Annotated in this window: 48 protein-coding genes and 1 tRNA gene (2 of these 49 cut by a window edge); 28 read left to right on the top strand and 21 right to left on the bottom strand. The window is 56.9% G+C overall.

From position 1 onward, the window contains the following. On the bottom strand, window positions 1-1522 hold the 5' portion of the coding sequence (locus J2S31_RS04035; protein WP_237097779.1) for a sigma-54-dependent Fis family transcriptional regulator. The gene continues 140 nt to the left of window position 1, outside the view; the window shows 1522 of its 1662 coding nt (coding positions 1-1522); its start codon is at window positions 1520-1522; its stop codon lies off the left edge, out of view. Window positions 1523-1697: 175 nt separating this feature from the next. Between J2S31_RS04035 and J2S31_RS04030 the strand changes: the two genes are divergently transcribed. The 8 genes from J2S31_RS04030 to J2S31_RS03995 all read left to right on the top strand — a co-directional run bounded on the left by J2S31_RS04030 (window position 1698) and on the right by J2S31_RS03995 (window position 10815). Beyond that, window positions 1698-2300 (top strand): hypothetical protein, encoded by a 603-nt coding sequence (locus tag J2S31_RS04030; RefSeq protein WP_237097778.1) that lies wholly within the window; start codon window positions 1698-1700, stop codon window positions 2298-2300. Window positions 2301-2321: 21 nt separating this feature from the next. Further along, on the top strand, window positions 2322-2549 hold the full coding sequence (locus J2S31_RS04025) for a CDGSH iron-sulfur domain-containing protein (protein WP_237097777.1): 228 nt from the start codon (window positions 2322-2324) through the stop codon (window positions 2547-2549). Window positions 2550-2692: 143 nt separating this feature from the next. After that, the gene (locus J2S31_RS04020; protein WP_371831642.1) at window positions 2693-3232 is read left to right on the top strand and encodes a DoxX family protein; all 540 of its coding nucleotides are present in this window, start codon (window positions 2693-2695) and stop codon (window positions 3230-3232) included. Continuing rightward, window positions 3229-4041, top strand: a complete 813-nt coding sequence (locus J2S31_RS04015; RefSeq protein ID WP_237097775.1) for a dioxygenase family protein — start codon at window positions 3229-3231, stop codon at window positions 4039-4041. Before J2S31_RS04020 ends, J2S31_RS04015 begins: the two co-directional genes overlap by 4 nt. Before the next feature lie 50 nt (window positions 4042-4091). Next, window positions 4092-4889 (top strand): 4,5-DOPA dioxygenase extradiol, encoded by a 798-nt coding sequence (gene ygiD, locus J2S31_RS04010; protein WP_272908567.1) that lies wholly within the window; start codon window positions 4092-4094, stop codon window positions 4887-4889. Between the two features lie 65 nt (window positions 4890-4954). Continuing rightward, window positions 4955-6457, top strand: coding sequence for an efflux transporter outer membrane subunit (locus J2S31_RS04005; protein WP_237097773.1), 1503 nt, complete (start codon window positions 4955-4957; stop codon window positions 6455-6457). Window positions 6458-6486: 29 nt separating this feature from the next. Next, complete coding sequence (locus J2S31_RS04000; RefSeq protein WP_237097772.1) at window positions 6487-7674, top strand: efflux RND transporter periplasmic adaptor subunit; 1188 nt, start codon at window positions 6487-6489, stop codon at window positions 7672-7674. Between the two features lie 3 nt (window positions 7675-7677). Further along, window positions 7678-10815 (top strand): efflux RND transporter permease subunit, encoded by a 3138-nt coding sequence (locus J2S31_RS03995; RefSeq protein ID WP_237097771.1) that lies wholly within the window; start codon window positions 7678-7680, stop codon window positions 10813-10815. Window positions 10816-10861: 46 nt separating this feature from the next. Here J2S31_RS03995 and J2S31_RS03990 read toward each other — a convergent pair whose 3' ends face one another. The 4 genes from J2S31_RS03990 to J2S31_RS03975 form a co-directional block, all read right to left on the bottom strand. After that, the gene (locus J2S31_RS03990; protein WP_237097770.1) at window positions 10862-12316 is read right to left on the bottom strand and encodes an alginate export family protein; all 1455 of its coding nucleotides are present in this window, start codon (window positions 12314-12316) and stop codon (window positions 10862-10864) included. Window positions 12317-12557: 241 nt separating this feature from the next. After that, entirely contained in the window at window positions 12558-12755 is a 198-nt protein-coding gene (gene rpsU / locus J2S31_RS03985; protein ID WP_371831641.1) for a 30S ribosomal protein S21, read from the bottom strand. A gap of 96 nt (window positions 12756-12851) precedes the next feature. Further along, entirely contained in the window at window positions 12852-14162 is a 1311-nt protein-coding gene (locus J2S31_RS03980) for a DEAD/DEAH box helicase (protein WP_237097768.1), read from the bottom strand. A 392-nt stretch (window positions 14163-14554) separates the two neighbouring features. Continuing rightward, complete coding sequence (locus J2S31_RS03975) at window positions 14555-15010, bottom strand: carboxymuconolactone decarboxylase family protein (RefSeq protein WP_237097767.1); 456 nt, start codon at window positions 15008-15010, stop codon at window positions 14555-14557. A gap of 147 nt (window positions 15011-15157) precedes the next feature. On the opposite strand from J2S31_RS03975, the gene J2S31_RS03970 reads away from it, so the two are divergent. Continuing rightward, window positions 15158-15667 (top strand): RrF2 family transcriptional regulator, encoded by a 510-nt coding sequence (locus tag J2S31_RS03970; RefSeq protein ID WP_237097766.1) that lies wholly within the window; start codon window positions 15158-15160, stop codon window positions 15665-15667. A 115-nt stretch (window positions 15668-15782) separates the two neighbouring features. On the opposite strand, the gene J2S31_RS03965 is transcribed toward J2S31_RS03970, so the two are convergent. After that, a complete protein-coding gene (locus J2S31_RS03965) occupies window positions 15783-16613 on the bottom strand; it encodes a HupE/UreJ family protein (RefSeq protein ID WP_237097765.1) in 831 nt (276 codons plus the stop codon). A 234-nt stretch (window positions 16614-16847) separates the two neighbouring features. Between J2S31_RS03965 and J2S31_RS03960 the strand changes: the two genes are divergently transcribed. Further along, a complete protein-coding gene (locus tag J2S31_RS03960) occupies window positions 16848-18371 on the top strand; it encodes a tetratricopeptide repeat protein (protein ID WP_237097764.1) in 1524 nt (507 codons plus the stop codon). A 31-nt stretch (window positions 18372-18402) separates the two neighbouring features. Here the strand turns inward: J2S31_RS03960 and arsC are convergent, their stop codons facing one another. After that, window positions 18403-18750 (bottom strand): arsenate reductase (glutaredoxin), encoded by a 348-nt coding sequence (arsC, locus tag J2S31_RS03955; protein ID WP_237097763.1) that lies wholly within the window; start codon window positions 18748-18750, stop codon window positions 18403-18405. Window positions 18751-18842: 92 nt separating this feature from the next. Further along, window positions 18843-20477: a SulP family inorganic anion transporter gene (locus J2S31_RS03950; protein WP_237097762.1), complete on the bottom strand. Its 1635-nt coding sequence runs from the start codon at window positions 20475-20477 to the stop codon at window positions 18843-18845. Between the two features lie 369 nt (window positions 20478-20846). Between J2S31_RS03950 and J2S31_RS03945 the strand changes: the two genes are divergently transcribed. The 4 genes from J2S31_RS03945 to J2S31_RS03930 all read left to right on the top strand — a co-directional run bounded on the left by J2S31_RS03945 (window position 20847) and on the right by J2S31_RS03930 (window position 24201). After that, on the top strand, window positions 20847-21428 hold the full coding sequence (locus tag J2S31_RS03945; RefSeq protein ID WP_237097761.1) for a TetR/AcrR family transcriptional regulator: 582 nt from the start codon (window positions 20847-20849) through the stop codon (window positions 21426-21428). 70 nt (window positions 21429-21498) lie between these two features. Beyond that, the gene (locus tag J2S31_RS03940) at window positions 21499-22062 is read left to right on the top strand and encodes an OsmC family protein (RefSeq protein WP_237097760.1); all 564 of its coding nucleotides are present in this window, start codon (window positions 21499-21501) and stop codon (window positions 22060-22062) included. 255 nt (window positions 22063-22317) lie between these two features. Then, complete coding sequence (locus J2S31_RS03935; protein WP_237097759.1) at window positions 22318-22755, top strand: YqaA family protein; 438 nt, start codon at window positions 22318-22320, stop codon at window positions 22753-22755. Window positions 22756-22767: 12 nt separating this feature from the next. Next, on the top strand, window positions 22768-24201 hold the full coding sequence (locus tag J2S31_RS03930; RefSeq protein WP_237097758.1) for an ArnT family glycosyltransferase: 1434 nt from the start codon (window positions 22768-22770) through the stop codon (window positions 24199-24201). Window positions 24202-24446: 245 nt separating this feature from the next. Here the strand turns inward: J2S31_RS03930 and J2S31_RS03925 are convergent, their stop codons facing one another. The 5 genes from J2S31_RS03925 to J2S31_RS03905 form a co-directional block, all read right to left on the bottom strand. Beyond that, complete coding sequence (locus tag J2S31_RS03925) at window positions 24447-24782, bottom strand: P-II family nitrogen regulator (RefSeq protein ID WP_237097757.1); 336 nt, start codon at window positions 24780-24782, stop codon at window positions 24447-24449. 30 nt (window positions 24783-24812) lie between these two features. Then, window positions 24813-28064: a DUF2309 domain-containing protein gene (locus tag J2S31_RS03920; protein WP_237097756.1), complete on the bottom strand. Its 3252-nt coding sequence runs from the start codon at window positions 28062-28064 to the stop codon at window positions 24813-24815. A gap of 45 nt (window positions 28065-28109) precedes the next feature. Then, window positions 28110-29348, bottom strand: coding sequence for a hypothetical protein (locus J2S31_RS03915; protein WP_237097755.1), 1239 nt, complete (start codon window positions 29346-29348; stop codon window positions 28110-28112). Between the two features lie 17 nt (window positions 29349-29365). Then, a complete protein-coding gene (locus J2S31_RS03910) occupies window positions 29366-31057 on the bottom strand; it encodes an NADH-quinone oxidoreductase subunit 5 family protein (RefSeq protein ID WP_237097754.1) in 1692 nt (563 codons plus the stop codon). Between the two features lie 148 nt (window positions 31058-31205). Further along, window positions 31206-31499: a helix-turn-helix transcriptional regulator gene (locus J2S31_RS03905; RefSeq protein WP_272908559.1), complete on the bottom strand. Its 294-nt coding sequence runs from the start codon at window positions 31497-31499 to the stop codon at window positions 31206-31208. A gap of 755 nt (window positions 31500-32254) precedes the next feature. Here J2S31_RS03905 and J2S31_RS03900 point away from each other — a divergent pair. Further along, the gene (locus tag J2S31_RS03900; protein WP_237097752.1) at window positions 32255-32986 is read left to right on the top strand and encodes a hypothetical protein; all 732 of its coding nucleotides are present in this window, start codon (window positions 32255-32257) and stop codon (window positions 32984-32986) included. Window positions 32987-33309: 323 nt separating this feature from the next. Here the strand turns inward: J2S31_RS03900 and J2S31_RS03895 are convergent, their stop codons facing one another. Together J2S31_RS03895 and J2S31_RS03890 are read right to left on the bottom strand one after the other, a co-directional pair. Then, the gene (locus J2S31_RS03895) at window positions 33310-33735 is read right to left on the bottom strand and encodes a carboxymuconolactone decarboxylase family protein (RefSeq protein ID WP_237099889.1); all 426 of its coding nucleotides are present in this window, start codon (window positions 33733-33735) and stop codon (window positions 33310-33312) included. A 323-nt stretch (window positions 33736-34058) separates the two neighbouring features. Further along, window positions 34059-34134, bottom strand: a tRNA-Ala gene (locus J2S31_RS03890). A 214-nt stretch (window positions 34135-34348) separates the two neighbouring features. Here J2S31_RS03890 and J2S31_RS03885 point away from each other — a divergent pair. From J2S31_RS03885 to J2S31_RS03875, 3 genes are all read left to right on the top strand, one after another. Next, on the top strand, window positions 34349-35017 hold the full coding sequence (locus J2S31_RS03885) for a DUF502 domain-containing protein (protein ID WP_237097751.1): 669 nt from the start codon (window positions 34349-34351) through the stop codon (window positions 35015-35017). Next, window positions 35014-35688 (top strand): RluA family pseudouridine synthase, encoded by a 675-nt coding sequence (locus J2S31_RS03880; RefSeq protein WP_237097750.1) that lies wholly within the window; start codon window positions 35014-35016, stop codon window positions 35686-35688. The genes J2S31_RS03885 and J2S31_RS03880 overlap by 4 nt, the downstream gene beginning before the upstream one ends. 146 nt (window positions 35689-35834) lie before the next feature. After that, window positions 35835-37343: a caspase family protein gene (locus J2S31_RS03875; RefSeq protein ID WP_237097749.1), complete on the top strand. Its 1509-nt coding sequence runs from the start codon at window positions 35835-35837 to the stop codon at window positions 37341-37343. Between the two features lie 24 nt (window positions 37344-37367). Here J2S31_RS03875 and J2S31_RS03870 read toward each other — a convergent pair whose 3' ends face one another. Both J2S31_RS03870 and J2S31_RS03865 read right to left on the bottom strand, forming a co-directional pair. Beyond that, window positions 37368-40625 (bottom strand): efflux RND transporter permease subunit, encoded by a 3258-nt coding sequence (locus tag J2S31_RS03870; protein ID WP_237097748.1) that lies wholly within the window; start codon window positions 40623-40625, stop codon window positions 37368-37370. After that, the gene (locus tag J2S31_RS03865) at window positions 40625-41989 is read right to left on the bottom strand and encodes an efflux RND transporter periplasmic adaptor subunit (RefSeq protein WP_237097747.1); all 1365 of its coding nucleotides are present in this window, start codon (window positions 41987-41989) and stop codon (window positions 40625-40627) included. Before J2S31_RS03865 ends, J2S31_RS03870 begins: the two co-directional genes overlap by 1 nt. Before the next feature lie 357 nt (window positions 41990-42346). Between J2S31_RS03865 and J2S31_RS03860 the strand changes: the two genes are divergently transcribed. Together J2S31_RS03860 and J2S31_RS03855 are read left to right on the top strand one after the other, a co-directional pair. Beyond that, on the top strand, window positions 42347-42982 hold the full coding sequence (locus J2S31_RS03860) for a TetR/AcrR family transcriptional regulator (protein WP_237097746.1): 636 nt from the start codon (window positions 42347-42349) through the stop codon (window positions 42980-42982). A gap of 53 nt (window positions 42983-43035) precedes the next feature. Continuing rightward, entirely contained in the window at window positions 43036-43956 is a 921-nt protein-coding gene (locus J2S31_RS03855) for a class I SAM-dependent methyltransferase (protein WP_237097745.1), read from the top strand. A gap of 19 nt (window positions 43957-43975) precedes the next feature. On the opposite strand, the gene J2S31_RS03850 is transcribed toward J2S31_RS03855, so the two are convergent. Further along, the gene (locus tag J2S31_RS03850; protein ID WP_237097744.1) at window positions 43976-45226 is read right to left on the bottom strand and encodes a formylglycine-generating enzyme family protein; all 1251 of its coding nucleotides are present in this window, start codon (window positions 45224-45226) and stop codon (window positions 43976-43978) included. Between the two features lie 183 nt (window positions 45227-45409). After that, the gene (locus J2S31_RS03845) at window positions 45410-45577 is read right to left on the bottom strand and encodes a hypothetical protein (protein WP_237097743.1); all 168 of its coding nucleotides are present in this window, start codon (window positions 45575-45577) and stop codon (window positions 45410-45412) included. A 574-nt stretch (window positions 45578-46151) separates the two neighbouring features. Between J2S31_RS03845 and J2S31_RS03840 the strand changes: the two genes are divergently transcribed. Beyond that, a complete protein-coding gene (locus J2S31_RS03840; RefSeq protein ID WP_442939896.1) occupies window positions 46152-47222 on the top strand; it encodes a DegT/DnrJ/EryC1/StrS family aminotransferase in 1071 nt (356 codons plus the stop codon). A 19-nt stretch (window positions 47223-47241) separates the two neighbouring features. Here the strand turns inward: J2S31_RS03840 and J2S31_RS03835 are convergent, their stop codons facing one another. Then, window positions 47242-48885: an NAD+ synthase gene (locus J2S31_RS03835; RefSeq protein WP_237097741.1), complete on the bottom strand. Its 1644-nt coding sequence runs from the start codon at window positions 48883-48885 to the stop codon at window positions 47242-47244. 194 nt (window positions 48886-49079) lie between these two features. Between J2S31_RS03835 and rfbB the strand changes: the two genes are divergently transcribed. The 6 genes from rfbB to gmd all read left to right on the top strand — a co-directional run bounded on the left by rfbB (window position 49080) and on the right by gmd (window position 55084). Then, window positions 49080-50141: a dTDP-glucose 4,6-dehydratase gene (rfbB, locus tag J2S31_RS03830; RefSeq protein WP_237097740.1), complete on the top strand. Its 1062-nt coding sequence runs from the start codon at window positions 49080-49082 to the stop codon at window positions 50139-50141. A 10-nt stretch (window positions 50142-50151) separates the two neighbouring features. Further along, entirely contained in the window at window positions 50152-51054 is a 903-nt protein-coding gene (gene rfbA / locus J2S31_RS03825) for a glucose-1-phosphate thymidylyltransferase RfbA (protein ID WP_237097739.1), read from the top strand. Window positions 51055-51061: 7 nt separating this feature from the next. After that, window positions 51062-51994 carry a dTDP-4-dehydrorhamnose reductase gene (gene rfbD / locus J2S31_RS03820; protein ID WP_237097738.1) on the top strand — a complete coding sequence of 311 codons (933 nt, stop codon included), beginning with the start codon at window positions 51062-51064 and terminating at the stop codon, window positions 51992-51994. 96 nt (window positions 51995-52090) lie between these two features. After that, complete coding sequence (locus J2S31_RS03815) at window positions 52091-52969, top strand: polyprenol monophosphomannose synthase (RefSeq protein WP_237097737.1); 879 nt, start codon at window positions 52091-52093, stop codon at window positions 52967-52969. Then, window positions 52966-53967 (top strand): GDP-mannose 4,6-dehydratase, encoded by a 1002-nt coding sequence (locus tag J2S31_RS03810; protein ID WP_237097736.1) that lies wholly within the window; start codon window positions 52966-52968, stop codon window positions 53965-53967. Before J2S31_RS03815 ends, J2S31_RS03810 begins: the two co-directional genes overlap by 4 nt. Window positions 53968-54016: 49 nt before the next feature. Beyond that, entirely contained in the window at window positions 54017-55084 is a 1068-nt protein-coding gene (gmd, locus tag J2S31_RS03805; protein WP_237097735.1) for a GDP-mannose 4,6-dehydratase, read from the top strand. A gap of 6 nt (window positions 55085-55090) precedes the next feature. On the opposite strand, the gene J2S31_RS03800 is transcribed toward gmd, so the two are convergent. Continuing rightward, entirely contained in the window at window positions 55091-55474 is a 384-nt protein-coding gene (locus tag J2S31_RS03800; protein WP_237097734.1) for a VanZ family protein, read from the bottom strand. A gap of 335 nt (window positions 55475-55809) precedes the next feature. On the opposite strand from J2S31_RS03800, the gene J2S31_RS03795 reads away from it, so the two are divergent. Then, window positions 55810-57671, top strand: the 5' portion of a protein-coding gene (locus J2S31_RS03795; RefSeq protein WP_237097733.1) for an EAL domain-containing protein. 277 nt of this gene lie beyond the right edge of the window; only the first 1862 of its 2139 coding nucleotides appear in the window; the start codon lies at window positions 55810-55812; the stop codon falls past the right edge of the window.

Raw genomic sequence — 57671 nt, 5'->3', positions numbered from 1 at the left:
TTTCCTTTTCGCGCCGGCGCATTTCCGCCTCCGGGATCACCTCCCCTTCCGCGGGGCCCGCAGGCGAACCCGCGGACTTAGCTTTCGGTTCACTCACTCCCGGCAAATCAAACTTCAACCTCCCGTTGGTGGCAGTGATGACCGCGCGCTCCACCAGGTTCTGCAATTCGCGGATATTGCCCGGCCAGTCGTACTTTTCCAGCGAGGCGATCACGGACCGCGATGGCGGCTTGATCGGCTGGTTGAACCGCTTCGCCGCCACTTCGATGAAGTGGCGGGCGAGCACGGGAATGTCCTCCAACCGTTCGCGTAGGGGTGGGAGTTCGATGGGAAACACATTCAGTCGGTAATACAGATCTTCGCGGAAGCGACCCTCTTTCACTTCGCGCTTGAGGTCGCGGTTGGTGGCGGCCAAGATGCGTACGTCGGTGGTGCGGGTGCGCTCGTCGCCCACGCGCTCGTACTCGCCCTCCTGCAGAACGCGCAACAACTTGCTCTGCACATCGAGCGGAATCTCGCCCACCTCGTCGAGGAACAGCGTGCCGCCGTTGGCGAGCTCGAACCGGCCCTTCCGGTCCTGCACCGCACCGGTGAACGCACCCTTGATGTGGCCGAAGAATTCGCTTTCATATAAATCGCGCGGGATCGACGCGCAATTGACCTTGACCATCGGCCGCCTCCAGCGTCCACTGCGCTTGTGCACTTCGCGCGCCACCATCTCCTTGCCGGTGCCGGACTCGCCGGTGATCAGGATGTTGGCATCGGTCTTCGCCACCATTTCGATCTGCCGCAAAACCGTTTTGAGCGGTGCGCTCTGGCCGATGATGCCGCCGAACGCCTGCGTCTCCCCCAGCTCTTCCGTCAGGTATTCATAATCGTCGGTGAGCTGGCGGTTCAACTCCTCGATCTGTTCGAACGCCTCGGCGTTGGTGATGGAGACCGCCAGGTGGTCCGCTACCAGCCGGCCCCAGAACAATCCCTCGCCTTCCGTTTCCACTTCCTTTCTGGGAACATAACCGCAGACGCCCAGCACCTTGCCCTGGAACACCACCGGCAGAACCGACAGGCCGATGGCTTTCACCTGCTCGCCCCAGCGCTTCGACACCGCAAAATCGAAATCTTCCTCGACCGACTGCGTATCCGCAATCTCACCCGTCACCGCGGAACGCCCCACCTTGCCAACGCCGAGAGGAATGCGGATGTAATCGTCCTCTTCCATAACATCCGACTCCGGTTCAAATCCAACGCTGTATTTTTGCGCCACCAGGTGCAGGCACCGGGTCTGGTCGAGACACTGCGATCGGAGCGGACAGGTATCGCACCGGTCACCGGGACGCACCAGCCAGATACGCGAATGGGCCAGCAGGGGGTCCTCGGCGGCTTTTTCCACCACCCGCTCAAGCAACGAGGTCACGCTCCGCTCCTGTGGCATGGCCAGCAAAAGCTCGCGCATGTGGCGGAAAGGCTGGATGCTGGGATCGACGTCGCTCATGCCTGCATTATAACGGAATTCCGTTGCCATTCAACGAATTTCAGTTATTTCAAAACATTTCGTTTATTTCCCGAAAAACAAGAAACCATCCTAATTCTATATATTTAAACGCATTAAAATTTTTTCCCGGTTTGGCCCGGCTTTTGCTTTGTATAGGTCAAGTTCGTTTTGAACCACATTTATTTTTCAAATAAGGAACCCGATCATGAACCTCCATCGTTCGAATACCTCATCCTCCCGTTCGGCAATCAAACGCCACCCGGCGATCTGGATGGCCCTGATTTTCGGATGGATTCTGGTCTTCTCCAGCTCCGCGCATACTTCTCACGGGGCGGCGCATTTGAACACGATGGGGTTTGCCGATTGGGAATGGCATTTCGATTCCTCTCACACGGAGTCCCCGGTTTCCTCCGCCCAGGCGAAGAACCCGTTCGCCCCGTACCTCCCCGGGGTGAACCGCCTGGTGCTGGAAAAGTCCGGCCTGCACTGCCTGCTGACCATCAAGTTGCACCCTGAAGGTTCTGAAACGGCAGGCCTGGTGTGCCGGCTTTTCAGCGAACCGGGTTTGAAAGAGCCACTTTCAATGCCGCAGGGATGGCGCCTGTTCCGTCAGGAATTGACCGGAGGGCAGGTCCGGTTTTTCGAAACCACCACGTCCTCGGCACCCGCGATCAACCTCAATACGTTGACCGGTTACCTGATCGATACCTACGGTGTGTCGCGTTTGCGCTGGTCACCGAATGCCACAAATAATGAATGGCGTACCTCAAATGACGATTGGGACGAGGCACGTCGTGACCAAATTTAAAATAAAAACCAAGGAGTCCATATGAGCTGGCAAAAGGAACCATTTGAAATCGAGGTAAAAAAAGGGGAGGTCAAAGCCTTCTGCGCCTGCGGAAAATCGAAGAACGGCCCGTACTGCGATGGGTCGCATGCAGGCACGGAATTCACCCCTTACCTCATCGAGTTTGACGAGGACAAAACCATCTACGCCTGCGGATGTCAGCAATCCGGCAACCGCCCCTTTTGCGACGGAAGTCATGAAAGGCTGTAGCAGGAGAGCCCTCTCCGGCACCCCAATATAAAAACGGGGCCGGGCAGGATGTAGGGAGGGGCTCCTGTCCGGCTTCCATGTCAACCGAAGACGCAACACGCAATTCATCCACTTCGATATCGAGGAGATATCTCATGAATATAATGAACGCATTGCAGAAAATGTTTGAAACCGAAAACCGCACCGGCACCGTGATCGTCCGGGTCCTGCTCGGGCTGGTCATCTTCCCGCACGGCGCGCAGAAACTGCTGGGCTGGTTCGGCGGGCACGGCCTGGAAGGCACGCTCGGCTTCTTCACCCAGACCATGGGGGTGCCGATGATCATCGCGCTTCTGGTCATCGCGGGCGAATTCTTCGGCGCGCTGGGTTTGATCACCGGATTCCTCACCCGCCTCAGCGCCTTCGGCATTTTCGCCACCATGATGGGCGCGTTGCTCATGGTGCACTGGAACAACGGCTTTTTCATGAACTGGTCCGGCCAGCAGGCGGGCGAAGGCTTTGAGTTTCACCTGCTCGCCATGGGCATGGCGGTGGCGCTGATGGTCTCCGGCGGCGGCAGATACTCCGTGGACGGCTGGATTGCGCGGACCTTTTTCAAGACTCAGGAGGAAGGGTCTCAGAACGTGAAGAGCCCCTCCTCTGTATACGCCCATAATCACCCCGTGCAGGAAGGTGCACGATGAAACATTCGGTCGATTATTTCTTTTCGCGTCGCAATTTTCTGAAGACCGGCTGGGGGGCGCTCGGAGGGCTCGCAGGCTCCTTGCTTGCGAGTTCCGCCTGGGCGCAGGCCCTGGGGATGAAAACTCCGCGGCAAACGCTGGGGCCCTTCTTCCCGGACGAAGGCGACGAAGTCCATGAGATCCGCGAAAACCTCGACTTCCGCCTGCCCATCAGCGAGGCCAACGACAACGACCTGACACACATCAAGGGTCACGAGGGAACCGCTGAAGGCCAGGTCATTCACCTGGAAGGCAAGGTCCTGTTTCGCTGGCAGGGAGACGCCAAGCCACAACCCGGCGCGGTGATCATTCTGTGGAACGCCGCCGCCTCCGGCCGCTATAACCACCGCGGTGACCGCGAGGCGACACGCTTCCGGCATCCGGAAACCGGCCAGTGGGTGGAACGCACCCACGACGAACATTTCCAGTACTGGGGCCGCTGCATCACCGACCAGGAGGGCCGTTACAGTTTCAAAACCGTGGTGCCCGGCTTTTATCCGGTGGACATTGAAAACGGCTGGTTTCGCCCGCCACACCTGCACTTCATGGTCACGGCGCCCGGCATCCCGCAGTTGGTGACGCAATTGTATTTCAAGGGTGAGGCCGTACCGAACAACGCCTTCATCCAGAAACTGAACGCGCGCGATTTGATTTTGCGCGACCCGGCTCTCACGCGGGAACAGCAGGACAGCCTGATCGTCGAATACCGTCCTTCGGAGAAGGACCCGGGCGTGTTGATCGGCAACTACGACTTCATGTTGTCCTTCTGACGCTTGAACTTTGGATCCATTGACACACACATTTTAAACGTTATTTTGTTATGAATACACTGACCCATTCCAAATCTGTCAAAATGCCGGCCCTGTTTCTGGGGCACGGAAGCCCGATGAACGTCATCGAAAAGAACCCGTTCGCCTTGAACTGGGAGCTTTTGGGCAAAAGCCTGGCGCGGCCGAAGGCAATCCTTTCGATCTCCGCACACTGGGAAACGTACGGCACCTACGCCACGGCCATGGAGCACCCGCGCACCATCCACGATTTCGGCAACTTCCCGCAGGCGCTGTTCGATATCGAATACCCCGCACCGGGAAGCCCCGAACTGGTACAGCGCCTTCAATCGCTGGTCACCACCACGGAAGTCCTTCCGGATCACAACTGGGGTCTGGACCACGGCACGTGGAGCGTGCTGACCTGGATGTTCCCAAAAGCCGACGTGCCCGTGGTGCAGTTGAGCCTGAACCGCAACCTGTCTCCGCGTCAGCATTACAACATCGGCCGTGAATTGAAACCGCTTAGAAGCGAGGGTGTTCTCATCTTGGGAAGCGGCAACATTGTGCACAACCTGGCCTTCTTCGATCCCAACCCTGGCGCCTCGCCTTACCCCTGGGCCAGTTCTTTTGATGAATCGATCAAAAGATTCTTGCTCAAGGACGATCATGAAAGTATTCTGAATTTCAGCCGCTTGGGAGAAGCGGCGCGATTGTCCGTTCCCACACCGGAACACTTTTTGCCTCTGATCTACATCATCGCCCTGCAGGCCGAGTCCGAGCGGGTGACGTTTCCGGTAGAGGGCGTGGTCTCCGGCGCCGCCTCCATGCGCGGCGCCATGATCTCCTGACAGCGAAGACAATGCCAATCTCACCTCCAATACGCGCAGGACTCCAAACCGCTTTTCCGTCTGGTTTGCGTGCCCTTGCCGGGTCGGTGTGGCTGGCGTTCGCCGCCTGCACCACAGTCGGCCCGGATTACATTCCTCCCCAAACCACCGTGCCCACGGATTTTCACACCAAGGTACAGAATCAGAAATTCAAATCGGAAAAAGAAAAAGGTAAAGAAAAACAAAAGAAGGAAGTCGGCAAGACACCGGAAATTCCGGTAAAACAGGTGACGCCGGAGATGCTGGCTGAATGGTGGCAAACGCTGGAAGACCCTCTCCTCAGCCGGCTTGTGGACAAAGCCGTCAAAGATAACCTTGATTTGAAAATAGCCGAATCGCGAGTGCGGGAGGAGCGCGCCCGGCGCGGCATCGCGCGGGCAGACCGTTTTCCCACCATCGATGCGGTTGGGAACGTCGCCCGCCAGCGGACCAGCCGCGAAAACCTGTTCCGCCGTGGCGGCGAATTCACCATGTATTCCGCGGGCTTTGATTCCTCCTGGGAAATTGACTTGTTCGGACGCATCCAGCGTTCCGTGGAAGCGGCAGAAGCTTCGGTGGAAGCGCGTAAGGAACAATTGAACGATACGCTGGTCACGCTGGTTGCTGAGGTGGCCCTGAACTACATCGAGATACGTACTTTTCAGGCACGTTTGGAAGCCGCGGAAAAAAACCGCCGCGTGCAGGAAGAAACATTGCAGATCGTGGAAGACCGTCTACAGGCGGGGCTCACCACCACGCTCACGCTGGAGCAGGCCAAGTACAACCTTGAAAACACCAAGGCAGAAATTCCCACGCTGAAAACCGGGATCGAACAGGCCAAAAACGGTCTTTCGGTTCTGCTCGGCGAATTTCCCGGCGCCATCAATGAAGAATTACAGGAATTCAAAAAAATGCCGGTGACGCCGATGGATGTCGTCGTCGGCGTGCCGGCGGATTTGTTGCGGCGGCGGCCGGACATCCGCCAGGCGGAGCGGGAGTTGGCCGCGCAGACGGCGCGCATCGGCATTGCCACCGCAGACCTCTATCCCCGTTTCACCCTGCTGGGCTCCATCGGGCTGGAATCGATTTCCGCCTCCAGTTTTTTGAGCGGACCGGCCACCGCGTTTTCGCTGGGACCACAGGTAACATGGAACGTGTTCAGTGCCGGTCGCATCCGCCAGAATATTGAAGTGCAGGATGAACTCCAGGAGCAGGCACTCATCCAGTACGAGGCCACGGTGCTCACAGCAGTCCAGGACGTGGAAAACGCTCTGATCGATTATGCCAAGGAACAGGTCCGTCGCCAGGCGCTCCTCAAATCCATCGAGTCCGCTCAAAACGCGGTGGAATTATCGCGCGAGTTGTACATTGCGGGTTTGTCGGATTTTATCGCCGTGCTGGAGGCAGAGCGCTCCCTGTTCAACTTCCAGGACCAGTTGGCGGTGAGTGAAGGGCGGGTGGTGTCGAACCTCATCCGCCTGTTCAAAGCCCTGGGAGGTGGATGGAAGCCGCTCATGGTGGGGGCGCCAACGGACTCCCCGCAATCGTGATGCGGACTCATTCGATGAAAAGGACAAACATGGAATCACCGACCCAACTCCTGCGCACTCTTTTCATGCTCGTGGCTGTACTGCTTGCGGGATGCCAGCAACCGAATACCTCCGCCGGGCCGCAAGCCAAGCAGCCCCCTCCCATGGTGACGGTGACGCCCGTGGTGCATCAGAAAATCGTGCGCACACACGAACTGGTGGGGCGCACCGCTTCCGTCAGGACAGTCAATCTGGTCACACGGGTGGAAGGGTTTCTTGAAAAAAGAAATTTCAAGGAAGGCGAGGATGTCAGCAAGGGAGACCTGTTGTTCATTGTCGAACAGGAACCGTATCAAATCGCCGTAAGAGTGGCGGAAGCCCTCGTTGCCGAAGCGGAGGCCACCCTCGAAAACGCCAGGACCTACCTGAAACGAGTCGAGTCCGTGCGCAAGGGCGCGGTGTCGCAATCCGATCTCGACAAGGCGGAAAGCGATTTCAAACGCGCTGAAGCGGCGTTGATGCAGGCCAAGGCCAATCTGGAACAGGCGCAACTGAACCTGAGCTACACGGAAATCCGCGCCCCCTTCAGCGGGCGCATCAGCCGCGTCAACGTACATGAAGGCAACCTGGTGAAACCGGATACCGGAACGCTCGCGACGCTGGTGCAGATGGACCCCATGTACGCCCTGTTCACCGTGGATTCCGGCGCAGTGCTGACCGAATTCCAGAACCAGATCAAACGCGGCAAGGCCACCACCTTCACGCCCAAACTCATCCTGCCCAACGGCACGGAATATCCTTATGCGGGCATTGAGGATTTTGTGGATCATAGAGTGGATGAACGGACCGGCACCATCACCATCCGCGCCAAATTCCCCAACCCGGCTAAAAACGTCCTTCCGGGCAAAGCAGAGATTCCCCACACCCTGCGCATACTGCTTCCCGGGCAGTTCGTGAGAGTGCGGGTGCAGCGCGACGAGGTGCGGACCGAAAAGGTGATCCCGCAGGCGGCCATTCAGCAGGACCAGACCGGCAAGTTCGTGCTGGTGGTCGATGCTGAAAACCGGGTGCACAAACGCAACATCACCACCGGCGAAAAAGAAGGAATCAAGTGGGTCGTCAAGGAAGGCTTGGAGGTCGGCGAGATGGTGATTGTCGAAGGTTTGCAGAAGGTGCGGCCGGGTGTCACGGTGCAGATCGCATCCAAACCTTCCAGCAATGACAAGGAAGGGGCCTGAACAATGTTCAGCAATTTTTTCATCGAGCGTCCCCGCTTTGCTTTCGTCATCTCCATCGTCCTCGTCATTGCCGGGCTCGTGGCCCTGCCAAAAATGCCGGTGGCGCTGTACCCACCCATCACCCCTCCGGTGGTCATAGTAATCGCCTCCTATCCCGGCGCCAACGCCGCCGTACTGGAAGAGACTGTGGCCGCGCCCATCGAGGAACAAGTCAATGGCGTCGAAGACATGATTTACATGTCCTCCACCAGCACGGACAGCGGCGTGTACACGCTGGAAATCACTTTCGAGATCGGAACCGACCCCGACATGGCGACAGTGAACGTGCAGAACCGCGTTTCCCTCGCGACGCCGGTCCTGCCCGAAGAGGTGCAACGTTCGGGTATCACCGTTCGTAAACGCTCGCTGGATTTTTTGCAGATCGTCGCGTTTTCCTCTCCCGAAAGAACCTACGACCAGTTGTTTTTAAGCAACTTCATCAGCATCAATATCAAGGACGTGCTTGCACGGGTGCCCGGTGTGAGTGAAGTCATCATTTTCGGGGCGCTGAATTATTCCATCCGGATCTGGATGGACCCGGACAAAATGATGAACCTGGGGGTCACCACAAGCGATGTGACCCGGGCCATACGCGACCAGAACATCCAGGCGGCGGCGGGACAGGTGGGGCAGATACCCGCGCCCCAGGACCAGCAGTTCCAGTACACCATTCAAGCGAAAGGCCGCCTCTCCGACGTCTCCGAGTTCGAGGATATCATCATCCTCGCCAAGCCTGACGGTTCCGTGGTGCGCGTGAAAGACATTGCCCGCGTTGAAATGAGTTCGCAGACATTCGAGACCTTTTCCCGTCTCAATGGATCGCCTACCGTCAACTTTGCGGTTTATCAGTTGCCGGACGCCAATGCGCTGGAGGTGGCCCAAAGAATCCGGGAAAAAATGGCGGAGCTGTCCGAAAACTTTCCGCAGGGCGTCGAATACATCATTCCCTACGACTCCACCCGATTCATCGACAATTCATTAAAAGAGTTGGTGGAGACCTTGTTCATCGCGCTGGGCCTTGTGGTGCTGGTGGTTTATATTTTCATTCAGGACTGGCGGGCGACTTTGATCCCCGCTCTCGCCATCCCGGTTTCCCTGATCGGCACCTTTACCCTGCTCCTCGCCATGGGTTATTCCATCAACAGCCTGACTCTGTTTGCGCTGGTTCTATCCATTGGTGTGGTGGTGGACGACGCCATCGTGGTCGTCGAAAACGTGCAACGCCATCTGGATGAGGGACTGGAACCGAAAGAAGCCACACGCCAGGGGATGAAAGAAGTATTCGGCCCCGTCATCGCCACCACGCTGGTTCTCCTTGCGGTTTTTGTTCCGGTCGCCTTTGCATCAGGTATCAGTGGTGAGCTTTATCGTCAGTTTTCCGTAACCATCTCATTTGCTGTGTCGCTGTCTTCCCTGAATGCGCTCACCCTGAGTCCAGCTCTTTGTGCCACCATGTTGCGGAAGCGGGAATCCCGCCCGTGGTTCGCCCTGCGCGGGTTCGATTTCCTGTTCCGTGGGGTGTCACATGCTTATCTGTTTTTGGTAAAAGCCATTGTGCGCCGCTTCGTTTTCACCGTACTTGTTCTCTTGATGGTTAGCGGTGGCAGTTACTGGATTTTTAAAAGCACTGCAACAGGATTCCTCCCGGATGAAGACCAAGGTGTTTTTTTCATTGACGTGCAACTCCCGGACGGCGCCTCCATGAACCGGACGGACACCCTGATGAGGGAAATGGAGTCCACGATCACGAAAATACCCGGCGTGAAAAATGTCGTGACCCTGGTCGGGCGCGGGTTGATCAGCGGCTTGAAACCCAACTCCGGAACCTTAATTTGCGTGCTCGATCCATGGGGGGAACGGACTACCCCGGACCTGCATGCCAATGCGCTGGTGGGGCGTGCCTGGGGCATGACCGCGCAGGTTCCGGGGGCGCAATCCATCGTCTTCACCCCGCCGCCGATCCGCGGGCTTGGCAACGCCAGTGGATTTGAAATGCAGTTGCAGGACATGCGCGGCGGCGAGCCGCAGGAGTTGTCCGCCGCCATGCGTGGCTTCATCTTCGAAGCCAATCAGACGCCCGGACTGCAACGCGTGTTCAGCACCTTCACCGCCGAGGTGCCGCAGATCGAGTTGAAAGTCGATCGCCTCCAAGCCAAGGCGCTGGGCATTCCGGTGGCAGAAATTTTTGAAGCCCTGCAGGCGCAATTGGGTTCGTTCTACGTAAACGACTTCAACAAATTCGGCCGGGTGTACCGGGTCATCATCCAGGCGGAAAGCGAATACCGCAGCAATCCGGAGGACATCAACCGCATTTACGTGCGGAGCGCCGAGGGAGCCATGGTGCCGCTCAGCACGTTGACCGAAACCACCCCCATCCTCGGTCCGGAATCGCTGACGCGTTTCAACGTATACCGCGCGGCGAAGGTCAACGGTTCGCCCGCACCCGGTTACAGTACCGGTCAGGCCATCGCCGCCGTCGAGGAACTGGCCGCGCGCACTCTGCCCATGGGCATGGGATTCGAGTGGTCCGGCATGTCCTACCAGGAAGTGGAAGCGGGATCGCAAGGCATCGTCATCTTCGCCCTGGCTCTGATCTTTGCCTATCTTTTCCTCGTCGCACAATATGAAAGCTGGTCGATTCCGTGGGGCGTCATCCTGTCCGTTCCGGTCGCGGTGCTGGGTGCGCTTGCCGCAATGAAAGCCACCGGACACATCCTCGACATCTACGCACAGATCGGGCTGGTCATGCTGATCGGTATGGCATCGAAGAACGCCATCCTCATCGTCGAGTTCGCCAAGGTCCAGCGCGAGGCCGGCGCGCCGGTGTTCGATGCGGCGACCACCGCGGCCCGACTGCGCTTCCGCGCGGTGATGATGACGGCGATTTCCTTCGTGCTGGGGGTTCTGCCGCTGGTGCTGGCTTCCGGCGCCGGCGCCAACAGCCGTCAGTCTCTGGGCATCGTCGTGTTCGGCGGCATGGCCGCCTCCGCGGTCATCGGCACGCTTCTCGTCCCCTCTCTTTACAGCCTGGTGCAGACGATCACGGAAAAGCTTGCGGGCAAACCCGCGCCCGCCCCGGTCAACCCCGACCCGGCGGAATGAGCCTCGACCCTCACGCCACCGCGCCGTCCAAACCGTCAGCGTTCTTTTAAAACGCAAACGTCGTGGCGATGTACGAATAGGTGCTGTTGCCCTGTCTGGGCGAACCGGGCACGTCGTCTTGAAAATCGCCGTCCACGCGGTGCGCCACACCCGTCTCCACGAACACATTGGGCGTCACCTGCCACGCGCCTGACAGGTATATCAAATGACCTAAAAAGGAACCGGACCGGCCGGTGGTGTCGCGCAAACCGGAATTGCCCGCCCACGTGTCGGTGTCTGAAGCCAGCCAGAACGCGCGGTAATGCAACGCGGCCTTGAGGCTGCGGTGCGGTTGGACGTGCAGTTTCACTCCCGGCCCGTTGATGTTCGACCGCACGAACGCGCGGTGGATGGTGGTGGGGCCATAATCGAACACGTTCGCGCCGAACAGGCTGTTGAACGTGCCGTTCTTGCCGTCGTTCGGATTGGAATCGCCGCTGGCGTAATCCCACGCCAGCACAAGCCGCGGCGACCATACCGTTTCAAAACTGTACCCCACCTCGGCATGATGAAAGTGTGCAAAGTGATCGAGGTCCACCGTGTTGGCGGGCGCGGTGCTGGACCGCGACTCGCCGAACTGGAACGCGGTCTCCCATTCGTAATCGAAGTGTCCGCCCTTCGCCGGACGGTACAGGCGCACTCCCGGCGTGTACAACTGGCGGTTGCGGGTGGCGAAGTCGCCGTCGTCCTCATGCAGGCCGAACAGGTACACTTCCGCGCGGTCGCCCCATGGCGCATTGCGTGTGGCGAGAAACAGTCCCCAGAAGATCGTATCCGGCGACTCTTCGTCGAATTCCACCTCGTTGTCGAGCAATCGCCCGGCGTTGGAGGGCAGGCGGTTGACCGGCATGGTCACCATGACGCGCACCTGTTCACCGTCTTTCGATTGCCAGATGGCATCCAGGCCGGTGAATGCGTTTTTGGTGTTGCGGTAGCGGTTGCGCGCCACCAGCCGGCGCTTGCCGAAGTCCATGGTCATGCGGCCGGCGCGCACCAGCAGGCGGCTTCCCTGCTGAAACCAATCTTCGCCGCGCCATTGCAGGTTGGCTTCCAGCAGTTCCGCCGCATTGACGATGGTGTTGTTGACCACCGAACCGGAGTCATTGAGATACGCGCGCGAATCCTGAAACTCCAGTTGGATTTTAAAATATTGCGGCAGATGCAGGGTGGCTTGCGCCAGCGTGCGCAGAGCGTACACCTGGTCGCTTCCCGTGGCGCCACTGCGGAACGCACGGTCCAGCGTTTCGTAGCGTGACCGGTGCTGGACTTCCATCGACAACCACCGCGGCAGGACCCCGCTCCTGTTCAGGGTGAATTCGGCATCGCGGCCCAGTCCGCGCTCCTTGTACACGTACCCCTTGGGCCAGTCCGCCGTGTCTTTGCCCCCGGCACCTTGAGCCAGCGCGCCGGACGCGGGCAACATCAGCCACACCATCAGCAGGCTCAACAGAAATGGATTCATCGCAGGCACCTCCCTTCTCTTCAGCGTCCACAGGAAAAACATCGATATATACTACAAAACATATCGATGATGTCAATTGAATTGTTCGGGGTAGGCGATTCACATGTGGATGGGGCGGATGCCCCCCGTCTCCACTCCAATCACGATGGGGGATCGGGAGCGGGGGAGAGATTCCTCGTGTGGAGTTGCGCGGCCGGGCGGAAGAGCAGGGCCTGAAACTCAACCTGGATACGTTTCGGTTTTACCAGGAAGAGCGGGAGCGGCGCATGGCGGAACGTTTCTTTTTCTGAGCTTCTTTCATCTTGCGCTTTTTCTTCACCGACGGTTTTTCGTAATACCGGCGGCGCTTCAATTCCTTGAACAAACCCTCTTTGCTGATCTGGCGTTTCAATACCTTCAACGCCCGATCCACCTGGTTTTGATGAACGATGGCTTCGATGATGGCGTCCTCCTTGGTGAAAAGTGAACGAATGCGTGTTGACAGATGATGGGAAGGCGCCGGATTCTCATCCGGCGCCCGCCTCTTATTTAATTCTTAGCGTACCCGGGATGAGCGGGCGCGAAAAGGTTTTCTTTTACTTCCGTTGCCATTGCGGCGCGGGTGCATGCCATTCTCCCCGCGTTGCGACCGGTTGAATTTACCGTTCCGGCCATTGCGGGGACTACCCAGAGCCGCCACGTTGGCGGAGTGGTACGGATGTTCTGCATCCACATCCACGGTGCACCTGATTTCTTTTTCAATGCGGCTCAGGTACGGACGCTCGCCCGCATCACAGAATGACAGCGCCACGCCCGCCGCACCTGCGCGTGCCGTGCGGCCGATGCGGTGCACATAGCTTTCCGCTTCCTTGGGCAGTTCGTAGTTGATGACGTGGGTGATGCCGTCCACGTCCAAACCGCGGGCTACGATGTCGGTCGCCACCAGCACCCGAGTTTTGCCGGAACGGAATTTCTCCAGTGCCTGCAGGCGCGCGGGTTGCGATTTGTTGCCATGAATGGCCTCGGCGCGGATGCGCGTCTGATTCAATCTCTTCGCCACCTGGTTGGCACCGTGCTTGGTGCGGGTGAACACGAGCACACGCTCGATCTGCGCGTCACCCAGAATGGCTTCGAGCAGGGCTTTTTTGTTTTCCTTGTCCACGAACAGGATTTTCTGCGCGATGTTCTTCGCCGTTGAAGAAGGAGGCGATACGGAAACGTGGACGGGATCGTTCAGAAACGTGCGAATGAGACGGCGTACCTCTTCCGGCAACGTGGCCGAGAACAGCATGGTCTGGCGATTCTGCGGGAGGGCGGAATGAATGCGGCGCACATCCGGCAAAAATCCCATATCCAGCATGCGATCGGCTTCGTCCAGAACGAAGGCCTCCACCTTGTCCAGGTGCACGGCTCTCTGCTCCATCAAATCAAGCAGGCGTCCGGGAGTGGCCACCAATATATCAACGCCGCGCTTCAGCGCGCGGATCTGGTGAAATGCTTTGACGCCGCCATACACCAATGTTCGGCTCAATTTGAGATGGCGTCCGTAAACGCGAAAGCTCTCCTCGATCTGCACCGCCAGTTCACGCGTCGGCGCCAGGATCAACGCCCGCGCACCCTTGGGTCCGGGAACGGTGTTGGATTCAGCCAGCCTCTGCAACACCGGCAGGGCAAAAGCCGCGGTTTTTCCGGTGCCGGTCTGGGCACAGCCCAGCAGGTCCCGGCCCTGCAGAAGATGCGGGATGGCTTCCGCCTGAATCGGCGTCGGCGTCTGGTATTGTTCCTCTTGAAGTGCGCGGAGAATGGGGCGGATCAGGTTCAGCGATTCGAATGTTGTGGTGGAAGGGTGGGTCGTAACTGTGTTCAAAATAATATCCTTTGGTAGTATTGCTCGAAATAGAAAGCGCAACGATTCCAGACTCTTCAGTTCAAGCCCGAAGATGCGGTTTCATACCCGGTGATTCGGGTGTATGCGTTAATTTGAGGAGAACAAGAGGGAAGGGAAACAGAAACGCGCCGGATTAGAAGTTCCGGGAAGGTTTCGATCCAGAAAGAAAGCTTTTCAGCTCATCGCCGCCAATTCTCAAACAGCTCAATCAACTAGCAGGCGACAGTATAACGCAAATGGAAACAATAAGCGAATTCTATTCTAAAACGGAATGCAGGCGCCGTAACCGCCGGCAGGGGCACCCGGGCGAAGCCCACAATGCACCTTTCCCCTAATTTTATAAGGAGATAGGGCTGGTAAGCCCACTTGTCTCAGGCCCCGGCGGCTGTCATGTGCGGTTCCGCGCGGAAGGAGACGGCGAGCCGGTTCCAGACGTTGATCTGGGCGATGGACACCGTCATGTCCACCAGCTCCGCATCGGTGAACTGGGCGCGCACGCGTTCGAACTCCGCGTCGGGAACATGCGTTTCGCTCAGGCGCGTCACCGTTTCGGTCCACGCCAGCACCGCCCGCTCCTTTTCACTGAAACAGGGAGACTCCCGCCACACGGACACCAAATTGATGTGCGCTTCCGGCACGCCCGCCTTTTTTAATTCTCCGTAGTGCATGTTCACACAAAACGCACAACCATTGATCTGCGAGGCCCGCAGGTAGATCAATCCCCGCAGTTTGGGATCGAGGCCGGTTTTTTCCAGATATTGCTCCACCCCCATCAGGGCTTCCAAAGCCTTGGCGCCAATACGCCGGTAATCCAAACGCAAACTCATGGTGTCTCCTTATATAAAGGAAGATGGATACATAAATAAATTACGGATATAATATATCCATAATTAAGGGCAGATTGCAAGCTCAGGGTTTGCCGGGTTCTCCGCCCGGACATTGATTCGCCAACCAGGCCATACTATAGTTGCGCCATGAAAATCAGCTCCACCGTGGAATGGGCCATTCATTGCTGTACCGTGCTTGCCGGTTTGCCGCGCGACCTTCACCTGACCGGCAAGGACCTGGCGGAATTCCACGATGTGCCGCACCCCTATCTCGCCAAGGCCCTGCAAACGCTTTCCAGCGACGGCATTCTGAAAACCGTGCCCGGCCCCAACGGCGGCTACCAGCTCGCCAGGCCTCCGCACACCATTTCCCTGCTCGACATCGTGCTGTCGATTGAAGGAAGCGATTCCTGCTTCGAATGTGACGAGATTCGCCGGCGAGGCCCAAGCGCCCTGACTCAAAGTGCGTCGTACAACCGGCCATGCCTGATCGCCTCCGCCATGTGGAATGCCGAGAAGGTGTGGCGCCGCGAACTGGACAAGGTCAAGCTGTCCAACCTGGTGGACCAAGTGAATGCCGAGGCGGACCCGAAGCAGTTGCAAAAGGGGAAGGAATGGATTGAGGGCAGAAAATTCAAAAAGCCCCGGCAGGCATGATGGAAACCCTGTTTCCCCTGCTTCACGCCTTCCGCCAATTCGGTTGATGAACAAAGGGTTGAAGCCCGTAGCTGGACGCGAACCGAACCGGCGGGGAGCAAACCTTTCAATGGCGTCATTCTCCGGCGGGCTGGCCCACAGCGGCACCTTTCATATCCGTCATGTATTCGCTTCCCGGGAAAATGGGTTGGGATTGAGACTGGCTTCCCATGGCTTCGTGGGCATGAAAATGGCTGTCCGCCGGGAACCCGAACTCATCCGGGTTGACGGCATGGGAGTACCCGTGCATCTGCATAAGAAAAAAGAAAAGCCCGGCCGCAATGAGGGCGTGGTTCGAGACCGAGCTGATTTGCAGAAACGAGCGGGTGCGCCTCCACTTGAACAGCAGGGCCAACATGAGGCCCAAGGCGCCGATCTGCCCCAGTTCGATGCCCAGGTTGAATGAAAGGATTTTCAGAAGAATCCCCTCCTCGCCAAGCGGCAATTCCTGCAAGCGGGTGGAAAGGCCGAATCCGTGAATGAAACCGAACAGAAAAACTGCGAGAAGAAGGTTTGGCGATTTTTCAAAATACTTGCGGAACCCGCCGGTATTTTCAAATCCGATGTAACACACGCTGAGGGCAATGACCGCATCGATCAAATAATAATTAGCGGTGACGCCCATCAATGTCGCTGATATGAGAGTGACGCTGTGCCCCAATGTGAAGGCTGTGACATACTTGACCACATCCATGAAGGTGGTCAGAAAAAACACAAATCCAAATACAAACAAAAGGTGATCGAACCCGGTGAGCATGTGGCTCGCTCCCAGCCAAATGAACTGAAGGTTCCCCCCTTCGACGATCGCGTTTTTTTCGGCCTCACTCATGCCATGAGCGAAAACCGACTGATAAAACAACACGGCAAACAGGCAGGCAATCACGGAAAATCCTGCTTTTGGCTTCATAAGCATGACAACTCCTCTTCATCGTTGATCATCTCGTTTCCACCAAGTGTAATTCAGCAATTTGACCCGGCAAAATATTATTTAAATCCAAACAGGCTGTTGGCATCTTTCAAGCCTGACATCATCTATCTACCTCTTGTTTCCCTTGTCATCCTTCAAAAAATCAGAATAATGGATATTTTGCCGATTTCGAATCGGCCGTCGTGCAGGCGAATATTTGAAATAGGATCCGTTTTGCAAAACTCCCAGCCTACTATCGACCAACTCCTTCAGGAAACGGCGCAGGCGTTGAATGCGCAACGGCTGGAATCTGCCCGGACGCTTTTGCAACAGGTATTGGAACTCGACGCCAACCACTTCGACGCACTGCATATATTGGGTGTGCTTGCGTTTCAGGAAGGAAACAGTGCGGAAGCGGAGACCCTGATCCGACGCGCCCTGGCAGTGAACGACGGATTTTCCGAAGCGCATTACAACCTGGGGAAAGTCCTGCGCGAACGGGGACGACTGGAAGAGGCCGCAGAGGCTTACCGGAAAGCCATCGAGATCAACGACAGGCTCGACCCGGCCTGGTTCAACCTCGGCCTGGTGGAGCTGGAATGGGGCAACAACGAACGCGCCGCCGATGCCTTTCGCCAAGCGGCGGAGATCGATCCCACCGATCCAGATTACCCGTTCAATCTGGGCAACGCGCTGTCCACGATGGGGGATGTCGAAGGCGGGAAGCGGCAGTTCGAGCGCACCGTCACCCTGAATCCCCGGCATGTCCACGCGTGGAACAACCTCGGCATCATGTTGCGGGAATGCGGTGAGCCTGAGGCGGCAGTGAAAGCCTATCAACAGGCACTGAAGATCGATCCCCGGTTTGCGGATGCGCACTTCAACCTGGCGAACCTGCACGAATCATTGGGCGACCACGAGCAGGCGCTCGCTTCTTACCAGGAAGCGGTGAAAATCAACCCGGGTTTCTCCAAAGCGTTCAACAATCTCGGAAACGTTTACCATGCGCTGAAACAGATGGACCGGGCGCACGAGGCATACAAAACCGCGCTGTCGCTGGATCCCTCCATCCAAACAGCGCGGCACATGGTCGATTCGCTGGACGGCACCACCACGGACACGGCTCCGCCGGAATATGTCACGCGGCTGTTCGACAAGGCGGCGCCGGAGTTTGAGAAAAGGCTGGTGCTCTCCCTCAAATACCAGTCCCCGAAAGAACTGCGGCAACTGCTGGACGCGGCGGTTGCGCCGGAGAAACAATTCGAGCGCGCCATCGACCTGGGTTGCGGCACCGGGCTTTCCGGCGAGGCGTTCCGGTCGCGCACGCAACGACTGATGGGGGTGGACCTCTCCGGCAGGATGGTGCAGAAGGCCCGCGAGAAAAACATCTACGATGCACTGTTCGAGGAAGGCCTGGTCGATTTTCTGAACCGGTCGCCGGTGCAGTACGACCTGTTCATCGCCGCCGACGTGCTGGTGTATATCGGCAATCTCACGCCGCTGTTCAAGGCCGTGCGGGAACACGCCCTGCCCTCCGCATGGTTTCTGTTCTCGGTGGAAAAAGTGGATGGCGGGGATTTCGTTCTTCAGCCCACGGGGCGCTACGCCCACTCCCGAAGCTACATCGAAACAGTGGCAAACGAGCACGGCTTCATCTGCGAACGATTTCAGGACACGGTGGTGCGGATGGAAAACGACCAGCCCATCCCGGGCTACAACGTGATGATACGCCTTCGCGAGCCGGTCAAGACGGATTGAGACCGCATGCTCCGACCCTGCCTCTGGCTCCTTACAGAATATCCAGGACCTGTTCCGGGGGACGGCCGAGCGCGGCCTTGCCGTTGGCGATGACGATCGGACGCTCGATGAGGCTGGGATTCTGAACCATGAAGGCAATCAGTTCATGGTCGGTCAACGTGGGATTGTCGAGTTCCAACTCCTCGTACTCATCTTCTTTCTTGCGCATGAACTCGCGCGGTGACAAGCCCAGTTTTTCGAGGATGCTCTGCAACGTATCCGCCGACGGAGGGGTTTTGAGATATTCGATGATCTCGGGTTCGATGCCTTTTCCCCTCAGCAACTCCAGCGTGGCGCGTGATTTACTGCACTTCGGATTGTGGTAGATGGTGACGGACATGATTCGTTTCCTGAAAATTAAAGTCCAATGCAGAAACGGCTATTGAGGAACTTCTTTAGCTTCTCTTAAAGCGATGCGAATGACAATGGATTTTAATCGTCTTCGGAGAATTTCAGAGTTTTCCTACGGCTCAGGTAATCGACGCAATCCGCGAGTTCTGGAAACAAAAAGTTTTCAGGAATCAGACTGGGAATCATGTCGATCTTCATGAGCATGTCATGTGGCTGGTCCTGCAGGCCGCAAATGAACACGGTGATTCCACGGCTTTTCAAATCCAGAACCACCTCCTCCATGGCGAACAGTCCGGTCTGGTCGATGAACGGCACTTCCTTCATTTTAAGAATGACAATGTGGATCCCCTGAAACTGTTTGGCGATATCCTGAAACGTCATGGCAAACCCGAAAAACAGCGGGCCGCGCAGACGCTTGATGAAAACCGCCTCGGACAATTCGGGCGTCAGACAGACGGTCTCATCCGGGGACGAATCCTGTGAATTGGAATAAGACCCCAGCGACATGACTTCCGTCTGCGTTTCGGCCAGGTCCCCCATTTTTTTCATGAACAGGATGGACGACAGGATCATGCCCAGCGCCACGGCCTGGATGAGATCGGCGAAGATGGTCATCGACAACACCGCGATCATGACAAGCGTTTCCTCCCTGGGGAGGCGTTTGATGTGTTTCAATCCCTTGTAGTCGATGATGCCGATGCCCACCGTCACCAGGATGCCCGCCAACACCGGTACGGGAATGCGGGACACCCAGGGGCCCGCCACCACCAGGACCAGGATCAAGGACAAACCGTGCACCACGCCGGAAAGCCGCGTCCGCGCGCCGGAGTTGGTGTTGACGAGGGTGGACATCGTCGTGCCCGCGCCGGGGATGCCGCCGATGGACGCCGCCGCCATATTGCCCAGTCCCTGCCCGATCAACTCCTGGTTGCTGTCGTGCTTGGTCTTGGTCACGTTATCCGCAATGACGGAGGTGAGGAGGGAATCGATGCTTCCCAACAGCGCCAGCGTGATGCCGGAATAAAAAATCAACTTCAGATCCATATTCTCCCAGCTCAGCAGAAGACTCAGCTTGAACTCCGGAAGCTGGGAAGGGATCGCGCCGATGTTGACCACGCGAAAATCCGTCCATACGGCAAGCACGGATACCGCGACCAGCGCCAGAAGAATGTTGGGCACGGTGCGGGTGATTTTCGGGAACAGGAAGATGATGGCCACCGTGACCAGGCCCAGTCCGGCGGCTTCGTAATTGAAATCGGAAAACACTTCGGGAAGTTGGCGCAGGATGTTGTGGATGCCCTTGGGCGACTCCTTCCCCACCAGCGGAAAAATCTGCAGAAGGATGATGATGACCCCGATTCCCGTCATGAAACCGGAGACCACGGGGTATGGAATATAGCGGATGTATTTGCCGAATTTTAAAAATCCGAACAGGGCCTGCATCAGCCCGGCGAAAAAGAAGGTGGCGATGATGGTGGGATAGGCCAGTTCCAGACTGCCTGCATGTTCGATGGCACCGCTGACCACGAGCGCGGCGACGACGATCATCGGGCCGGTGGGGCCGCTGATCTGGGTGGGGGTGCCGCCGCATACCGAGGCGAACAGGCTCAAGGCGATGGCGCCGTAAAATCCGGCAACCGGCCCCAGTCCGGATTGGGCTCCAAACGCCAGCGCCAGAGGAATGCCCACGATGCCGGCGGAAATGCCGCCAGCCATATCGCCGCGCCAGTTTGCGAAAGTGAAACGTTTGAATACCGGTTGAGGGGCCACGGGCAGTCACCAAAATTTTTCGCAGTGGAACAAAATGATGCTCAACATTCTTTTCAAGGAACCGGTGGTACTCCAATAGTAATCCATTGTTCTGAAATGTCCATTGTTTCGTCTTACAAGGCCCCGCCCACGGGTGCCGGGAAGCAAATACCCGGGCCGTTCGCCACGTTTTGAGGGAATTGGCCGGCCGCCTCCATCGCAGCCTGGCATGCAAGTCATTATTTTCAGGCCCCTTCCACGACCCGGCACGCGGTCTCCGGAACCCCCGCTTTTTTATTTGACTAACTGATTAGTTAAGTTTATAGTGGTTCCACCATGAAACGTTCCCGTTCCAACGCCAAAGATAAAATCGTTCAAGCGGCTTCCGATCTCTTTTACCAGCAGGGCTATCAGGCCACGACCATCGACCAGGTGATCGAAAAGTCGGGGGTCTCCCGGCCTACGGTTTACACGCATTTTTCCACCAAGGAGGATTTGTGTCTGGTTTACCTGAAAAATAAAAGAAAGGAGGATTTGGAAACACTTCAGGAAACCATGCTCAACGCGGCCACTCCCAAGGCACGGTACATGGGGCCAATGAATTATGTTCGCGATGCCATGCTCAAAACCGATTACCGGGGTTGTGGGTACTTCAACCTCATTTCGGAGTTTCCCGGCGGTGGCAATAAACTCGTGAACGAAGCCCGGGTGTACATCGACGCGTTCCGGGAGTTGATCTCCGAAGGCGTGAAGCACCTGAAATCTTCCGACCCGAAATACAAGACCATAAACGTGAAACAGATAGCCGATACCTATTACCTGATCCTGTGCGGAGCGATCATGGCCGGTCAGGAGTACCGCGAATCCTGGCCTCTGGACCGGGCCGTGAAGGCCATCGGGAATCTCATTGAGGAATGATTTTTTTTGCACCCAATATTAACTAACTAGTTAATTAATTTTAACTTCATTGCTGAAGGGGAAAAATGTCATGTCAATTCAAACCGTGCAAAACGAAACGATCACGAACGGCGTCAACGTAACCCGCTTGCAGGAAACCATTCAGGCCGTCAGTGAGCAACCGGACCTGGCGAAGTTCAAGTTCCGCGCGAAGAACACCTGGAAAAACGGCTCACAGAACGAGGTGGACTTGGACGGGTTCTACGGCACCTGCCAGGAACACAAGCACGAAAAACCCTTCCGGTTCCAGGCGGACGAGCCTCCGGTGTTGTTGGGCAAGGGGGAGGGTGCCAATCCGGTCGAGTACCTGCTGACCGCTCTTTCCTCCTGCATGACCACTTCCCTCGCTTACCATGCGGCGGCAGCAGGCATCAATCTGGAAAAAGTGGAATCCGAGTATGAGGGAGACATTGACCTGCGTGGTTTTCTTGACCTCGATCCGGCGGTGCGCAAGGGCTACCAGGAAATCCGTATCAACTTCAAAGTGAAGTCGGATGCAGACAAAGAGAAGCTTCAAAAGCTGGTCGAACATTCTCCCGTCTTCGACGTCGTCACCAATCCCACTCCGGTAAAGGTTTCTTTCATCACCGAATGAACATGCGGCGGGGTTCGCTTGCGTCCCGAGCGCAGGCGGCCCCGCCATACCTTTCGGCCCAAAAACCACCCTCCCCCTCCAGGCCGATCGTCTCTCTTCCGATCAGACCGGAATCCCATACCAAGCGGACATCGCTACCAAGTTTTGACGGGATCAAGTACCATAATCGGGAATATCCGGTTTGGGTCCAGACATGGCTTTCGCCAACCCCATGATCCAGACCAGACGTCAGCAATCGCACACAGAACATTTCCTTTGGAATCTCTAATAGAATTCGGCTATTTCGGTTTATTCGCCGCGGCGTTTCTTGCGGCCACGATTCTTCCTTTCAGTTCCGAGGTGGTGCTGGGCGCGTTGCTCATCAACGGTATGGACCCCACTGCACTGGTGGCGGTCGCGACTTTCGGCAACGTTGTGGGCTCGGTGGTGAATTACGGATTGGGTTACGGCGGAATGGAAGTGTACCAACGAAAACTTTCCTCAACTTCCAAACAAGACATCGACGCCGCACTGGCGCGGTATGAAAAATACGGCACCGCTTCGCTTCTTTTTGCCTGGGTGCCGGTGATCGGCGACCCGCTCACCGTCGCGGCAGGGGTGTTGCGCGTGAATCTTGTGACGTTCCTCCTGCTGGTCACGGCGGGCAAGCTGGGTCGTTACGTGGTGATCACCCAAATGATCCTGCATACCTAGGCAGACCGGTTCATGCCAACTCCAACAGCCATTTCCCATTCATCGCCGGATTCAACGCACTATCGGATTCTGCTGGCTTTGGCTGTTTTGAGCTTCATCCCAACCCTGTTTCTGCCCTACACGGGAGAGGAGGGCGTGTACACGATCACATCGATGGAAATGGTTCACCGCGGCGAGTGGACAATTCCCACCTTGTATGGAGAACCCTACCCGCGCCCGCCATTGATAAACTGGCTGATGATTCCCATCGCCGACCTCCTTGGATGGGAGAATGTATTGATCGCTTCGCGCCTGGTTACGGCCGTGGCTACGATTGGAACGGGACTTCTCTTCTTCGCGTTTGTCTTCCGGGTTTACCGGGACAGACGGCTGGCTTTTCTCGGTGCCCTGTTTTTCTTTTCCGGTGACGTGTTGTTTTACCGCGGCTGGCTGGCTTACGCCGACCCGCTGTTCGGCTTGTTTGTTTTTCTGGCGATTGTCTCCATGCTGTTGACCATGCATGAAAACCGCCCGTGGCTTTTGATCGGCGTGCTGGTTGGATTGATCGGTTCGTTCATGAGCAAAGCGCTCACCGGATATGTTTTTTATGCCACTTCCCTGCTCGCCGCGCTGATCATCGCCAAGGATCAACGCCGGGTCTTTTTAAATCCCATCTCCATCTTCATACACGGCCTGGCCATTGTGTATCCCCTGGTTTGGTGGGGATGGGTGGAGAATGCCAACTCGACCCCCGGCATGGTGCAGGTTTTGATCACCAAGCTGGCCGGAGAGAAACCCCTCTTCTCTCTCAGTTCCTATTCGGGAGAACGCGTCGTTTTCTTAGGCGAGAGTTTTGTCGTTCTGTTACCGGGGAGCGCGCTCATGGCTTACTGGTTTTTTCGCAAGCGCGCTCTGCCTTCCTTTCAAGAAACACCTCTGGCACGCACGGCCCTATGGCTGGTGATTTTGAATTACCTTCCCTATCTGCTTGCGCCTTCTACCAACATCCGCTACATCCTTCCTCTGTATCCATGGTGTGCCCTGCTGGTCGTTCTGTTGTTGGCGCAGTCACAGGCACTTTCATTCCGGCGCTGGCTGGTTCCTCTTTTCAGCACGATGATCGCCATGAAGTTTTTGTTCATGGGTGGCACTTTTATCTGGAACAAAGCGAGTGGTGACTTCGATGCGTATCCGAATGCGGCGCGTCAGGCGATCGCCGACACCAAAACCCATCCGCTGTATATCGTCGATTCGTCCTCGGTCGGACTCAGCGTGGCGGCGCACATCGACAGCCTGAGGTTTCCAAGGCCTCCCTTGACCTCGCCGCCTGATGATTGGACCGACGCTTTCGTTCTTGCACGCGAATATCATTTCCCGAACGACCGGGTAGTCAGTACGTACCATTTACCGGGAGGGACGATCCATCTCCGTTGCCGCGGCACCGCCTGCACCAAGGGGATGCCATAAAACGGCGGAAAGGATTCCGGGTCGACGGTTTCCTTTCCATGCTTGTGCGCCAACGATCTCTATACAGCCAGGGTACGAAAGGCCGAGTCGTAAGAATGGATATTTAGGGGGGGGCAGTGGGTGCGAAAGCCGTGCTTTCTGTTACAGGCAGATGGCCCAGCCCGGACCCGGCGCCGAACCCGAGTTACCCGCTCACCGGGAGGAAGAAGGGGAGCAGGCGCCATGGGATGCCGAAAGGCGATGCCTCAGGATCCTTTCGGGGCGAAATGGTCGCGTCGCAGTACGCTGACATCCAATACAAAGACACCGCCTGAGTGGCGTTCCAGGAACGGCTTGAGGGCAGAGAGAATGGGATCCAGTTTCTCTTCAGGGACAACGGTCAGGATCATCTGCAAACTGCTCGTGTCATTAAACATCAAATGGCCTTCGTGGAATCCATGATGCCCTTTTCCTGAAATATTGCTGAAAATCGTGTAGCCGCTGGCCTGAATTCGGTCAAGAATATCGGTCACAAAATGAAGGTGCTCGCCCTCAACAATGATTTTGATTTCTTTCATCGGATGAAGTTCCATACTGCTCATAAAGCCCCAATCCTCCCAAACAAGATATTATTAATGAATAGGTCTCCAATCTTTCGGTGATTGAAAGAGGAAAAATTCCATGCTATCGGGATCTAAGGCGACAAGATGGATCCACTGATTTCTCATCATTTCCTGCAAGAATTCATGCCGCTCCATGACGGCCGTAATCCTTTCCAATGGAGCCTCAAGGATGGCGAACAGTCGCATGGGCTCATGGTAAGGCTTTTCACCATCATATACCGTTTGGATGGGAAGTCCAATACGCAGGTCGCTTTGGGTACCATACATGACTCCCAAGCGGCCAACCACATTGTGATACACCTTGCTACCGCTCCCATAAACATTGGGATCAACGGTAGAAAAATAATGCTCCATGTTAATCCAATTGCCGACGATCATGGGGGCGGTCATGATGATTTCCAAATATTTTCCATTTGGATCCTGCGAATAATCATAGGAGTGTAAAAAAGCCCGGCCTTCAAGGTTGATCCCTTGAGTCAGCAAACGCCGCCCCGCGATGAAAGTCGTATGCCTGGACAGTCCCCATTCCGGCCGAACCTGTGACCAATCCACACTCCGTTTCCGAGTCCGCGAGGACGCCTTAGAAATCCCTTTCTTGACGGGTTCGTCCGGAAAACGAGCGAGGCGTTCCTGGCTGTTATTTTCACCCGCTTCCTTGAGGTCATGCTGAAGCCTGAGCAGGTCTTTTCGATGAGTGGCGGGGACATCCTCCAAGTCAAAGAGTTCAACCGCATCCGTGGTCGTATCGTGTTGCCCGGGAAGAAAATGAGTGTCGGGGGGAATTGCCAGGCCTTTCTTGGCCAATATTTCCCGAACCTGAGGCTTGTTGGCCATGACGGCCAGGGCCCGCGCATTTGAGATTCCGTGGTTTCCACCGCAGGCCCCGCAATCCAAGGCGGATTCGTATGGATTGTTATCCGAACTGCTGCCATGGGCGCAAAGCAGGACGAGGCGGGCGAAGGTTTTCGTGAATCCCATGATCCTCAGAGCCATTTCCACAAAGTGGGCTTGTTCCGTTACCGTAAACCCGGTCTGTGTGATTCGGTGCATCCGGCGGGTCACGTCCCGCTCATTAACATTGAAATCCCGTCTGAGCACTTGAATGAATTGATCGAGATCCGATTCCTTCCAGCGCAACAATCGGTACAGCTCCTTGTTCTCCTGAACATCGGATTGAGTTTGCTCCAGCGCCAGCTTCCGCAAACGTTCAATCTGGTCATGGGGAACGGCGGCGCCCTTCCCGCCATATTGCTTGATCAACAATCGATAGATCGTCGCCCGGTGTTGAGAGGCCACCATTTCCTGAGCCTCTTCCCGGCTGATTTTATCAACCGTCAATGTGGTGTTTATGGGAATGGTCAGACGTTCCTTGAGCCACGAGATGGCCGTATCAAACCCTTGCGGAAGCAGCGTTTGCCCGAACAGCTTGAACCCATAAAACCAGCCGATCGCTTCGACCATGACATAGGGAGTGATCACGTTTTCTTTCAATTCTTCCAGCAGAGCATGCCCTGTCTTCGCGAGTTTCTGCCGTACCAGAAATTTTTCTGCATCCTTGCCTTGATACGCGCGAGGAATTTCTCTCACGATGTGTTTGGGTTTCAGAAGAACCGGACATTGGTCCGTTTGCTGTTCGCTGGAAAATCCCTGATAGCATATGGGGACCCCAAAAAACCCGGCGAACCCAAAGGTTTCATTTCCCCCGATTTCTTCGAGGTGCCTTCTAAACCCTTCCGAACGGACGTCGATGCAAAAAATCGCCTGGGCCAGCGGCCGCGATTCCGGCGGCTGTTCCTCGAGCACATCCCTCTTGCGCAATTTCCGCAGGTTCGGGGAAATTTGTTTCATAAAACTTTTGAGGTAGCTGGATTCGAAAGCCTTGAGCCAAGTGGGCCCATGCCGCGATTCGGGGAACCGCTCGACCCACTCCAGCAAGGTGCCCAATGCGTCGGGGGTGCTCTTCAGAAAGTCCTGCATGGGGATGGCCAGTGAGCGGGCAAGATGCATTACGGTCAAAGTCTGGACATCCGCCTCCTGCCGCTTCCGGATTCGTTCGCATTTTGAAACCAATTCCGAATCGCATCGATCGAGGGCATCGATGCCCAAAGGGTTCCACATGAACAACGACAGGTCCAGGTGATCTTGTATTTCGTCCGGCAGTCCTCGCGTTTGGTATTCCTTGTAGAGGCCATACCCGATGGGATGATCGTTCAGGTAAGACCGAATCGAAGGATAGGTGCCGGGAATCGCCAGTTTATCCCGGCAGGCCAGCGCAACCAGCTCCCGCTCATAAAAAAGACGGACGGCCATGTACTGCACCAGATCAATTGGAAAGGCAAGTTGCCACTCATAGTCCGTTTGGTCCGCACGCCATTTGATGAAACCGGTCCACCCGGACAATTGGGCCAACTGCAACGTGAAGTAGTTATTCCACAAGGTTTTGGGAATGGCCAACCGGGACAGGCTTTCCAGCACCGCATCTTCCGGTCGACTGGGTAGTTTTTGGATTTTGGTTTTCCAGTCCTCAATACCCAACAAGGACCCGGACACCTCATCCTGAGCCAGCTCTTTCCATCCGCCATAAAAAGTTTTCTTTCGCGAAGGCATATCCCAGGTGGCATGCCCTTCATCGAGAAAGCCACCGCACCACTTGATGAGTTCCCCGTTGATTTGATCCTGCACCTTCGTTTCAAGAGCTTGGTCGCACCATTCCCCAATGGTGTACTGTGTCGCCATATCTTCTTGCTCCTGATTCGCGAAATCTTTCAGGGAACTCGTTCGCGCCTCGTCCCTTGAAACATCCTGGACTTTCTTAACCAGGTTTCTCACTTCCGGTTGACTGAGCGAGGGTTCCAAAATCGCGGAACTCACATCGGCCGCAACGCTTCCGGTGCCATGAAGAAGGATGGCTCGCAGAACTTCCATGTGAGAAAGCTTTCGATCGCCGATGGCGATGACCGCATCCTGCGATATCTCCTTCAGGGCTTCGTTGACGGATTCTTCAGATATCCGGCCCTGTTTGAAGTAATTCCGGTATTCTTCATTACAGAGATACCCGCGACCTCCAAAAACCCGATGCCCCTCGTTTATGGCTTCCTCAAACGACAGGTGCTCCAATCCGTGAAGCGGATTGTGATGGATAAACGTTCGCATCGGCCAGTAATTGGAGATAGCTTCACCCGCCAGGTTGACGAGTGACCGCAGTTCCATCCGCTGCAATTCATTGGTTATATTTATTTCTTTAACGTCAAGACGATTCATGGCTTGAACTCGCTGACCTCCTGAAAAAACAAAAAGACGGACGCACTAGTGGATCAGTCCACTGTAGCCTGCACATAAAAGCAATGCCGATACAGCGACAAATTCCGCTTTTCGCAAATCCGTATAGGGCACACCGGGACGTGTCGTTCCAAAAGCGGTTTGATGAAGCATCTGGGAAAAAGACCAACCTCCCCCCAACCAAACCACAAGGAACGTGAACAGAATCATAATGACCCCGGCATCGTGAGTTTCCTCTGTTGACATGAACTGCAATCCTGAAAAGGTGGAGAACAATGGGAGAAACATGGCGAAACTCACAAGGAAAATCATGGCCGTCCCAAATCGAGGCATGGGAGAGGCCAATCCTGGAAGCTTGCCAATGATTTGCCATCCATAGCGCTGCCGCACGAACGAAAATGCGAGGCTGACGCCCCCCATCACCAGCGCCAGAGCCACGCCAAACGGAATTCCCCACCTGGAGAAACTGGAGAAGACATCGAGCAGTCCCCAGACAAGCGCCACATGGGCCACGGTCGCAGAGGCAACAAACAGATTGCTTTTCTGGTGTCCGAGACATGCCAAAGAAGCATAGACCGCACTGACCAGGGCCAACAGGCTTACGGCAAAGAGCATCCCCGCCGTCAGCGAGGGGTAAAGAATGTTCAACTCAGCCAGTCCGACGGTCAGCCAAACAACAATCCAAAAACTCGAAAGAGTTCCCTTCGCACTCTCCGTCACGCTCACAAACGGCAGATGAAGAGGAGCCAGCGGCAGGAAAGTCATCGCAAGAAACAGACTGGCAAACGTACCCCAGGTCGTTCCACCAAAAACGGAACTCAACGAAAGGAAGATGGCGACACCCAGGTGAAGGAACATCACTTTCGCCCTGGACGACGGACGCTTTTCGCGACTGAGGGAGACTGCGACATAGCCCAGCAGGCCACTTAAGAAAATCCGGTTCACAAGTCCCTGGTGTAACAGGACACCCAGACCCAGTCCCAGAACAATCAGGATCGAAGCACATGCAACGGAGTCCTGCTTCGTCGCATCCTGACCGAGAATTCCGCAAAACCCTGAAAGAAGGACGGCGCCGGCGAGAAGCATGACCGACGGATCCACCTCAACCACAGACTGCATCAGGACCAACCCCGCACCCAGAACACCGACCGTCGCCAACCCCATCGACTTCAGGCTGGCGGACGAGATGCGCGCGACTTTCCACGCCGCCCCCAGGAAGAGCGGGATGAGAGCGAGTATTACTGAAAAAACAGGTTCAAAACTCATTTTTATTCAGCCGTATTTTAAAAACGATGGGCTACTTTTTGAGCCAATCGCAACAGGTTATTGCCACACCGCACATACACCCGGTCCAGATAGAACCGGTTGATTAAAAGGATGTACAGGTGATTGCGAATTGAAAGGAGCCAGCTTTTGACAAAAATAGCCTGCCCCCTGGAATTGGTATAGGTAACGACCCAACCCAAAAAAATCAAAACCGTGGCCATCAATACAAGCATGTCAAAGACTTTTGGATTAAAAGCCGCGGCCTTGAAAAATCCTGCCGCCACACCTGGCTCAGGATAAATAAAGTGCGTGAAAACCTCACCGGCCCACAGATACATGAATACGATGAAAAACAGGGAGCCGATCATTGCGCTGACAACCGCCCAGGAGCCTACCGGATGAAGGCGATACAAGCTAAACATGGCTTGAGAGGCCGTCACCCAGCCGAAAAAAAGAAAAATCACGGCTCCATTCGCATCTTCCAGCGGAACATCCAGCATGTCATGCGCCAGCATAAGAATGATGAGAGGCATGATCAGCGTGAGGATCAAACCCGTGAGCCAGGTCAGTTGAGTGGGAGGCCTCACGGGTTCGTGCGCGGAAGAATCCGGGAATGCCGGCTCCTTGCGGGCTTCGTGAATGCCCTGCCCCGCCCTCAAAAACAACGTTGCCTTAAAAAGACCATGAGCGATCAAATGAAAGATGGCCAGCGCAAAGGCTCCGAGCCCGCATTCCATAATCATGTAGCCCATCTGCCCCATGGTCGAAAAGCCCAGGGTTTTCTTGATGTCGTTTTGCACCAGCATCATGGAAGCCCCGAACAGAACCGTCAGCACGCCAATCACAAAAATGACATGGAGTGTCGTCGGCGAGAGCGCATAGAAGGGAGCCAATCGATTCAATAAAAATCCACCCGCATTGACAATGCCCGCATGCATGAGGGCGGACACCGGGGTGGGCGAATCCATCGTGTCAGGCAACCATACGTGCAAAGGGAATTGGGCCGATTTGGCCATCGCGCCGACAAAAATGAACAGCGTGATCACAGAAACCGCACTGACATCGAACAGGTTCCCCGGCAACAGCGAAATCATTTGAGGCTGTGTGGCCGCCTGGAACAATCCGGCAAACTCCAGAGTGCCGAAATATTTCCACGCCAGAAAGATTCCGAAAAGAAAGCTTACGTCCCCGATGCGATGAACGAAGAAAGTTTTAAACGCATTCTTTCTTGCGTCCGGATGCGAATAGTTGAATGCGAGGATGAGGTAGAGGGCCCAGCTCAACAACGACCAGAACACAAACAACATGAACAGGTTCGAACTGCTGACCAGGGAAAGTATGACAAAGGTTATGAAACTCAACAGGGCGTAAAACCGCGCATAACCGGGGTCGCCCTCTAAATAACGGATCGAATAAACATGGATGACGGTACTGACACTCGTGATCAATACCATCATGACAGCGGTAAGACGATCAATCAAAAGCCCGAACTTGAATACGGCAGAGCTTTCAGGGTTGATCGGCCATAACGGAATATGAATTGGCCCATGGACACTCACCTCATAGAGAGTCCAGGCGGAAAGAAAAAACGAAAGCGTTATTGCAACCACCCCCGTCCTGGCCACATGAGATTCCATGCGCTTGCCAAGGAAGCCGATGAGGATGGCCGCCAAAAGCGGAAATAGAATGATGAAAATTTGAATTGTCATGGCGTAATTATTGTCCTTGCCCGGTTTAAGCTTTGGATTCCTCCAAAAGCTTCTCAGGTCCAATAATTAAAATGGATTAAAGCCAGAATGATTTAATTGCAGCCTCGTCTAAAGTTGGTCCCATGCGGGATTGATAATTCGCGTCATGTTATTTATTAATAAGCCGTATCAGGTCGCGCACATGCCGATGTTTCTCAATGGAATGCCGCAGAGGCTTTCGGCTGAAAACCTTGTACACGTTTCTCCTGCCGTCACGATGATGCTCCAGGTACCCGTCCGCTTCCAGTTCAACAATGATGCGTTGAACGGCACGTTCCGTGATGCCAACCTCCACCGCAATGTCTCGTATGCGTTCAGACGGGTTTTTGGCCAGGCACAACAGCACGTGCGCATGATTCGTTAAAAACGTCCACGAAGGCGTCACCGTTTTTCCTCTATTCATCAAGATACTATTGAGAACACGCAGGATTTATAAAACTCAACCTGTGCCTCCCAATTTGCCCAATTAATAGAAATACCTCGAATTCATAATAGAAGAAGTACGATACACGAAATCCATTTCGCCAGTCAATAAGTTTTTGGAAAGATTCAAATGAGCCTGCCTTTTCCAGATAGAACTTCAAATAAGTATGGACACGGCCTCGGAGCCGTCACGAGGAATAAACATTTGAATCGATGATCGTCAAGACGCAATCAGTAGGAAAAGCAGATGATCACGGCGGGACAAACTCTTATTCCGCGACAGATTTCACTGATTCCCTTTTTAGAAATGGAAGCGATAAGCAGAAGATGTGGCCAATAAAAGCTAAGAACGAAAGGCGTAGAGCCTTCACGCCATTGATTCCAAACCAGACAAAGCCGCATCTCTGCATTGGAGGGCTATAAATACTAACCTGCAAATTCCTAAAGCACAGATGATCGAACCCATTCGGGTCCTTCAAAACACAGCACTCAGGAAATAGAATTTTTGATCGCGCAGTTTGTCGCACATTCATTTCCATTATTTGATCGGGGTGAAACCAGAGGTTTCTGAAACGAGCCTCTCCCTCTCGAATGCCTTCCTGAACAATTCCCGCAGCAAGAGCCATTGAAACCAGTTGGATATATTTTGATTCTCAATTAAACGAACCCGGTTTATATTCAACAGGCACGATTGTGAAATTTCCGATAGTCCAAGCTTCAGGAGCCGCGCCGGCCATGCCTATCACCAATAAGGAATCAGGAACGAACATTGTTGAAATTGCAAAACGGATTTACCGCATCAACACCCCGGTTCCGCCCAGCACGATATCCGGAGGCTTTTCCTTCAATCAGTACTTCATTGCCGACAAGGAACCGTTGCTGTTTCATACCGGCCCGAAGAAACTGTTCAAGCTGGTACACGATGCGGTTGGCAGCGTGATGCCGGTTGAAAATCTCCGCTACATTGCCTTTTCACATGTTGAAGCGGACGAGTGCGGATCTCTGAACGATTGGCTGGATGCCGCTCCGAATGCCGTGCCCCTTTGCGGAAAGGTCGGCGCCATGGTTTCCGTCAGCGATATGACCGACCGCCCCGTCCGCGCCATGGCCGATGGTGAGGAGGTTTCTTTAGGAACATGCCGGGTAAAATGGTTCGACACCCCTCATCTACCCCATTCCTGGGAATGCGGCTATTTGATGGAAATGGAATCCCGCACCTTATTTTGCGGAGATCTTTTTACTCAGGGGGGACACGAAAACCCGGCCATTACCGAGGAAGATATTCTCGCGCCGAGCGAGATGTTCCGGCGCCAGATGGATTACTATTCCCATACCAAAAACGCCCGGCCGCTTCTGGAAAAACTTGCCGCGGAAAATCCGACCACTCTGGCCTGCATGCACGGAAGCGCCTGGAAAGGGGATGGCGGCAACCTGCTTCGCGCTCTGGCCGACTCGCTGGAAGCATAACCTCGTCCTTCGATCCGCAACTTCAAATTCAAGATACCCCGCCAAAACCCGCGTCCTGCGATCCCCCGGGCACATCCCAAAATAAAAGGGCCCGGCGGTCTTCGCCAAGCCCTTTAAAGTTAAGTAGAGCCAGATTATCGGGGAGACGGTTTACGAAATATAATGAGTTGCCGAACCCAAACCAGTTTCCATGCCGGGTGCCAGCACCCTTGTAAGGGGAGAAAGAAATCGCAGGATTCGAAACAGGTTGTTAACAGGCTGGCCCGCCTTTTGGCTTCCCCTTGTTGCAAAGCCTGCATGCACAGGTATCAATGAGGTTCATTTCACTTGAAAAATTCAGACAAGAATTCATTGTATTTTCGCATCGCCCCTTTTTTAACCATCTGTCCAATTTCAATTGCTTTCTGAATATCTTCGGTTTCAGCTTCAAGTTTCTTAGCTTCCCCAGCATGATATTCAAGGCAGGGCTGGCAATTAGCTGTCACCGAGGCCCCGATTGCGATCAACTCCTCAATCCTGTCATCCACAACCAAACCTTTTCGCTTTCCCTTTACCATTTCAGCGCCACCTTGTTTTGACAAAACGCCATACAATTTCTTGGTGAGCTGACTTCTCTTTTCAGGAGACAATTTTGCAAACATCATTTCGAGGCATTCAGGCATCATCTCCATCAGCATTTCCGGCGGGAAACCTTCCATCATTTTTTCCTTCATTTTCCCAACCTCTCCCGTTTTTCCGCAGTCCATCATTTTTTTCACCCCCCTTCCCTTTCCAAAAGCTCATTGAGCAGATAACCCGGATTATCCTTACTTGTAATTTAGGCTCTGCCGTTCCTTTTGACAACTTAACGAAAGGGCCCGGGCTGACGGGGTGAGAATGCGCGCCCTGCCATTTGCCCGTAAAAATCCCTGCAAGTGGGCACAGACACTTCAAACAAAAAAGGGTTACGGCTTTCACCGTAACCCTTTATAAATAAATGTAGAGTTGAGGGGGTTTGAGCGGACGGCCCACAAGACGCGATAAAAAAAGCGGCTGAACACAACGCCATTCCACGTTGCGTCCAGCCGCAAGCTGGTGGAGCTGAGGGGGATCGAACCCCTGACCTCTTGAATGCCATTCAAGCGCGCTCCCAGCTGCGCCACAGCCCCAAATTCCAGTTTTTGCGTTCGTTTTCCCCGATCTTACCAGAACTTTCCTTTCCTGCAAGCCCAATTTTTTCGGGACCTTGCTCCCTCGCCTTCCCCCTTGCCAAGCCACTCGCCACCTTTATATAATGAAACCCATATCGCTCCCCCGGATGCCGCATCTCACCGGGCACAGCAACCCCGGCCCCGCGGCCGTCCGACATTTTCCAGGGATTCCGTGTTTACCGATTTCAAACGGCGACTGCGCAACGTCTTCATCACCGGGCTCCTCGTCACCCTGCCCATCGCGTTCACCGTCTTCATCCTGAACTTCCTGTTCAAGATGCTGGACAACTGGCTGTCGCCGATGTTCACCAAACTGCTCATCTTCGCCGGCGCGCCCATTCCGCCGGATTTCCGCCTGCCCGGCCTCGGCGTCATCATGACGCTCCTGTTCATTTTCCTGATCGGCATCTTCACCAAAAACATCTTCGGCGCCAAGCTGGTGGAGGTGTGGGAAACCATCGTCGAGAAGATCCCCATCGTGCGGAGCATCTACACCGGCGCCAAACAGGTGGTCACCACCATCGCGCAGACCGATACCAAGGCTTTCAGCAAGGTGGTGATGGTCGAGTTCCCGCGCCGCGGCATTTATTCGCTCGGTTTCGTCACCAACGAAACCCGCGGCGAGGTGCAGGCGCTCACCGACGAGGACCTCATCAACGTGTTCGTGCCCACCACGCCGAACCCCACCTCCGGCTTCCTCGTCTTCGTGGCGAAGGAGGACGTGACGGTGCTTTCGATGACGGTGGAAGAAGGCCTCAAGTTCATCATCTCCTGCGGCATCGTCACCCCGCCCTATCTGCCCGGCAAGGAAGCCGAAGCCAAACGGAACCTGCCGGTGTGAAGGATTCCGCCGTCCCCGACCTCCACATCCTGTACGTGGACAACCATCTTATCGCCGTGGACAAACCGGCCGGCGTGCTGACGCAATCGGATGCCCCCGGCGCGCCCAACCTCCTCGACCAGACCCGCGACTGGATCAAAAACGAATACGGCAAACCGGGAAAGGTGTACTTGGGATTGGTGCACCGGCTGGACCGGCCGGTCTCCGGCGTCGTCCTGTTCGCGCGCACGTCGAAAGCGGCATCGCGCCTGTCCGAACAGTTCCGCAACCACACCGCGCGCAAGTTTTATCTGGCTCGGGTCGAAGGCACTCCGGAAAAAGAAACCGACCGTCTGGTGCATTATTTAAGGAAGGAAAAGTCGATAAAAACCACGGTGTTCCCGCGCCCGACGCCGGAAGCAAAACAAGCCGAACTCACCTACACCGTGCTGGAGAAAAAAGGCGGGACCTCCTTACTGGAAGTGGAATTGCACACCGGGCGCTTCCACCAGATCCGCGCCCAACTCGCGTTCATCGGGCATCCCCTGGTGGGCGACGCCAAGTACCGCGCCAAGTCCACACTGCCGGAAGGCCGCATCGCCCTGCACGCGCACCGGCTGATCGTGACTCATCCCGTCACCAAAGAACCCCTCACCCTCGAAAGCCCCACCCCCGAAGAGAAGACTGGTTGACTTAGAGCCGCCTTGATTGACAACCCCGGCGCAGGCCTTATACTTTTTATAAACTCCGAATTTGAAAAGTACCGACCATGCGCTCCCGAAGCGGAATCACACAGCCTGCTTGCTCTACTGATCCCGGTCCCTCACCGTGTCCGCTGTTGAAGCTTCTCGTCTTTATCCTTGTATCCAGCTTTCTTGCCGCCTGCAGCAGCACCATCGATTCCGAACTGACCCACAACAAATATTCAGGACAGGAAACGCTCCCGGAAACCCGGTACGATCTGACCGCCCTCCTTCTCATTCCTGAGGAAATGGAGGCCAAGGTGTTCAACAAACTGGAAATCGGCGACGGCCTCACTCACCTGCTCCAGGAAACGCTGGGAGAGGTATTCGCGCAAGTGGACATGCAGGACGCGGACAAAGAGTTCCCGGCTTCCGGTTATGGCATCCTGCTCTATCCCGAATTCGTGGGCGAAACGCAGTATTTTGAACTCAAGCTGACGGGCAAAGACCCCTTAACGAAAGAAACCATTTTTCAGGTCGAAACCCACGGGCGCTCTACCCTGAACGAACGCACCCTGAATCCGGCGATGGACGTGGCGGCCGCGCTCCGCACGCTGGGACTTTCCACCCCGTCGAGCATCGACGACTACCGCGAAGCCCAGTACCGGACCAAGATCAGTCTGGAGCGATCCATCATCGCCGCCACCATCAAACTGGCCAACGCCGTCTCGATGCACCCCAGCCTGGCGCAAAACCCGCGCGTTCAACCGGAGGACACGCAGGTCGCGTCCCATCAAAAAATGAAATCACGCTTTGCACCCGGCACCCTTTCCGGCGCGGGACGGTTTTCGAACGATCCCAGCCAGCAGATCCCCATCGGCAAATCCGCCGGCCGGGATGACATCGCCCTCCTCATCGGCAATCGAACGTATCTGAAAAAAGGAATCCCGAAGGTGGAGCACGCGCACCGCGACCTGGAGATGGTCAAGACCTACCTCATCCGCACCATGGGGTTTTACCCGGACAACATCATCACCTATGAAGACGCCACCAAAGGCGATTTCGCCACGCTGTTCGGCACGGCGCGCGACCACCGCGGCAAGCTGTTCCGCTGGGTGAAACCCGGCGTGAGCCGCGTGTTCATTTACTATACAGGGCATGGCATCCCCGGAGTGACAGGGGAGGAGTTGTACTTCGTTCCGGTGGACGCCGACCTCGACTACATTTCACAGTCCGGGTTTTCGGTTTCGCTGTTCTATGAGAACCTTAAAAAGATACCCGCGCAGGAAACCGTGATCGTGCTCGACACCTGTTTCTCCGGCAGGACCCCCAGCGGCGTTTTGTTCGAGCGGACCAGCACCATCGTCCCCGTTCCGCAATCGCACCCGATGCCGTTATCCAACACAGCGGTGCTGACCAGCGCGCAGAACGACCAGGTCAGCACCTGGCTGGATAAGGAAGGGCACAGCCTGTACACGTATTTTTTTCTGCTGGGACTGAAGGGGCAGGCCGATCTCAATCAGGACCGCATCATCACCACAGGCGAGATGAACGAGTACCTCGTTCAGGAAGTGCCCTACATGGCCCGCCGGGTGGCGGACAAGGAACAGCTTCCCAAGCTGGAAGGCCGTAAAGACCTCGTGCTGGCCATTCTGGAAAACTGATAAAAGATTCGATCCTCGCTGGAATCACTGCGCCGGTTGCTGGGCGGTGGGGGGAGTGGCATCTTCCAGCGAATCTTTGACCAGGTCTTCCTTTCGCGTGTGGATGCCGAGGTCGGTCATCAATGAAATCAAAACCGGCACCAGGAACAGCGTGAAGAACGTGGAGAACACCAGCCCGCCGATGAGCGCCGTGCCCATGCCGCGATAGAGTTCCGTCCCCGCACCTTCGCCGAATGCCAGCGGCATCATGCCCGACACGGAGGAAATGACCGTCATCATGATGGGACGCAAGCGCGTCTGGCACGAGGTCGCCAAAGCTTCCCGTTCATCCATGCCGGCGCGCACGTTGTTCAGCATCTGGTGCACGATGAGGATGGCGTTGTTCACCACGATGCCCGCGAGGATGATCACGCCCAACTGCGTCAGGATGTCAAAGGTGATCCAGTTCCAGTCCTCCAGCATGGCTGCCGGGTTTTCCACGTTGAACTCTTTGAGGTATTCGCGGATGTTGCCTTTCTGGTACTCGTTGTTCAAAACGATGCCAAAGAACGACCCCGAAACCGCCAGCACCACGGTGAGCAGAACGATGAACGGCCGGATGAATGATTTGAACAGCGCCACCAGCAGTAAGTAAATGAACCCCACCGCGTAATAAAAACTGTTGAGCAGGGACTCCTCCGTGGATGCGAGGTCGTCCGCCGAGCCACCGACACGCAGGCCGTAATCCGAAGACAACGTCTGCCGCGTGGGTTTCAGCACCTCGTTTTCGATGTTGTCGATGACCTGTTGCATGGGCGAGGATTTTTTCACCTGCACCAGCAGGGTGATGGCGCGTTCCTTTTCGATGTGGTCGATGCGCGCGGGTCCTGCGGCGATGTCGATATCCGCCAGATGCCCGAGGTTGGTCATCAACCCATCCTCCGTCCACACCGGGAGAGCCTTGTAATCGTTCAACCCCAGCGTGCCCTGGTTGCGTTGCACGAGGACGAAGTCGATCGGTTCGCCCTGGTCGTTGAACTCGCCCAGGTACGTCCCCGCGTTCAACGACTCGATGATGTCACCGATCTCCGGCACACCCATGTCCAGCCGCGCGTCGTTGGCACGGCGCGGGATGAAGCGCAACTCGGGGTTGCCGAATTTGAATTCCGGCCGCACGGAATGCACGCCGCTCATGCCGGAAATTTTACCGATCATTTGCAGAGCCACGTCCTTCAACTTGAACATGTCGGGGCCGGTGATCTCCAGGTCAAACTGCTTAGACGCCGACTGGAAGATGGGCCGCTGAACGGCGAAGGCAAAACGGTAGCCGGGGATTTTGAAAATCCTCTGCCCCATCTCGTCCGATTTCACCGCCATCTTCACCTCGCCGCGCTGACCGCGCGCCAGATCCTCTTTAATGATGGCGCCGCCGCCGTTGAATCCGTTCGAAAACACGAGAAAGTTGTCTACCACGTCGTCCATCTGCACGATTTCTTTTTCGTAGTCGGCGATGTACTTCATGTTCTCATCCACACGCGTGCCCGCCACCGGTTCGATGAACATGAATACCATGTTGTTGTTGCCATACGGCATGTAGTCGCGTTGCGGCAGGATGGTCACGCTCCAGATGAGAAGCACCACGACCCCGCCCACGACGCCGAACTTGAGCACCGTTTTTCCCGGACCGTATGCCAGCAGGCGGTGCATGATGCGTCCGTATGTCCAGTGCACGCCCTTGCCGAACTGCACCACCGGCCACAGCACCTTGCGGTGGAAAAATCCCGGTTCGTACTCTTCGCCGGGCTTCAGGCGGATGAGGAGCGTCGTCAACGTCGGGATGACGCTGATCGACACCAACAGCGACAACGCAATGCTGGCGCTGATGGTGATGGCGATGTCGCGGAACAATTGCCCCGCTTCCTCCTCGATGAACACAATAGGCAAAAACACCGCGAGCGTGGTCAACGTCGATGACAGCACCGCGCCCCACACTTCCACCGTGCCGTCGTACGCCGCTTTCAACACGCCCTTCTTCATGGTGAGGTGGCGGTAGATGTTTTCCAGCACGACGATGGAGTTGTCCACCACCATGCCCACGGCGAACGCCATGCCCGCAAGCGAGATGATGTTGATACTCCGGTCGAGTACCTTGAGAATGATGAACACCGCCACCAGGCTGGTGGGAATGCTGATGGCGACAATCAACACCGAGCGCAGCGATCCCAGAAACAACAGCAGGACCACCACCGCGAGCGTCGCACCCAATGCGAGGTTGGATTTCACCAGGTACATCGCCTCATTGATATAGGCCACGTCCTGGTACACGATCTTGAGTCGCATGGGAATGCCGCGGTTGAGAAGCTCCCGGTTCAGATCGTCCACCGCTTGTGCCGACAGGTTGCAGGTCTGCACCACGTTCGCCCCGGGTTGGCGGATGATGCCGAAGGCATTCGACAGGCGGCCGTTGATGCGCACCAGCGAGGTGGTGCGCTTGAACCCGTCCACCACCGTGGCGAAATCGCTCACCTTGATGGTCTTGTCGCCGTCGCGCTTGATGACGGTTTTCATGATGTCGGCCGGGCTGGTGAACTCGCCCAGCGTACGCACGGTGTACTCGCGGTGCGTTTCATCGTGAAACCCGGCGCGGGTGTTCTGGTTTTCGTCGGAGAGGCGTTTGATGATCTCGCCGTACGTCAGGTGCAGGCGCGCTACAGAATAGGGATCGAACTCCACGCGCATCTCCCGTTCCTCGCCGCCGAAGTGCCACACTTCGGACACACCATCCACCCGTTGCAGAAAGGGCACGATGATGTCCTCGCCCACCTTGTACATGTAGTTCTGGCCGATGTCCGGCATGGCGGGATCCGGTTTCTCAACGATGATCCACATGATGGGATTGGAATTGTCCGTCGAGACTGATTTCATCACCGGTTTTTCGGCGAGCACCGGCAGGTCCTTTACCTGTTGCAGTTTGTTGTTGACGTCGATGGTCGCGGTGTTCTTGTCCACGCCCCAGTCGAACTCGAGCGTGATGGTGCTCTCTCCATGCTTGCTGACGGAGGTCATCTTCTTGAGGCCCTCGACGTTCTCCAGCTCGTCCTCAATGCGGCGGGTGATGTTGCGCTCCACTTCGTTCGGCGACAGGCCGCGATACTCGGTCGTCACCTTGATCAGCGGCTTGTCCACGGTGGGGGTGAGCTGGCGCGGCAGGATATTGTAGCAGATGGCGCCGATCACCGCCACCAGCACCACGGCGACGGTCACCGTGTGGTAGTTGCGTATGGAATGGTCAACCAGCTTCATCAGGTTTCCGAATCTTGGGAAGGCTTCGGCGCCTTGTTGGTTTCCGCTGAGTTGAACGGCGGCTCCGCCTTCGGTTCCGGATTGGTGATGAGCACCTTCGCGCCCGGGAACACCGCCCCCGATCCGCGCATGATCAAATTCACCTGCGGGGTCAACTGGTGCGTGAAGTCATCGATCTCCACCAATCCCTCATGTTCCTTGAATGCGCGCACCGGCACCAGCTTGGCCTTGCCTTCTTCCACAACATAAACCACCGTTCCCTGCTCACCAATGACCAGTGAGATGGCCGGTACGTGCTTGACGTTTTTGCGCGTATCGAAACGGATTTTCGCTTCCAGCGTGAGTCCCGGGAACAACGCGGGGTTGGCATCGGGCAGGTCGATCTGCACCTGGATGTTGCCCGAGAAAATGTTGGCGTCGGGAATCACGCGCACCGTATTGCGCAGGTTGTGATTGAGTTGAAAGCGGAGGCCGAGATCCACCACATGAAACTCCGCGGAAGAAATGTGCTGCAATTTATTGCGGTAGCTCTGCGGCAACTCCAGCACTGCCTTCAGCCTGGACGATCCGATCATCTCGATGACCGCCGTGCCGGGTGAGGCGAACGCGCCCACCTCGATGCGCTTGGCGATCACCACGCCATCGAACGGCGCCAGGATTTTCGTCTTCGACAAATCGAGCTTCGCCAGGCGCAACTGCTGGGTGACGCTGTCGAGGTTCGATTTCGCCTGCAGGATGTCCTCATCGCGCGAACGCGTGCCCGCCTTCAACGCCGCCTGGCTGGCGCGGAGCGATTCCCGCGCCCGCTGGACGCGGTCCACCGCCTCATCCAGAGACGACTGCGGCACCACGCCGTCTGCCACCAGCTTGCGGAAGCGGGACTCTTCCTTGATCGCAAGTTCGAGCGCACTTTCATCGGCTTTCAACTGCGCTTCCAGCTTTTCCTTGTCCTCCGGACGCGCGCCGGTGAGCGTCTTTTCATATTCCTTCCGGGCTTTCGCCTGCTCCGCCTCCAGCCGCCGGACCTCCAACTCATATTGACGCGAATCGATGGAAGCGATCACACTTCCGGCGCGGAGGGTCTGCCCTTCTTCAACGGGCAGACGTCGCACACGCCCTTCCACCTCGGCGGTGATGATGACCCGCTGTTCGGCGGCGATATTGCCCACGGTGCGGATTTCATCGACGACATCCTTGATGATCACCTTGCCCACCTGTACCGGCAGTTGCAGCTCCCGCCGTTGCGGACGCACCTCTTCCGACTCCGGTTGTGGACAGGCGGAGATAAACAGGACGCCCCCCAACACCGCTCCCAGAAATAGAAGGGAAACCCAGCGCCCCGGCTTTTGGCTGTCGTCGCTCAATTCAAATCCTGCATAACAAGTGATTGTTTTTATTATCGTCTATTGGAACGTCGAATACAAAAAAATAGCTGTGCGGCCCCCCTTCGGTGTTCGTGTTGCCACTCCAGACCGCGGGGTTGTCTTGTGCAATGGGATTGACCAGCAGAGAGACGCGGGAAAACAGGTAGCCTGTAACTTATCGGAAACACCGCACTTCACTTGACCTTGCACCTGTTCCATTTACGGGTCGACGCATGGCCGTAAAAAGCGGGACTTCCGCCGGACGTCCGATTAAATATTTTAGTAAACGCTAAAAATATATGCTACCCTTTGTATGAAAGTCAACCCATTTTTTAATGAACGCTCAATAAATAGATCATGACACGCGGACGTCCAAGAAATTTTGACAAGACCCAGGCGCTGGACACCGCTTTGCATTTGTTCTGGCGGCACGGCTACGAAGGCACCTCCATTGCCCTCCTGGCGGAAGCCATTGGCGTGAACCCACCCAGCTTGTACGCCGCTTTCGGCAACAAAGAAGATTTGTTCCTTCAGGCAATCGAACGTTACGCCGAGGTCAACGGCCACATTTACCACGACGCGCTCAAAAAGGAGACGGTCCGCGAAGTGGTGGAAAGCATCCTTGCAGGTGAAGTGGAGTTGATCACGCGCCGTGGTTCTCCCAATGGATGCCTCATGATCCAGGGCGCCCTGGTGGCCAGCCCGGAATCGGAAAAAATCTGTCAAATGATGGCAAAGATGCGCGGCATGGCGGAAGGCTGGATCGCCAAACGGTTCGAACAGGCAAAAACGGAAGGCGACCTCCCTGCCGACTGCGACTGCAGAGCGCTGGCGTGTTACCTGATGACCCTCAACTCCGGTCTTGCGGTGCAGGCGAAAAGTGGCGTCAGCAAGAAACAGCTTTTGAAAGTGGTGGACCTCATTCTTGAAAGCTGGCCCGTGCCCGGCAAAAAAATTCCCTCTTCCACCTCCACCGTCCGGCAGGCGTCCTGAACGACTCACAGCCATCGTCCTCCTTTTCCGATTGATGTGATATCATTCCACGCATGAACCGCCTTTCTTCAACCACTCTTCCTTCATATACGGAACGTTACCCCATAGATGGGTTCGATTACCGTCTTCTCGATTCCGGCAACGGGCGCAAACTGGAACAGTTCGGTGCGCACCGCTTCATCCGTCCTGCGCCGCAGGCCATCTGGCCTGTTCGCCTGGCGAAAGAGGAATGGGATGAGGCCGTCTCCGAATACACCTATTCGAAGGGAAAGGACTACGGTGGCGAGTGGCACAATCGACCCGGTGTGCCGAAAGATGCGTGGCGGCTGACCTGCCAGGATTTGATCTTCGAGATCAAGCCCACCGGCTTCGGCCACATGGGCTTGTTTCCGGAACAGGCGGCGCACTGGTTGTGGATTCGCGATTTTCTGAAATCCCTGCCGGACGGTCATCCCAAAAACGTGCTCAACATTTTCGGTTATACCGGGGCCAGCACGCTGGCCGCCGCGGCAGGCGGGGCGAGCGTGGCGCATGTGGATTCGTCCAAGGCCTCGGTCAACTGGGCGCGCAAAAACCTGGAGATCTCCGGCCTCGGCGACCGCACCGTGCGCTGGTACGTGGACGACGTGTTGAAATTTTTAAAACGGGAACACAGCCGCGAACGGTTTTACGAAGGAATCATCCTGGATCCACCCACGTTCGGGCGCGGGGCCAAGGGGGAAGTGTGGAAAATCGAGAAGGACCTGCCGCAACTCCTGCAGAGGTGCCGCAACGTGCTCAGCCGCGAACCGCGCTTCATCCTGTTCACCACGCATTCGCCGGGTTTCTCCGCGCTGACGCTCAAGAACATGATGTTGAACTACCTGGTGGAGCCGAACAGCGGACAGTTCGATGCAGGCGAGATGTACCTGCACAACGAAGAACAGGGCTACCACATCCCCAGCGGCTTCTACAGCCTGTGGTGGCGGGACTGAGCCCGCACCCACTCCGGCTTCAGTTCATCGGCTTCACACAACGAAACCCGACGCCGGGGTTGCGAAAGTCCGGCAGGAACGCCGCGCGGTTGGAACTGCGCAGGAATCCGGCGGTGGTGTTCCAGGCGCCGCCACGCACCACCTTGTTGTCCAGCGGGCGCGGTCCCTTGGGATTGTCCTTGGGACTGGACCGGTAGTAGTTTTCGTCCATCCAGTCGGCGGTCCATTCCGCCACGTTGCCCGCCATGTCATGCAGACCATAGGGGTTCGGTTTGAACTGCCCCACCGGCGCGGTGGTGCGGTAACCGTCATCGATGGCGGCAACGCGGATGTTGAGTTCGCAGGCCGTATCACAGAAATTCGCTTCGTTGCCTTTCACCGTGTCGCCCCAGTAAAAATGCGACTGGGTGCCGCCGCGCGCCGCGTATTCCCATTCCGCTTCCGTCGGCAGGCGCTTGCCCTGCTTCTCGCAATACTGACTGGCTTCGTTCCAGGTGAGGCTCTCCACCGGCAGGTTGGCGCCGATGTGGTCCGAGGGGTTGCGGTCCATCACCGCCTGAAACTGGGCCTGCGTCACTTCATGCTTGTCCATCTGGAAGGCATCGACGCACACCTCGTGCACCGGTTTTTCAGCGGGCGTGCCCTGCTCGCTTCCCATCTTGAAACAGCCACCCGGGATGTTCACCATCTCCCCGCCGCCGCCAGCGCCTTCCTGGGCGATCATTGCTTTCTGAATCTGGGTTTTAAGCAGTTCGACCTGCTGGTACACCGCGCGCAGAACGCCCTTGTACTTGAGCGTCACCACCGATTGCGGCACCAGCTCCATGCGGTTCTTTTCCTTGAAGAACAGGCGGTAGTGCGGGATGGGCTCGTTGCCCTTGATGTCCACATAGTTCCGCATGTTGCTGTTGGTGCGCTGGGGCGGCAGCACGATTTCATCCACCAGCTCCGCCTCCTCGCCTTCCGACGATCCCTTGCGGTACACCATCACCGTGCGACCGCCGGAGATGGGCATGGCCAGCACCCGGTTCACCAGATTGAGCGCCTCGTCGTATTTTTTGAAAATGGTTTTGACCTGGGCCAGGGAGTGTAAAACGCGGGGATTGTTCGGATCTTTTTCCAGCGCCTGCTCGTAGAGCTTTTCCGCTACCGGGTATTCTTTTTTATCGAAAGACTGGTCGGCCTCCCGGATCAACGCTTCCGTGTTGTCAGTGGAAGCCTGAGAAGGGGCCGGAATACCCAGAAGCCACAACGCGGCTCCAGCAAACATCAGACATCGCAGAACGGAGAATGAACGGTCTTTCCAATTGACCCACATGGGAGGCTCCAAAGCTGGTGAGTGAATATTCGGTATTTGAGTTAGGGAAGTATATACCATCCCCATGACAGCGACAACCAAGACAGGGTAAAAAACCGGAAGGCGGGTGAAGGGAAACCCTTGAATCGGTTCGGCTTATTTGCCGGATGGCGGGTCCGGCGGGGCGGTGGGCGGATTTTTTTCGGGCTTTTTGCTCGCGTCCTGCCGGGCCCGGGTTTTTTTCAGCTCGTTCCAGTCGTCTTCCGGCTTTTTCTTTTTCTGAAAGCGGTCGCGCTTGGGAAAGTAATTGATTTCATCGATCATAAATACGTCTCCGGGATTCCTTCCCGTTTTCACAACGGTGCATGGTACAATCGTCGATTTGAACAACCATTGTGCCATGCCTCCGGCACATCCACAAACCCTTTACCAGTCTCTTCTCGCCATGCAATTTCTTCTGTTCGACGACTACGTCATTCATGCAGTGCAGACTCAGGACACGCAGGTGCTGGAGCGGTGCAACCGGCGCGACATGCAGGCCTGGGTGATGGCCTCTTCCGTGCCGCTCATCCTGGAGCGCCTGTCCGCCACCGGCAAAGCAGATGAATCCCGCAAGGCGCTGGGCGATTTTCTCTCCGCCGTCACGCTCATGCCGGTGACGGGCGAGGAGTTGAAGTCCGGACTGAAATCCGGCGCCCCGGCGTATTCCCATACACTCGCGCTGGAACTCGCCGCGCGCTACAAATTGCAGGGCATCGTCACCACGCAACCGGCGGCGTTCCCCAAGTCGGACATGGCGGTGATCACCCCGGCACAACTGGACGGTGTTCTGGCCGAAGCGGCGCAACCGGAACCGGCAGTGCCGCTGCTCAACATCCTCGCCACCTACCCGCAGATCATGGAAGGCGCGGAAGCGGCGTGGATGTCGGTCATCCGGTCGGGATATTTCATCCTCGGCCCGCAGGTCGAACAACTGGAACAGGAAATGGCCGCGTACTGCGGCGTGTCCAATGCGTTGGGAGTGTCTTCCGGCACCGACGCGCTTCTACTCGCGCTCATGACGGCGGACATCGGTGCAGGCGACGAGGTCATCACCACGCCCTTCACCTTCTTCGCCACGGCGGGATCGATCTCCCGCACCGGTGCGAAACCGGTGTTCGTGGACATCCAACCGGACTCGTTCAACATCGATCCGGAAAAAATCGAAGCGGCGATCACCCCGAACACACGCGCCATCATGCCCGTCCACCTGTACGGCCAGTGCGCCGACATGGACGCGATCAACGCCATTGCCCAAAAACACAACCTGCTGGTCTTCGAGGACGCGGCGCAGGCCAGCGGCGCGACGCACAAAGGCAGGCAGGCGGGGTCGATGGGCGATTTCGGTTGCTACAGCTTCTTCCCGACAAAAAATCTGGGCGGCTTCGGCGACGGCGGCATGGTGACGGTGCGGGACGCGGCTCTGTTCGAGAAATCCAAAATCCTGCGCGTGCACGGCTCCGCACCCAAGTACTACCACAAACTGATCGGCGGCAACTTCCGCATCGACGCCCTGCAGGCGGCGGTGCTCCGCGCCAAACTGCCGTTCCTCGACACGTGGCTGGCGTTCCGCAGAGGCAACGCACACCGCTACACCCAACTGTTTACCGAAGCGGGACTGGACACAGTCGTCGGCCTGCCGCCGGAAGTGGTGCCCGGCCATACCTTCAACCAGTACGTCATCCGCGTGAGAGACGGCAAACGCGACGCCCTACGCGCGGCCCTGGCTGAAAAGAAAATCATGACGGAGATTTATTACCCCGTGCCCCTGCACCTGCAGGAGTGCTTCGCCGATCTGGGTTACAAGGCAGGTGACTTCCCCGTCTCGGAGCAGGCGGCCGACGAGGTACTGGCGCTTCCCGCCGCCAACGAGGTGACGGAGGCTCAGCAGAAACACGTGGTCGCCGCCATCCGCGCTTTCTTCAAATAGGCATATTAAGGAAAGAAACTCATTCGCCCGGACGGTACCGCTGGGCGATGGGCAGGCGGCGCCCACTGCCGAAGGCTTTGGACGTCACGCGCAGGCCCGGCGCGGCCTGTTTGCGTTTGTACTCGTTGTTGTCCACCTTGCGGATGATCTCCCGCACCAGTTCCGCGTCGAACCCTTTCTCCACCAGCTCCCGCGGCGAAAGGTGGCCTTCGATATAGCCTTCAAGAATCGGATCGAGAATCTCGTACGGCGGCAGGCTGTCCTGATCGATTTGGTTGGGACGCAACTCCGCCGTCGGCGGACGCTTCAGGATGTTATCCGGAATGACCTCGCGTCCGCGGTTGATCCACCGCGCCAGTTGATACACTTTCATCTTGGGCACGTCGGAGATCACCGCGAGGCCCCCCGCCATGTCGCCGTACAACGTGCAGTAGCCCACCGCCATCTCGCTTTTGTTGCCGGTGGAAAGCACCATGCTCCCCGTGCGATTCGACACCGCCATCAGGATGTTGCCGCGGATGCGCGCCTGGATGTTCTCTTCCGTCACGTCCTCCGGCCCTTCGCCCAACAGCGGCGCCAGGGTCTTTTTGTAAGTGTCGAACAATTCGCGGATCGGCACCACGGAATACGCGATGCCGAGGTTGGCCGCCAGTTGTTCGGCGTCGGTCACGCTCACCGGTGCGGTGTAATACGACGGCATGCTGACGCCCCGCACGTTCTCCGCGCCCAGCGCGTGCATGGCAACCACGGCGACCACGGCAGAATCGATGCCGCCCGACAGGCCGATCACGGCTTTCGAGTACCCGCACTTGTACAAATAATCGCGCACGCCCAGCACCAGCGCACGGAACATCTCTTCCTCTTCCGACTCACACGGCGGGCGCACCGTGCCTTCACCCGTTTTGAAATCGACCATCACCAGGTCTTCTTCAAATCCCTTTGCCTGCGCGAGAATGTTGCCCCGGTTATCGAGGGCGAAGCTGTGCCCGTCGAACACGAGGTCGTCATTGCCGCCGACCTGGTTGACCAGCACCAGCGGCACGCCGGTTTCTTTCACAATGTGGCGGGCCAGTTCCTGCCTTGTGCGCCAGCGCCGCGTGCAGTAAGGCGATGCGGAGATGTTGATCAATGCCTGCATGCCCGAATCGGCCAGCTCCTGCACCGGGTTGCGGTGATAGGGGCCGTGATCGTAAAAGCCCGCGTAATTCCACATGTCCTCGCACACGGTGATCCCCACCTTGAGGCCGTTCCAGTCGAGAAGCTGAACGCACTCGCCAGGAGAGAAATACCGCAACTCGTCGAACACGTCGTAGTCGGGGAGCAGGAGCTTGTCCGCGCGCAAAAGAATTTTCCCATTCTGAAATACGGTGGCGGTGTTGGTCAGACGTTTGCCCACGGAGCCGTTGTTCTCACCGACGTGTCCCAGCACCACGGCGGGACCGGTGAGCGTCTGCACCAGCGCGTCCAGGGCGCGCCGACTCTGGATGAGGAAATCGGTTTTGTTGAGCAGGTCCTTGGGCGGGTAGCCGGACAGGGCCAGTTCGGAAAACACCACCATCTCCGCCCCGTCCGCCCTGGCGCGTTCGTGCGCCAGGCGGATCTTGCGCACGTTGCCTTCCAGGTCGCCGATGGTGGGATTGATTTGCGCCAGCGCGATCTTCAAAAAAAGCTTTCCTTATATAAGGAGATTCCAAATCGTGCCCGTCCGGACGGACATAGACCCGATAGCTTTGTTTATCATAACTTAGCCCGTGGTACAATGTGACCGGGAATTCCGGGGTTTGGCGTCACCAATCTAATGTAAAAACCAAAAATTTCCGAAAAGAAACATATCGGGTGCACTCACTGGGAATTTTCATGAAAACCTACCTCATAACCGGCGGCGCGGGCTTCATCGGCGGCAACTTCGTGCTGGGATTGCTACGCCGCGGCGACGTGAAGGTGGTCAACCTCGACGCCCTGACCTACGCCGGCAACCTGGACACGCTGTCCCCGGTTATGGACGATCCACGTCATGTGTTCGTGCACGGCGACCTCCGCGACCGCGCGCTTTTGAAAGACCTGTTCGCCGGGCACCAGCCGCAGGCGGTGGTGAACTTCGCCGCCGAATCGCACGTGGACCGCTCCATCGACCAGCCCGGCGATTTCATCCAGACCAACGTCGTCGGTACGTTCGAACTGCTGGAAGCGGCACGCGGGTACTGGAACGCCCTGCCCACACCTGAGCAAAACGCATTCCGGTTTCTGCACGTCTCCACCGACGAAGTGTACGGATCGCTCGGCGCAACAGGCGCGTTCACCGAAACCACGCCGTATGCGCCGAACTCGCCCTACTCCGCATCGAAGGCCGCGGCCGATCACCTGGTGCGTGCCTACCACCACACCTACAACCTGCCGACCCTCACCACCAATTGTTCGAACAACTACGGCCCGTACCAGTTTCCGGAGAAGCTGATCCCGCTCGCCCTGCAGAAAGCCCTGAACGGCGAACCGATCCCGGTGTACGGCGACGGCAAGCAGGTGCGCGACTGGCTGTATGTGGAGGATCACTGCCAAGCGGTGGAGTGCGTCCTGCAAAAAGGAAAACCCGGCGAGGTGTACAACATCGGCGGTCACGGCGAGAAAACGAATCTGGAAGTGGTGCAGACGCTCTGCCGCCTGCTGGACGAGATGGTCCCGAACTCGCCGCACATACCGCACGCGCGGCTCATCACCTTCGTCGAGGACCGGCCGGGTCATGACCGGCGTTATGCCATCGACCCGGCGAAGATTCAAACCGAACTCGGCTGGAAGCCGGACGAGAGTTTCGATTCCGGCCTGCGCAAAACCGTACAGTGGTACCTGGACCACCGCGAATGGGTCGAACGCGTGACCACAGGCGCGTATCGCGGCGAACGGCTGGGACTTTCCAAACCCTGAGGCTGAAACGATGATCAACAAAGGCATCATACTGGCAGGAGGGACCGGGTCGCGGCTCTACCCGCTGACCCTCGCGGTCAGCAAACAGCTTCTGCCGCTCTATGACAAGCCGATGATCTATTACCCGCTCTCCACCCTCATGCAGGCGGGCATCCGCGATATCCTCATCATCACCACGCCGCACGACCAACCGCAATTCCAGAATCTGCTGAAAGACGGCAGTCAGTGGGGACTCAACCTCCGATACGCGGTGCAACCGGAGCCGAAGGGCCTGGCGCAGGCGTTCATCATCGGAAAGGACTTCATCAGCAACGACGGGTGCAGTCTCATCCTCGGCGATAATTTTTATTACGGGGAAGGACTCGACCGCATGGTGCAGGCGGCAAGCCGCCAGCCATCCGGCGGCACGGTGTTCGGCTACTGGGTGAACAATCCACAGGATTACGGCGTGGTGGAGTTCGACAAAAACGGCCGCGCGGTGAGCCTGGAGGAAAAACCGAAACAACCGCGCTCCAATTACGCCGTCACCGGGCTTTACTTTTACGACAACGAGGTGGTGAACATCGCCGCCGGATTGAAGCCGTCCGCGCGCGGCGAGTTGGAGATCACCGACGTCAACCGGCATTACCTGGACCGGCAGGCACTCCAGGTGCAGATCATGGGGCGCGGCTTCGCATGGCTGGACACGGGATCGCACGAGGCCCTGCTCGAGGCCAACACTTTTGTCGAGACCATTGAGCGGCGGCAGGGTTTGAAGATCGCGTGCCCGGAGGAAATCGCGTTTCAGAACGGATGGATCGACACCGCGCAGTTGGAAAAGCTGGCCGCGCTGTATGGTCACAATGGCTACGGCGCATACCTGCTCGGCCTGACCGGACGCAACACGCCGCCGGGCATGCACATTTTAAAATAACAGACCGATGACCGAGAGCATCCACAATCCCGCACGCCGCATCCTGTTGACCGGAAAGACCGGGCAGATCGGCCGCGAGCTGTGGTCCTTTCTGGACACTTTCGGCGACGTGCGCGCGCCCTCTTCCAGCGAACTCGATTTCACCCGGCCCGACGCCTTGCGGAAATACCTGATGGACTGGCGGCCGCACCTCATCATCAACGCCGCCGCCTACACGCAGGTCGACCGCGCGGAAGAAGAACGCGACCTCGCCATGACCGTCAATGGCACCGCGCCGAAAGTGATGGCCGAGTGCGCCGCCAAACTCGGTGCGGCGATGGTGCATTACTCCACCGACTACGTGTTCGACGGCACCAAGCACGGATTCTACAAGGAAACCGACGCGCCCAACCCGCAAAACGTGTACGGCATCACCAAAGCCACCGGCGACGCCGCCATCCAGAAGGCAGGCTGTCCGCATTTGATTTTCCGCACAAGCTGGGTGTACGGTCTGCACGGCCACAACTTTCTGTTGACCATGCAGCGCCTTGCCCGCGAACAGGACGAGATCTGCGTGGTGAACGACCAGATCGGCTCGCCAACGTGGAGCCGCCTGATCGCCCAGTCCACCGCCAACATCCTCGAACAGGTGTTGAGCGACCGCGCGCCGGGAGACGTGAGCGGCATCGAGAAGGCTTCCGGCATTTACAACCTGACGTGCACCGGCTGGACAAGCTGGTACGGCTTTGCCCGAGCCATCTTCGACACCCTGCCGGAAGAGGAACGGCCCCGATTGAGACCCATCCCGACCCGCGATTACCCCGCGCCCGCGCCGCGCCCGGCCAACTCCGTCCTGTCCGTCGAAAAATTGCGCGCCGAGTTCGGCATCATCCTGCCCGACTGGCAGGGTGCGCTGACATTCTGCCTCAACAACCAGACCGCTCCCGACCCCGCCGCCTGAACCGCCGCGTCAAGATTCATTTGTCAGATCGCCGATCGGCCGTTAACCTGTTTTATGGAATACAAACCCGCACAAACCGCATCCGCTTGAGGAGTCATGGCGCGCATCCTGGTCTTCACCGCAACGTACAACGAGGCGGACAACATTGAAGCGCTGATCGAGGGCATCCGCCGCTACGTCGCCGACGCCGACATTCTGGTGGTGGACGACGCCTCGCCCGACGGCACCGGCGACCTGCTGGACCGGCTGGCCGAGCGTGAAAAAAAACTGCACGTCGTGCACCGGCCGGGCAAGCTGGGTCTCGGCACCGCGCACCTGTTCGCCATGCAGTTCGCAATTCTTCATGACTACGATATCCTCATCACGATGGACGCCGACTTCTCGCACAATCCACAATACCTGCCGACATTATTGAAACTGATGGAGGAAAACGATTTCGTCATCGGCTCGCGCTACATTTCCGGCGGGCGATGCGACTACGGATTCGTGCGCACACTCGTGAGCCGCACCGCCAACACGCTGGTGCACCTTCTGCTCAATATCCCGACGCACGAGACCACGACTTCGTACCGTGGTTTTCGCGTGAGCCTGCTTAAGCGCATGGACCTGAACTCACTGCGCTCGGAAGGCTATTCGTTTTTCATGGAATCGATTTTCCTCGTTCACCGCGCCACAAAAAAAATGGCGGAGTTTCCGATCCACTTCGAGGACCGGCGGGCCGGTCAATCGAAAATCTCCAAACGCGAGATCATCAAGGCCATGCTGAACCTGTTGCGGGTCGCGTTCCGCCGGTGCTTCGTCCTGCCGTGGTCCGGCAATCACCGGCACGCCGAGCACCCCCTTGCCGTCACCGGGTGCAAGCACTGCCAGTCGCCCCACTCCATGGAATTGGCGCGGAATGAAACCCTGACCCGGAGGAAGTGCCTGCATTGCGGGTACCTGTTCGACCAGAAAATGAAAATGGAGATCGCATGAAGACCGCATTCATCACCGGCATTTCCGGGCAGGATGGCAGTTACCTGGCGGAGTACCTTCTCGAACAAAACTACACCGTGCACGGGCTGATCCGCCCCGGCCCGGCGGAGCAGATGGAGCCGTCGCTGTGGCGTCTGCACGCGGTGCGAAACCGCCTCACCCTGCACGCCGCACCGCTTCTCAACACGCAGGCGTTGACCGGGATACTGAAAGACGTGCAACCGGACGAATGCTATCACCTCGCCGCCCAGAGTTTCGCCGGCGATTCTCCGCATTCGGAGATGGAAACCTTTCAGACCAACGTGGACGGCACACACAGCGTTCTGCTTGCCATCCGCAACGCCGCGCCCCATTGCCGCGCGTTCTTCGCCGGGTCGGCGCAGATGTTCGGCGATGCGCCGCATGCGCCGCAGACGGAGGCGACGCCGTTTCGCCCGATCAACCTCTACGGCGTCTCCAAGGTCGCGGCGTACGACCTGGTTCAATATTACATGCGGCACCACCACCTGTTCGTCAGCACGGGGTTGCTGTACAACCACGAATCGCCGCGGCGCAGTTTCGAATTCGTGACGCGCAAGATCACCGCTTCCGCCGCGCGCATCAAGCTCGGCTTGCAGAAGGAGTTGCGCCTGGGCAATCTCGACAGCGTGCGCGACTGGGGATTCGCCGGTGACTACGTCATCGCCATGCACGCCGCGCTCAACGTGGATGCGCCCGGCGATTACGTGATCGCCACGGGCGAGACGCACCGCATCCGCGATTTTCTCGAACGGGTATTTGCCGAGCTGGGACTGGAAGTCGAACCGTATGTCGTGCAGGACGAGGAATTTTTCCGTCCCACGGAAAAAGTGCCGCTGGTCGGCGATGCCACCCGCGCTCACGAGCGCCTGGGCTGGGAACCGAAGATGCCGTTCGAGGATTGGGTGCGGCAGATGGTGTGGGCGGACATGGATTACTTCCAGAAGCTGACCGCGGGAGGAAAACTCTCCGAAAAATGATGTTTGCCTTTATACTGAATTTCACGAAAAAAACTTTTTGGACTCAACAATGAAACAGGCGCTCATCACCGGCATCACGGGGCAGGACGGCAGTTATCTGGCGGAATTTCTGCTGGAGAAAGGCTACCACGTGCACGGCATCGTTCGCCGCTCCAGCACATTCAACCGCGGGCGCATCGAGCACCTGCGGGAAGGGCGAAGCGGCGCGGGCCAACTGTCTTTGCACTATGCGGACCTGACCGACTCCTCCAGCCTGAACAAGCTGGTGGTGCAGATCCGCCCGGACGAAGTTTACAACCTGGCGGCGCAGAGCCACGTCGGCATCAGCTTCCAGATGCCGGAGTACACCAGTGAGGTGGTGGGCATCGGCGCCATGCGCCTGCTCGACGCCCTGCACGCCACGGGGCTCACCGACCGCGTCCGCTTTTACCAGGCCTCGACGAGCGAGCTCTACGGTCACGCACTGGAAACGCCGCAGACGGAGTCCACCCCCTTTTACCCGCGCAGTCCGTATGGATGCGCCAAGCTGTATGCACACTGGATCACCATCAACTACCGCGAAGCCTACGGCATGTTCGCGTGTTGCGGCATCCTGTTCAATCACGAATCACCGCGACGCGGCGAGAACTTCGTGACGCGCAAGATCACGTTGTCGTTGGCGCAGATGCTGGCGGGCAAGCTGGACGTGTTGACGCTGGGCAACCTGGATGCGAAACGCGACTGGGGTTTCGCCGGCGATTACGTGGAAGGCATGTGGCAGATGCTCCAGCAGGACCGGCCGGACGACTATATCCTCGCCACCGGAGAACAACACAGCGTGCGCGAGTTCGTGGAGACCGCGTTCGGGCACTGCGGCATCGAACTGCAATGGGAAGGTGCGGGAACGGAAGAAGTCGGGCGCGACAAGACAACCGGCCGCGTGCAGGTGCGGATCGATCCCAAATTTTACCGTCCGGCGGAAGTGCACTCCTTGATCGGCGACGCCGGCAAGGCAAAGACGCAGTTGGGATGGAAGCCAAAGACCTCGTTTGAGAAACTGGTGCAGGACATGGTGGAAAGCGACCTGGCGCGTTACGGACTGAACCGCGCGGACGTCCTCAACGTCGCGAAAGCGTGAAGCGTCTCAGCGCAACCACACCTCCTCCACTTTCACGAGAATGCGGTTGACCCCGGCGCGTCCCAATCCCCATCCTGCCAGCACGCCCAGCACATTCGCGCCCATGTCCCAGAGATCAAACATGCGGTAACCGATCATCCCCTGCACGATTTCAAGAGCCAGTCCCATCTTGATGAACATGCGCATCCAGAAGCCGTATCGGTCCGGCGGATTGATCTGTACGAACCACAGCATGAGGACGAGGTACGCGGCGAAATGGAGCAGTTTGTCGAGCCAGTCGATGCCGAGATCCGGCAGATCCGGTGCGGGAACGAGGGACACCACGACGATGAAGGCGATCAGTAGATAGCCCAGGCCCCACCACAATCGCGATCGTTGAAGCGGTTCCATGGAAGGCATCCATAAAAAGGTTGAGGGCCGCCTCGATATGGAAAAGACCGTCCAATCCTTTGGGCGGGCCGTTTCCCCCACACGGCGGAAGCGCCGACGCCGGCCCTTTTCCTTTCAATCTAACTCAATTCAATTTGCAGGAACAGGCCTATTTCCGGCAGAGCCCGGTAAGGGTTTTCGCCGCCAAATTCAAATATTTTTTCCTCCATTTTCCGGAATGAAAATATTCAAAAACCCTCTAAAAACAAAGAATTGCCCCTTTTTTTTGGTTGGCCTGAAACAAAAATCTGTTAGACTTGGAAAATACCAAACAATCTTAGTTGAATGGGAACCCTATGATCCCCAGTGTGCCTGCGTTCCGGGCCGCCGAGGAAAAGAAACTTTTCCTGAAGCGCATCGATCTGATGACCTTCCTTCCGGAGGAAACACTCGATGCGCTGGCCGCCGATTGCAGTGAAATTGTGCTGGATGCCAACACCGTCCTGTTTGAAAAAGGCGATACCGGCAAATCCATGTACATCCTGCTTGAAGGCGAGGTCTTGATCTATATCGAAAAGAAAAACCTCGCCACGTTGAAGCCCGGCGCGTATTTCGGCGAGATGTCACTGATCGAATGCCAGCCGCGCACCGCCAGCGCAAAAACCCTGGTGCCCTCCACCCTGATCGAAATCGACGAGGAGTTGTTCAGCCGCTATTTCGCCAACCAGCCGCGCGCGTTGATGGCGATGATGCGAAACCTGTCGGCGCGGTCGCGGAAAATTTCCGCCGACCTTGCGGCGTCCCTGCCGGCGATGGACGAGGAATCCGGCATCGATCCCATCGCGTTCATGAATGACACGTACCTCGACGTGCTGTTGTTCGACCTGGAGACGTTCAAATTCACCCAGGCCAATGCCCCGGCCTGCCGGGAAGTGGGGTACTCGCCCGAAGATCTGTTCAAGATGCATTTTCTGGATCTGGCCATCAGCCTGGATCAGGAGGACATCGACCGCCTGTTCGAACCGCTCATTCAGAGCATCCGTCCGATGACCGTGTTCGAAGCGGTGTACCGGCGCAAAAACGGCTCCACCTATCCCGTTGAATGCCGGTGCCAGATCGTGAAAAATCTCGGCACGCATCCGCAGGTGATGGTGTGGTCGCAGGACATCACGGAGCGCAAGCAGTTGGAGGAACAAATCCGGCAGATGGCATACTACGATCCGCTGACCGGCCTGCTCAACCGCAACCTGCTCAATGACCGGCTCGAGGTGGCGTTGACCTCGGCCAACGTGGCGAACGAAAAAGTCGGCATCCTGTTCCTCGACCTGGATCATTTCAAAACCATCAACGACACACTGGGGCACGACATGGGCGACCTGCTCCTCAAGCAGGTGGCGGACCGGCTGAAAAAAATGGCCCGGCAGGAGGATACCGTGGCACGCATGGGCGGTGACGAGTTCGTCATCATCGTGCCCAACCTCACGAAAGAAGACGAGATCGTGGATCGCGCGCAGAAAATCCTTGAGGCGCTCACGCCGATCTATAACATTCAGAATCACGAACTGTACATCACATGCAGTATCGGCATCTCCGTGTTTCCCGATGACGGACAGGAAATCGAAACCCTGCTCAAACATTCCGACCTCGCCATGTACCGCGCCAAGGAGCGCGGCCGCAATACGTTCCAGTTTTTCGCACAGTCCATGAACACCTTGGCGGTGGAACGCATGATCATCGAGAAAAACATGCGCAAGGCGATGGGCGGGACGGAGTTCCAACTGTACTACCAGCCGAAGGTCTGCCTGCGAACCGGAAAAGTGGTTGGCATGGAGGCGCTGTTGCGCTGGGAAAACCCGGAGCTGGGTTTCGTCAATCCACAGAAAAGCATCCCCATTGCGGAAGAGACGCGGCTCATCATCCAGATCGGGCGGTGGATCATCGAAAGCGCGTGCCAGCAGATCAAGCGGCTGGAAAAAATCAATCCGGATATCAACATCGCCGTCAACCTGTCGGTGATTCAATTCAACTCGCCGGACCTCGTCTCCGAAATCAAGGGGATTATCCGCGATACCGGCATCGACCCGCAGAAACTCCAGGTCGAAGTGACGGAGTCCATCCTCATTCAGGACAGCACGCTGGCCATCAGCATCCTGCAAAACCTCAATGATCTCGGCATCAAGATCTGCATCGACGATTTCGGCACGGGTTATTCGTCACT

This window comes from Nitrospina gracilis Nb-211 (genome assembly GCF_021845525.1).
Lineage (GTDB): Bacteria > Nitrospinota > Nitrospinia > Nitrospinales > Nitrospinaceae > Nitrospina > Nitrospina gracilis_A.
This window is presented reverse-complemented; position numbering and strand designations above follow the sequence as displayed.

Coding starts and splice junctions, on each gene's coding strand:
- J2S31_RS04030 (WP_237097778.1), top strand. CDS start 1,698: ATGAACCTCCATCGTTCGAATACCTCATCCTCCCGTTCGGCAATCAAA.
- J2S31_RS04025 (WP_237097777.1), top strand. CDS start 2,322: ATGAGCTGGCAAAAGGAACCATTTGAAATCGAGGTAAAAAAAGGGGAG.
- J2S31_RS04020 (WP_371831642.1), top strand. CDS start 2,693: ATGAACGCATTGCAGAAAATGTTTGAAACCGAAAACCGCACCGGCACC.
- J2S31_RS04015 (WP_237097775.1), top strand. CDS start 3,229: ATGAAACATTCGGTCGATTATTTCTTTTCGCGTCGCAATTTTCTGAAG.
- ygiD (WP_272908567.1), top strand. CDS start 4,092: ATGAATACACTGACCCATTCCAAATCTGTCAAAATGCCGGCCCTGTTT.
- J2S31_RS04000 (WP_237097772.1), top strand. CDS start 6,487: ATGGAATCACCGACCCAACTCCTGCGCACTCTTTTCATGCTCGTGGCT.
- J2S31_RS03995 (WP_237097771.1), top strand. CDS start 7,678: ATGTTCAGCAATTTTTTCATCGAGCGTCCCCGCTTTGCTTTCGTCATC.
- J2S31_RS03990 (WP_237097770.1), bottom strand. CDS start 12,316: ATGAATCCATTTCTGTTGAGCCTGCTGATGGTGTGGCTGATGTTGCCC.
- J2S31_RS03975 (WP_237097767.1), bottom strand. CDS start 15,010: ATGAGTTTGCGTTTGGATTACCGGCGTATTGGCGCCAAGGCTTTGGAA.
- J2S31_RS03970 (WP_237097766.1), top strand. CDS start 15,158: ATGAAAATCAGCTCCACCGTGGAATGGGCCATTCATTGCTGTACCGTG.
- J2S31_RS03965 (WP_237097765.1), bottom strand. CDS start 16,613: ATGAAGCCAAAAGCAGGATTTTCCGTGATTGCCTGCCTGTTTGCCGTG.
- arsC (WP_237097763.1), bottom strand. CDS start 18,750: ATGTCCGTCACCATCTACCACAATCCGAAGTGCAGTAAATCACGCGCC.
- J2S31_RS03950 (WP_237097762.1), bottom strand. CDS start 20,477: ATGGCTGGCGGCATTTCCGCCGGCATCGTGGGCATTCCTCTGGCGCTG.
- J2S31_RS03945 (WP_237097761.1), top strand. CDS start 20,847: ATGAAACGTTCCCGTTCCAACGCCAAAGATAAAATCGTTCAAGCGGCT.
- J2S31_RS03940 (WP_237097760.1), top strand. CDS start 21,499: ATGTCAATTCAAACCGTGCAAAACGAAACGATCACGAACGGCGTCAAC.
- J2S31_RS03930 (WP_237097758.1), top strand. CDS start 22,768: ATGCCAACTCCAACAGCCATTTCCCATTCATCGCCGGATTCAACGCAC.
- J2S31_RS03925 (WP_237097757.1), bottom strand. CDS start 24,782: ATGAGCAGTATGGAACTTCATCCGATGAAAGAAATCAAAATCATTGTT.
- J2S31_RS03920 (WP_237097756.1), bottom strand. CDS start 28,064: ATGAATCGTCTTGACGTTAAAGAAATAAATATAACCAATGAATTGCAG.
- J2S31_RS03915 (WP_237097755.1), bottom strand. CDS start 29,348: ATGAGTTTTGAACCTGTTTTTTCAGTAATACTCGCTCTCATCCCGCTC.
- J2S31_RS03910 (WP_237097754.1), bottom strand. CDS start 31,057: ATGACAATTCAAATTTTCATCATTCTATTTCCGCTTTTGGCGGCCATC.
- J2S31_RS03905 (WP_272908559.1), bottom strand. CDS start 31,499: ATGAATAGAGGAAAAACGGTGACGCCTTCGTGGACGTTTTTAACGAAT.
- J2S31_RS03900 (WP_237097752.1), top strand. CDS start 32,255: ATGCCTATCACCAATAAGGAATCAGGAACGAACATTGTTGAAATTGCA.
- J2S31_RS03895 (WP_237099889.1), bottom strand. CDS start 33,735: ATGATGGACTGCGGAAAAACGGGAGAGGTTGGGAAAATGAAGGAAAAA.
- J2S31_RS03870 (WP_237097748.1), bottom strand. CDS start 40,625: ATGAAGCTGGTTGACCATTCCATACGCAACTACCACACGGTGACCGTC.
- J2S31_RS03860 (WP_237097746.1), top strand. CDS start 42,347: ATGACACGCGGACGTCCAAGAAATTTTGACAAGACCCAGGCGCTGGAC.
- J2S31_RS03855 (WP_237097745.1), top strand. CDS start 43,036: ATGAACCGCCTTTCTTCAACCACTCTTCCTTCATATACGGAACGTTAC.
- J2S31_RS03850 (WP_237097744.1), bottom strand. CDS start 45,226: ATGTTTGCTGGAGCCGCGTTGTGGCTTCTGGGTATTCCGGCCCCTTCT.
- J2S31_RS03845 (WP_237097743.1), bottom strand. CDS start 45,577: ATGATCGATGAAATCAATTACTTTCCCAAGCGCGACCGCTTTCAGAAA.
- J2S31_RS03840 (WP_442939896.1), top strand. CDS start 46,152: ATGGAAGGCGCGGAAGCGGCGTGGATGTCGGTCATCCGGTCGGGATAT.
- rfbB (WP_237097740.1), top strand. CDS start 49,080: ATGAAAACCTACCTCATAACCGGCGGCGCGGGCTTCATCGGCGGCAAC.
- rfbA (WP_237097739.1), top strand. CDS start 50,152: ATGATCAACAAAGGCATCATACTGGCAGGAGGGACCGGGTCGCGGCTC.
- rfbD (WP_237097738.1), top strand. CDS start 51,062: ATGACCGAGAGCATCCACAATCCCGCACGCCGCATCCTGTTGACCGGA.
- J2S31_RS03815 (WP_237097737.1), top strand. CDS start 52,091: ATGGCGCGCATCCTGGTCTTCACCGCAACGTACAACGAGGCGGACAAC.
- J2S31_RS03810 (WP_237097736.1), top strand. CDS start 52,966: ATGAAGACCGCATTCATCACCGGCATTTCCGGGCAGGATGGCAGTTAC.
- gmd (WP_237097735.1), top strand. CDS start 54,017: ATGAAACAGGCGCTCATCACCGGCATCACGGGGCAGGACGGCAGTTAT.
- J2S31_RS03800 (WP_237097734.1), bottom strand. CDS start 55,474: ATGGAACCGCTTCAACGATCGCGATTGTGGTGGGGCCTGGGCTATCTA.